General features: G+C 62.5%; 53 protein-coding genes (2 of these 53 cut by a window edge). 33 read left to right on the top strand and 20 right to left on the bottom strand.

Features of this window, described 5'->3' with window-relative positions; genetic code table 11:
* Positions 1-550, bottom strand: partial view of a CoA-acylating methylmalonate-semialdehyde dehydrogenase gene (locus VMP31_RS21950; RefSeq protein ID WP_325509827.1) — the beginning only. 962 nt of this gene lie to the left of the window's left edge; only the first 550 of its 1512 coding nucleotides appear in the window; it begins with the start codon at positions 548-550; its stop codon lies beyond the left edge, outside the window.
* Positions 551-1094: 544 nt separating this feature from the next.
* On the opposite strand from VMP31_RS21950, the gene VMP31_RS21945 reads away from it, so the two are divergent.
* The 24 genes from VMP31_RS21945 (at position 1095) to VMP31_RS21830 (ending at position 26297) form a co-directional block, all read left to right on the top strand.
* A complete protein-coding gene (locus VMP31_RS21945; protein WP_325509826.1) occupies positions 1095-2714 on the top strand; it encodes a DUF1302 domain-containing protein in 1620 nt (539 codons plus the stop codon).
* Positions 2715-2740: 26 nt separating this feature from the next.
* Positions 2741-4111 (top strand): DUF1329 domain-containing protein, encoded by a 1371-nt coding sequence (locus tag VMP31_RS21940; protein ID WP_325509825.1) that lies wholly within the window; start codon positions 2741-2743, stop codon positions 4109-4111.
* Between the two features lie 122 nt (positions 4112-4233).
* The gene (locus VMP31_RS21935; RefSeq protein ID WP_325509824.1) at positions 4234-5361 is read left to right on the top strand and encodes a WD40/YVTN/BNR-like repeat-containing protein; all 1128 of its coding nucleotides are present in this window, start codon (positions 4234-4236) and stop codon (positions 5359-5361) included.
* The gene (locus VMP31_RS21930) at positions 5345-7807 is read left to right on the top strand and encodes an efflux RND transporter permease subunit (RefSeq protein ID WP_325509823.1); all 2463 of its coding nucleotides are present in this window, start codon (positions 5345-5347) and stop codon (positions 7805-7807) included. The genes VMP31_RS21935 and VMP31_RS21930 overlap by 17 nt, the downstream gene beginning before the upstream one ends.
* Positions 7807-7929: a hypothetical protein gene (locus VMP31_RS21925; RefSeq protein WP_325509822.1), complete on the top strand. Its 123-nt coding sequence runs from the start codon at positions 7807-7809 to the stop codon at positions 7927-7929. The genes VMP31_RS21930 and VMP31_RS21925 overlap by 1 nt, the downstream gene beginning before the upstream one ends.
* A gap of 66 nt (positions 7930-7995) precedes the next feature.
* Entirely contained in the window at positions 7996-8721 is a 726-nt protein-coding gene (locus VMP31_RS21920; RefSeq protein WP_325509821.1) for a ThuA domain-containing protein, read from the top strand.
* Positions 8722-8771: 50 nt separating this feature from the next.
* Positions 8772-9530 carry an SDR family NAD(P)-dependent oxidoreductase gene (locus VMP31_RS21915; protein WP_325509820.1) on the top strand — a complete coding sequence of 253 codons (759 nt, stop codon included), beginning with the start codon at positions 8772-8774 and terminating at the stop codon, positions 9528-9530.
* Between the two features lie 25 nt (positions 9531-9555).
* On the top strand, positions 9556-10170 hold the full coding sequence (locus tag VMP31_RS21910) for a glutathione S-transferase family protein (RefSeq protein WP_325509819.1): 615 nt from the start codon (positions 9556-9558) through the stop codon (positions 10168-10170).
* A 156-nt stretch (positions 10171-10326) separates the two neighbouring features.
* A complete protein-coding gene (locus tag VMP31_RS21905) occupies positions 10327-11508 on the top strand; it encodes an aromatic ring-hydroxylating oxygenase subunit alpha (protein WP_325509818.1) in 1182 nt (393 codons plus the stop codon).
* Positions 11509-11517: 9 nt separating this feature from the next.
* Complete coding sequence (locus VMP31_RS21900; RefSeq protein ID WP_325509817.1) at positions 11518-11829, top strand: putative quinol monooxygenase; 312 nt, start codon at positions 11518-11520, stop codon at positions 11827-11829.
* 342 nt (positions 11830-12171) lie between these two features.
* Entirely contained in the window at positions 12172-13158 is a 987-nt protein-coding gene (locus VMP31_RS21895) for a thiamine pyrophosphate-dependent dehydrogenase E1 component subunit alpha (RefSeq protein WP_325509816.1), read from the top strand.
* Positions 13155-14150, top strand: coding sequence for an alpha-ketoacid dehydrogenase subunit beta (locus VMP31_RS21890; protein WP_325509815.1), 996 nt, complete (start codon positions 13155-13157; stop codon positions 14148-14150). The genes VMP31_RS21895 and VMP31_RS21890 overlap by 4 nt, the downstream gene beginning before the upstream one ends.
* Before the next feature lie 17 nt (positions 14151-14167).
* Positions 14168-14398 carry a lipoyl domain-containing protein gene (locus VMP31_RS21885; RefSeq protein WP_325509814.1) on the top strand — a complete coding sequence of 77 codons (231 nt, stop codon included), beginning with the start codon at positions 14168-14170 and terminating at the stop codon, positions 14396-14398.
* A complete protein-coding gene (locus tag VMP31_RS21880; protein ID WP_325509813.1) occupies positions 14398-15162 on the top strand; it encodes a 2-oxo acid dehydrogenase subunit E2 in 765 nt (254 codons plus the stop codon). The genes VMP31_RS21885 and VMP31_RS21880 overlap by 1 nt, the downstream gene beginning before the upstream one ends.
* A gap of 20 nt (positions 15163-15182) precedes the next feature.
* A complete protein-coding gene (locus tag VMP31_RS21875) occupies positions 15183-15977 on the top strand; it encodes an SDR family NAD(P)-dependent oxidoreductase (protein WP_325509812.1) in 795 nt (264 codons plus the stop codon).
* Between the two features lie 261 nt (positions 15978-16238).
* Complete coding sequence (locus VMP31_RS21870; RefSeq protein ID WP_325509811.1) at positions 16239-16856, top strand: helix-turn-helix domain-containing protein; 618 nt, start codon at positions 16239-16241, stop codon at positions 16854-16856.
* A 134-nt stretch (positions 16857-16990) separates the two neighbouring features.
* Positions 16991-17443 carry a Zn-ribbon domain-containing OB-fold protein gene (locus tag VMP31_RS21865; protein ID WP_325509810.1) on the top strand — a complete coding sequence of 151 codons (453 nt, stop codon included), beginning with the start codon at positions 16991-16993 and terminating at the stop codon, positions 17441-17443.
* Entirely contained in the window at positions 17443-18591 is a 1149-nt protein-coding gene (locus VMP31_RS21860; RefSeq protein ID WP_325509809.1) for a thiolase family protein, read from the top strand. Before VMP31_RS21865 ends, VMP31_RS21860 begins: the two co-directional genes overlap by 1 nt.
* Positions 18592-18633: 42 nt before the next feature.
* Positions 18634-20028: an aromatic ring-hydroxylating dioxygenase subunit alpha gene (locus VMP31_RS21855; RefSeq protein ID WP_325509808.1), complete on the top strand. Its 1395-nt coding sequence runs from the start codon at positions 18634-18636 to the stop codon at positions 20026-20028.
* 48 nt (positions 20029-20076) lie between these two features.
* Entirely contained in the window at positions 20077-21270 is a 1194-nt protein-coding gene (locus VMP31_RS21850) for an acyl-CoA dehydrogenase family protein (RefSeq protein WP_325509807.1), read from the top strand.
* Positions 21267-22358 carry an acyl-CoA dehydrogenase family protein gene (locus tag VMP31_RS21845; protein WP_325509806.1) on the top strand — a complete coding sequence of 364 codons (1092 nt, stop codon included), beginning with the start codon at positions 21267-21269 and terminating at the stop codon, positions 22356-22358. The genes VMP31_RS21850 and VMP31_RS21845 overlap by 4 nt, the downstream gene beginning before the upstream one ends.
* Positions 22359-22370: 12 nt before the next feature.
* A complete protein-coding gene (locus VMP31_RS21840; RefSeq protein WP_325509805.1) occupies positions 22371-24005 on the top strand; it encodes an AMP-binding protein in 1635 nt (544 codons plus the stop codon).
* A gap of 289 nt (positions 24006-24294) precedes the next feature.
* On the top strand, positions 24295-25257 hold the full coding sequence (locus VMP31_RS21835) for a PDR/VanB family oxidoreductase (RefSeq protein ID WP_325509804.1): 963 nt from the start codon (positions 24295-24297) through the stop codon (positions 25255-25257).
* A gap of 95 nt (positions 25258-25352) precedes the next feature.
* Positions 25353-26297 (top strand): DMT family transporter, encoded by a 945-nt coding sequence (locus tag VMP31_RS21830; RefSeq protein WP_325509803.1) that lies wholly within the window; start codon positions 25353-25355, stop codon positions 26295-26297.
* Here VMP31_RS21830 and VMP31_RS21825 read toward each other — a convergent pair.
* From VMP31_RS21825 to VMP31_RS21785, 9 genes are all read right to left on the bottom strand, one after another.
* The gene (locus VMP31_RS21825; RefSeq protein ID WP_325509802.1) at positions 26251-27027 is read right to left on the bottom strand and encodes an enoyl-CoA hydratase/isomerase family protein; all 777 of its coding nucleotides are present in this window, start codon (positions 27025-27027) and stop codon (positions 26251-26253) included. The genes VMP31_RS21830 and VMP31_RS21825 overlap by 47 nt on opposite strands.
* Before the next feature lie 31 nt (positions 27028-27058).
* Complete coding sequence (locus VMP31_RS21820; RefSeq protein WP_325509801.1) at positions 27059-27763, bottom strand: histidine phosphatase family protein; 705 nt, start codon at positions 27761-27763, stop codon at positions 27059-27061.
* A complete protein-coding gene (locus VMP31_RS21815) occupies positions 27760-28167 on the bottom strand; it encodes a DUF6285 domain-containing protein (RefSeq protein WP_325509800.1) in 408 nt (135 codons plus the stop codon). Before VMP31_RS21815 ends, VMP31_RS21820 begins: the two co-directional genes overlap by 4 nt.
* Complete coding sequence (locus tag VMP31_RS21810) at positions 28167-29180, bottom strand: phosphotransferase family protein (RefSeq protein ID WP_325509799.1); 1014 nt, start codon at positions 29178-29180, stop codon at positions 28167-28169. Before VMP31_RS21810 ends, VMP31_RS21815 begins: the two co-directional genes overlap by 1 nt.
* The gene (locus tag VMP31_RS21805; protein ID WP_325509798.1) at positions 29177-30343 is read right to left on the bottom strand and encodes an acyl-CoA dehydrogenase family protein; all 1167 of its coding nucleotides are present in this window, start codon (positions 30341-30343) and stop codon (positions 29177-29179) included. Before VMP31_RS21805 ends, VMP31_RS21810 begins: the two co-directional genes overlap by 4 nt.
* 31 nt (positions 30344-30374) lie before the next feature.
* Entirely contained in the window at positions 30375-31226 is an 852-nt protein-coding gene (locus VMP31_RS21800) for a 3-hydroxybutyryl-CoA dehydrogenase (protein ID WP_325509797.1), read from the bottom strand.
* 42 nt (positions 31227-31268) lie between these two features.
* Entirely contained in the window at positions 31269-32456 is a 1188-nt protein-coding gene (locus tag VMP31_RS21795) for an acetyl-CoA C-acyltransferase family protein (RefSeq protein ID WP_325509796.1), read from the bottom strand.
* A gap of 817 nt (positions 32457-33273) precedes the next feature.
* Positions 33274-33621: an MmcQ/YjbR family DNA-binding protein gene (locus VMP31_RS21790; RefSeq protein ID WP_325509795.1), complete on the bottom strand. Its 348-nt coding sequence runs from the start codon at positions 33619-33621 to the stop codon at positions 33274-33276.
* A gap of 7 nt (positions 33622-33628) precedes the next feature.
* Positions 33629-33907 (bottom strand): peptidylprolyl isomerase, encoded by a 279-nt coding sequence (locus VMP31_RS21785; protein WP_325509794.1) that lies wholly within the window; start codon positions 33905-33907, stop codon positions 33629-33631.
* 237 nt (positions 33908-34144) lie between these two features.
* Here VMP31_RS21785 and VMP31_RS21780 point away from each other — a divergent pair, with 237 nt between their 5' ends.
* Positions 34145-35359, top strand: coding sequence for a PilT/PilU family type 4a pilus ATPase (locus VMP31_RS21780; RefSeq protein WP_325509793.1), 1215 nt, complete (start codon positions 34145-34147; stop codon positions 35357-35359).
* Positions 35360-35446: 87 nt separating this feature from the next.
* Here the strand turns inward: VMP31_RS21780 and VMP31_RS21775 are convergent, their stop codons facing one another.
* The 8 genes from VMP31_RS21775 to VMP31_RS21740 all read right to left on the bottom strand — a co-directional run bounded on the left by VMP31_RS21775 (position 35447) and on the right by VMP31_RS21740 (position 45286).
* Positions 35447-35764, bottom strand: a complete 318-nt coding sequence (locus VMP31_RS21775) for a cupin domain-containing protein (RefSeq protein ID WP_325509792.1) — start codon at positions 35762-35764, stop codon at positions 35447-35449.
* A 100-nt stretch (positions 35765-35864) separates the two neighbouring features.
* Positions 35865-37820 (bottom strand): acetoacetate--CoA ligase, encoded by a 1956-nt coding sequence (locus VMP31_RS21770; RefSeq protein WP_325509791.1) that lies wholly within the window; start codon positions 37818-37820, stop codon positions 35865-35867.
* Positions 37821-38072: 252 nt separating this feature from the next.
* Positions 38073-38975, bottom strand: a complete 903-nt coding sequence (locus tag VMP31_RS21765) for a hydroxymethylglutaryl-CoA lyase (protein ID WP_325509790.1) — start codon at positions 38973-38975, stop codon at positions 38073-38075.
* Positions 38976-39084: 109 nt separating this feature from the next.
* Positions 39085-41070 (bottom strand): acetyl/propionyl/methylcrotonyl-CoA carboxylase subunit alpha, encoded by a 1986-nt coding sequence (locus tag VMP31_RS21760; RefSeq protein ID WP_325509789.1) that lies wholly within the window; start codon positions 41068-41070, stop codon positions 39085-39087.
* A complete protein-coding gene (locus tag VMP31_RS21755; protein ID WP_325509788.1) occupies positions 41067-41867 on the bottom strand; it encodes a gamma-carboxygeranoyl-CoA hydratase in 801 nt (266 codons plus the stop codon). Before VMP31_RS21755 ends, VMP31_RS21760 begins: the two co-directional genes overlap by 4 nt.
* Before the next feature lie 96 nt (positions 41868-41963).
* The gene (locus VMP31_RS21750) at positions 41964-43571 is read right to left on the bottom strand and encodes a carboxyl transferase domain-containing protein (RefSeq protein ID WP_325509787.1); all 1608 of its coding nucleotides are present in this window, start codon (positions 43569-43571) and stop codon (positions 41964-41966) included.
* A 120-nt stretch (positions 43572-43691) separates the two neighbouring features.
* Entirely contained in the window at positions 43692-44855 is a 1164-nt protein-coding gene (locus VMP31_RS21745) for an isovaleryl-CoA dehydrogenase (RefSeq protein ID WP_325509786.1), read from the bottom strand.
* Positions 44856-44884: 29 nt separating this feature from the next.
* A complete protein-coding gene (locus tag VMP31_RS21740) occupies positions 44885-45286 on the bottom strand; it encodes a MerR family DNA-binding transcriptional regulator (protein ID WP_325509785.1) in 402 nt (133 codons plus the stop codon).
* Between the two features lie 360 nt (positions 45287-45646).
* Here VMP31_RS21740 and VMP31_RS21735 point away from each other — a divergent pair, with 360 nt between their 5' ends.
* The 6 genes from VMP31_RS21735 to VMP31_RS21710 all read left to right on the top strand — a co-directional run bounded on the left by VMP31_RS21735 (position 45647) and on the right by VMP31_RS21710 (position 52895).
* Positions 45647-46837, top strand: a complete 1191-nt coding sequence (locus tag VMP31_RS21735) for an acetyl-CoA C-acyltransferase (protein WP_325509784.1) — start codon at positions 45647-45649, stop codon at positions 46835-46837.
* A 57-nt stretch (positions 46838-46894) separates the two neighbouring features.
* Positions 46895-48022 (top strand): acyl-CoA dehydrogenase family protein, encoded by a 1128-nt coding sequence (locus VMP31_RS21730; RefSeq protein ID WP_325509783.1) that lies wholly within the window; start codon positions 46895-46897, stop codon positions 48020-48022.
* Between the two features lie 237 nt (positions 48023-48259).
* Entirely contained in the window at positions 48260-49348 is a 1089-nt protein-coding gene (locus VMP31_RS21725) for a gluconokinase, GntK/IdnK-type (protein WP_414705485.1), read from the top strand.
* A gap of 47 nt (positions 49349-49395) precedes the next feature.
* On the top strand, positions 49396-50673 hold the full coding sequence (locus VMP31_RS21720; RefSeq protein WP_325509781.1) for a TRAP transporter large permease subunit: 1278 nt from the start codon (positions 49396-49398) through the stop codon (positions 50671-50673).
* 76 nt (positions 50674-50749) lie between these two features.
* A complete protein-coding gene (locus tag VMP31_RS21715; protein WP_325509780.1) occupies positions 50750-51763 on the top strand; it encodes a TRAP transporter substrate-binding protein in 1014 nt (337 codons plus the stop codon).
* 112 nt (positions 51764-51875) lie between these two features.
* Positions 51876-52895 carry a LacI family DNA-binding transcriptional regulator gene (locus VMP31_RS21710; protein WP_325509779.1) on the top strand — a complete coding sequence of 340 codons (1020 nt, stop codon included), beginning with the start codon at positions 51876-51878 and terminating at the stop codon, positions 52893-52895.
* 24 nt (positions 52896-52919) lie between these two features.
* Here VMP31_RS21710 and VMP31_RS21705 read toward each other — a convergent pair whose 3' ends face one another.
* A complete protein-coding gene (locus tag VMP31_RS21705) occupies positions 52920-53669 on the bottom strand; it encodes a substrate-binding periplasmic protein (protein ID WP_325509778.1) in 750 nt (249 codons plus the stop codon).
* 186 nt (positions 53670-53855) lie between these two features.
* Positions 53856-54788, bottom strand: a complete 933-nt coding sequence (locus tag VMP31_RS21700) for a LysR family transcriptional regulator (protein WP_325509777.1) — start codon at positions 54786-54788, stop codon at positions 53856-53858.
* A gap of 211 nt (positions 54789-54999) precedes the next feature.
* Here VMP31_RS21700 and VMP31_RS21695 point away from each other — a divergent pair, with 211 nt between their 5' ends.
* Together VMP31_RS21695 and VMP31_RS21690 are read left to right on the top strand one after the other, a co-directional pair.
* The gene (locus tag VMP31_RS21695) at positions 55000-56229 is read left to right on the top strand and encodes an acyl-CoA dehydrogenase (RefSeq protein WP_325509776.1); all 1230 of its coding nucleotides are present in this window, start codon (positions 55000-55002) and stop codon (positions 56227-56229) included.
* 192 nt (positions 56230-56421) lie between these two features.
* On the top strand, positions 56422-56531 hold the beginning of the coding sequence (locus tag VMP31_RS21690) for a DUF1631 family protein (protein ID WP_325509775.1). 3121 nt of this gene lie beyond the right edge of the window; only the first 110 of its 3231 coding nucleotides appear in the window; the start codon lies at positions 56422-56424; its stop codon lies off the right edge, out of view.

Genomic DNA, 56531 nt, shown 5'->3' with positions numbered 1-56531 from the left:
CTTGCTCGGAGGGCTTGAGCACGAAGGTATTACCGGTGGCGATGGCCATCGGGAACATCCATAGCGGGATCATCGCCGGGAAGTTGAACGGGGTGATGCCCGCGCAGACGCCCAGTGGTTGCAACAGGGTATAGGTGTCGACGCCGCCGGCGACGTTGTTGGCCAACTCGCCGAGCTGCAGGTTGCCGATGCTGGCCGCATGCTCGACCACCTCCAGCCCGCGGAACACATCACCTTCGGCGTCCGGCAGGGTCTTGCCCTGTTCGGCAGTGAGGATCGCCGCCAGTTCCTTCATGTTCTCGCGGATCAGCTGCTGATACTTGAGGAAGATCCGCGCGCGGGCACCGATCGGCGTCTTGCGCCAGGTCTTGAAGGCTTCCTTGGCGCTGGCCACTGCCGCGTTCATTTCATCCAAGGTGGCGAAGGGCACACGAGCCAGGACTTCCTGAGTCGCCGGGTTGACCACGTCGCGCCATTGGCTGGTTTTGGATTCGACCAGTTGGCCGTCGATCAGCAGCTTGACGGTGGGGATGCAGCTTTGAGTCGGCATAAGGCACTCCGCCTATTGATGTTGTTGTAAGGGCTCGGCCACTCGGCCATAGAGCGAGCATGCAAACAGACTATCAGTGCGTATTTGCTTTATTAAATGGGCTTATGTGCAGATTCGTTGTGCGTTTTTGCACAGAAGGCTTGGCGCTTCTTTACCTGCTGCCGTCCGGGTTGAGTGCATCGCGTGGTGATGGGCTTAATCAGCCAGCGGCGCCGAGGGGGAGGGGGCCAGCTGTTCAGGTCGCGCTCGTTGAGCGCCGTATGGGCCCTGAAAAATTCTTGTGGCGAGTAGCTTGTGCATCGGTTGATGCAGGTGTAGGTTAATAAAAAACCTTCTTGTTGGTTTTTAATAGGTCGTAGATAAGTGCTCCCGTTTGCCGCGGTTCGAGCGCATCGAAAAATCGATAAAACGGCCGGTCAGCACCGGACCAGGATTGAGACAAGCAAGGGTGTGAGACGAAACAGATAAAATAAAACGATCATGCTGGTTTTAATATGTCGGTACACTTGGTCGACTGCCGACTCAACTCAGTTCGGAGAATCCAATGAATAAGAATAAAAAAACCAAGGTGGAGAGGTTTGTCAGGGTGCACCTGGCGACGGCAATCAGTGCGGCGGCGCTGGCGCTTGCCAGTCAGCCAGCCAGTGCATTCAACATCGACACGGGCAACCCGGATCTGGCCGTGCGTTGGGACAACACGCTGAAGTACAACGCCGGCTGGCGGGTTGAGGGGCGCGACAAGAACCTGGTGAACTCCGCCGGCTTCAACTCGCCCACCCTGTCCCACGACAAGGGCGACCTGGTGACCAACCGTGTCGACATCTTCAGCGAGTTCGACTTTGTCTATAAAGACAACCACGGCTTCCGTGTGTCGGCGGCGGGTTGGAACGACTTCGAATACGACGACAAGGTCAAGTTCAACTCTGCCTTCGGCGGTACACCCTACCCGAACAACAGGTTCACCAGCGACGTGGAGCGTTACAACAAGCGCTCCGGCGAAATTCTCGATGCCTTTGTCTTCACCAGGCTCGATCTGGGCAGCGTGCCGCTCAACATTCGTGCGGGTCGCCACAATCTCTATTGGGGCGAGGCGCTGTTTACCATTGGCGATGGTATTTCCTACGGTCAGGGGCCGCTGGATCTGCGCAAAGCCGTTGCGACGCCGGGCATCGAGGTCAAGGAGCTGTTCCTGCCGCAGAACCAGCTGTCCGCTTCGGCGCAGCTGACCGACAAGATCAGCGTGGCGGCCAACTATTACATGGAGTGGGATCCGCACCGTTTTCCCGACGGTGGCACCTACCTGGGCGTCAGCGATGTCACCCTGTTGGGCGGCCAGGTCCTTGGCGGTCTGTCCTACGTCGGCGATGTGGACCGCGGGCCGAACAAGACCCCAGACGACAAGGGCAGCTTTGGCCTCAATGCGATGATCCAGTCCGATATCCTGGACGGCAACGTCGGTTTGTATTACCGCAAGTTCGATGACCGCATGCCCAACGTGGCGTTCGATCCGGTCAGCGGGGTGCTCTTCAACGACTATGCCGAGGACGTGAAACTCTACGGTCTGAGCTACAACCGCCTGGTTGGTTCGGTCTCGGTCGGTGCCGAACTGTCACGGCGTGAGGATACCGCCCTGGCCGGTAACGCGCGTGGCGACACCTGGCACGCCTTGGTCAACATGATTGCCTATTTCGGCCAAACTCCGCTGTTCGATGCGGCACCACTGCAGGCCGAATTGACCTACACGCGCCTGGACAAGGTCAGCCGTGCGACCAAGGCTCAGTTCGAAGCCCAGCATGAGGATCATGGCTGCACCCTGGGCAAGAAGGGTGGCTGTGTGAGCGATGAGGCCTGGGGCATGAACGTCGCCTTCACTCCGACCTGGTATCAGGTCTTTCCGGGCATCGACATGACCCTGCCGCTGAACTTCGGTATGGGCCTCAAGGGCAATTCGCCGGCACCCCTGGGCGCGGCCGAGAACGCCGGAAACTGGAGCGTTGGCGTGGGACTCGACATTCACTCGAAGTACAAGGTCAACCTGGCCTACAACGACTATTTCGGCGACTACGTCCAGGCACCAGGCACCGATCAGATCATCGGTTTCAATGGCAGCGGCACGCAGAATGACCGTGGCTGGCTGTCCCTGACGCTAAAGACCACCTTCTGATTACAACAATAAAAGAGGCGAACAAGATGCAGCGCACAATAAAACTGCTCTCTGCAGTCATCGGTATGACCGTCAGCGGCTCGCTGCTGGCCGCCGTATCCCCTGAAGAAGCCAAGCAACTGGGCACGACGCTGACCCCTTGGGGTGCCGAGATCGCCGGTAATGCGGCAGGTACCATCCCGGCTTACAGCGGCGGGATTGAGCCACCGGCCAACTATGACCCGAGCAAACCGGGCATTCGACCCGATCCCTTTGCCGACGAGCCAGTGGTGCTGACCATCACCTCCGCCAACATGGCCGAGCACGCGGACAAACTGACCGAGGGCACCAAGGCGCTGTTCGCCAAGTACCCGAATTTCCGTATAGATGTCTATCCGACGCATCGCACCGCGCGCTACCCGGACTTCTACCTGGAAAACAGCAAGAAAAACGCCACCGAGTGCAGCCTGACTGCAGAGGGCTTGTCCGTCAGCAACTGCTGGGCTGGCGCGCCTTTCCCGATACCGAAGAACGGTCAGGAAGTGATGTGGAACCGCATCTTCAAGTTCGAGCAGGCCGCATTTCGCGCCGACGATCTGATGACCACGGTGGTCGATGCCAATGGTGCCGTGATCAACACCGCGGGTTGGAAACAGTGGAACCAATATCCGCTGTGGATCGACAAGCAGAACTCGAAGTTGGTCGGTGATGAGCTCAACGAGATGTATCGGGCGGACTACAACGCGCCGGCGCGCAAGGCCGGGGAAAAGCTGGTGCTGCACGATGGCATCAACATGATCACCAACCCGCGGCGTGCCTGGAGTTATGTCGTGGGTCAGCGTCGGGTGAAGCTGGCACCGGACGTAGGTTACGACACGCCATCGCCGACCGGTGCAGGGGTCGGCACAGTGGACGATGCTTCAGTGTTCTATGGCGCGTTCGACCGCTATGACTTCACCCTGGTCGGCAAAAAGGAAATCTACATCCCCTACAACATGTTCAAGATCCAGGATCAGAGCACGTGCGGTAAGGACCAGGTGCATACGCCGAACTTCATCAACCCGGATTGCATGCGCTGGGAGCTGCACCGGGTCTGGGTGGTCAACGGCAAGCTGAAGCCCGGCAAGCGTCATATCTACCCGACTCGCACGCTGTACTGGGACGAGGATTACCTCGGTGTGGGTATGGCCGATTCCTATGACAGCACCGGCAAGGTCTACCGTGTGGTGCAGTCAGAATCCTTCCCATTCTACGAGTCGGCCGGTCATATCAGCGGCCAGTTCGCCGTGTATGACTTGGCCAGTGGCGCCTACACCCGTCAGGCCTACTCCACCGGTAAAACCGGCTGGTATACCGCCGATCCGGTACCGACCAATACCTTCTCAGCCTCAGCGCTGACTGGCGGCGGTATTCGCTAACGGGCCCCGAGCAGTGGCGCGGCGGAGTTTTTTGCCGCGCCACATGCTGATGGGTGAGGTATATGGGCTGCGGATGGAGAGTTTCGATGCGAGTCTTTGCTGTTTCTGATTGCAGGGTCTTCTTGCTGAGTATCTGGCTGATGACCTGTGGCTATGTTCAGGCGTTTGAAGAGCCGACGCGGGTTGCCGCGGCGATGAGCGAGAAATTGCTTATGAGCCCGCTGATTGCCGTTGCCATGGCTGGCGAGCGTAGGGTAGCGGTGGGGCAGCGTGGGCATATCGCCCTTTCCGAAGACGCTGGTCATAACTGGACGCAGGCACGGGTTCCTGTCAGCAGTGATCTGGTGGCAGTGAGTTTCCCCAGCGCGCAACACGGCTGGGCCGTGGGCCATGGCGGGGTGGTTTTGCATAGCGAGGACGGCGGCTTCAACTGGGCGTTGCAACTGGATGGGCAGCAGGCATCCAAGCTGATCCTCGATTACTACACGGACAAGGCACGTGGCGGTGCGCTGGAGAACGCGCAGTTGTATCTCGACCGCGAGCAGAGCTTGATTGGCTATGGCGGTACGCAGCCGCTGATGGCGGTGCATTTCATTAATGAACAGGTCGGCTTCGTGGTCGGGTTGTTCAACCGGATTCTTAAAACGCTCGACGGGGGCAAGACCTGGGAACCCTGGCAGCACCGGATCGACAATCCCAACGAGCTGCATTTCTATTCGCTCAGTGCCGACGCGCGGGCGCTCTACATAACCGGCGAGCAGGGCATGGTCTGGCGCATGGGCCACGATCAGGCGTCATTCGCCGCCATCCCTACCGACTATGCCGGCACGCTGTTCGGCGCGACCAGTAACGGTAAAAGCCTGATCGCTTTCGGCATGCGCGGCAGTGTGTTTCGCTCCACCGACGAGGGTGCGAATTGGGCGCGTATCCCGGTCGATACCCAGGCCGGTATCAGCGCTGGGGTGTTTTTACCGAGCGGGCATTTATTGCTGACCAACTTGGCCGGCGAGGTGCAGCTGAGCATGGATGAAGGCCGGAGCTTCAGCCGGGTGCAGCTCAAGCAGTCGATGCCGCTGTTTGGCCTGGTGGCCGGGGTGGATGGCAACCTGACCCTGGTGGGCGCCAGCGGTGTGCAGCGCGAGACGTTGGCGCTCGCGGCGATCAAGACCAAGGAATCGAGTGCCTTAGTCGATAGCACCTCCGATCAGATGTCCACCTTGCTTGGAGCTGGCTATGGCTACCGTCACTGAGGCCGCAAAAATGGCTGTGATCAAAGACCTCAAGGACTTCGATGGCCGCTCCGGCAGCTTGCTCGAGCAACTGATCTTCAATAGCCGCGTGCTGATAATCGCCAGTTGCGTGCTGCTGACCCTGTTTCTCGGGCTGCAACTGCGCGATCTGAAGATCGCCGCCAGTTACGAAAAAATGCTGCCGCATGGGCAGGAATACATCCGGAATTTTCTCGACAACCGCAGCGAATTACGTGGTCTCGGTGACTCGGTGCGCATCGTGGTGGAGGCCCGGGACGGCGATATTTTCAATGCCGAGTACCTGGCCGAGTTGGCCAAGATCAATGACGAGATATTCATCCTGCAAGGGGTCGATCGGCCCTGGATGAAGTCGATCTTCACCCCGGTGGTGCGCTGGACCGAGGTCACCGAGGAGGGCTTCACCGGTGGCCCGGTATTGCCCAACGATTACGACGGCTCGGCGCGTTCGATCGAAGACCTGCGCATCAATATCGGCCGTGCCGATGCGGTTGGCAGCCTGGTGGCGCATGACTATCGCTCGAGCATGATAGTGGTGCCGCTGATGGCCAGGGATGCCGAAGGCAAGGCGGTGAATTATCAGGCGCTGTCGCAATCGATCGAGACGATCCGCCAGCGCTATGGTGAGGGCGAGCAGGCCAAGGTCAATATCTATGTGATCGGCTTCGCCAAGATGATCGGTGACCTGATCGCCGGGCTGGAAAAGGTCGCGCTGTTCTTCCTCGCTGCCGTGCTTATCGCCGCCGTCATCATCTATGCCTATACCCGCTGCATTCGCAGTACCTTGCTGGTGCTGTGCTGTTCGATCATGGCGGTGGTCTGGCAATTGGGTCTGATCGCGCTGTTCGGTTACAACCTCGATCCATTCTCCATGCTGGTGCCGTTTTTGGTGTTCGCCATCGGCGTCAGCCATGGCGCGCAGAAAATGAACGGCATCATGCAGGACATCGGCCGTGGTACCCACCGCCTGGTCGCTGCTCGCTATACTTTCCGCCGCCTGTTTCTGGCCGGTGTGACCGCGCTGTTGGCGGACGTGGTGGGCTTTGCCGTATTGATGATCATCGATATCCCGGTGATCCGCGAACTGGCCCTGACCGCCAGTATTGGCGTCGGGGTGCTGATCTTCACCAACCTGATTCTGATCCCGGTGCTGCTGTCCTATGTCGGCGTTACGCCCAAGGCGGCGCAGCGCAGTCTGGCGGTGGAGCAGGCCGACTCCCGGCATGCTTCCGGTTTTGGCCATGTATGGTCGACCCTCGAGCGCTTTACCGAACGACGCTGGGCCGTAGGTGCCTTGCTGGTCGGCTTGGCGCTGGGCGTCTGGGGCTTTATGACCTCGCTGCAGCTGCAGGTCGGCGATCTGGATGCCGGTGCGCCGGAGCTGCGCCCGGATTCGCGCTATAACCTGGACAATGCCTTTATCACTTCGCACTACAGCATTTCCAGCGATGTGTTCGCGGTGATGGTGAAAACCGGTGACGATGGCTGCCGCACTTATGAAACGCTGACGGAAGTCGATCGCCTGAGTTGGCAGCTGGCGCAGGTGCCCGGCGTACAGCGCACCGCCTCGCTGGCCGACACGGTACGCGGCTATACCGCCGGGATGTTCGAGGGCAATCCGAAGTGGTCCACGATCAGCGACAACCAGGGCATCATCGATGCGCAAATCGGCAATGCGGTGTCCTGGAACTCCGAGTACCTGAACACCCGTTGCACCCTGACACCGGTGGTGGCGTACCTGGCCGACCACAAGGCTGAAACCCTCGATCGTGTGGTCAAGGTGGCCAGTGCGTTTGCCGCCGAACATGACACCGAGGACCGCAAGTTCTTGCTGGCGGCCGGTAACTCGGGCGTGGATGCGGCGACCAATATCGTGGTCAAGGGCGCCAACCGGCAGATGTTGTTCTACGTCTATGCGGCCGTGGCGTTGCTGTGTCTGATCACCTTCCGCAGTTGGCGTGCGGTGGTCGTGGCCCTGGTGCCGCTGATTCTTACCTCGATTCTCGCCGAAGCGTTGATGGTGCACCTGGGCATTGGCATCAAGGTCGCCACCTTGCCGGTGGTTGCCCTCGGGGTGGGCATCGGTATCGACTACGCGATCTATCTGCTGAGCATTCAGTTGGCCTTCCAGCGTCTCGGCATGCCGGTGGCCGAGGCTTACAAAAAGGCGCTGGCGACCACTGGCAAGGTGGTGGCGCTGGTCGGCGTGACCCTGGCCGCCGGCGTGATCAGCTGGGCCTGGTCGCCGATCAAGTTCCAGGCCGATATGGGCATCCTGCTGACCTTTATGTTCGCCTGGAACATGCTCGGCGCGCTGATTCTGGTACCGGCACTTTCCCACTTCCTGCTTCAGGGCGAATCCGCACGCGCTCAGTGCTCGCCCGGCGAGCAGCCCACCGCCCATGCAGTCGCAGAGGGAACCGTCTGATGAACGGACGCGAAGGCAAGGTCGCGCTGATTATCGGTGCCGGCCGCGACAACATGGGCCAGGACATCGCCCGTCGGTTTGCCGCGGTGGAAAAGGTGCTGGCTGCGACAGCCAGCGCCTGAGGAATAGTCATGGAACAGAGCAACGACATGGAAATTAAACAAACAGGCAGAATTGATTGTGTTTTTGTGGCTGCTGGCAAATACCACGATATCGATTTCGCTCGCCTGGAACTGCTCAAGCTGCTCGGCGAAAACCAGCGCATTCGCGTGCGCGTGTTTGAGGACTACAGGGATCTGGAGGCCATTTGCGCCGCTGACTTTCTGCTGACCTACACCTGTGAAGTCATTCCCAGCCTGGAGCAGCAGATCGCCCTGCGCCAATGGTTGGAGCAGGGCGGGCGTTGGTATGCGTTGCACGGCACCAACTCGATTCTGCGTTTTCTCGACAACGGCCTGGTGGATACCCCCGACTGGGCACCGCATTTGATGGCAACGCTCGGCTCGCAGTTTGCCTCGCACCCGCCGATCGCCCCGTTCCGCGTCGACGTGGCCAAGCCCGAACACCCGCTGGTACATGGCATCGAGCCGTTCGAGGTGACCGACGAGCGTTACCTGATGGATATAACGACCGAGGTCGAGGTGTTGCTGGATACCGAGTTCGAGGGCGAAACCCCCGGTTTCGTCCGTGACCAGTGGTCGGCCCAGCGCCATCCGGTGCTTTATCTGCGGCCCCTGGGCAAGGGCGCCGTGCTCTACCTGACCCTCGGTCATTGTCGCGGCCATTACGATTTGCGCCCGCTGATGGATTTCTGGCCACAGGTCGATCGCTGCGCCTGGGATCACCCAACTTTCTACGAACTGCTGCGTCGCGGCCTGAACTGGGCAGCGCGCCTCGATCAGACCGCGAATTAACTCTGGCCGGCGTGTGTCGGTCGATCAAATTACGCTGAGGAGCTAACCCAATGGATCTCGGACTTCGCGGGAAAAAAGTCATCATCAACGGCGGTAGTCGCGGCATCGGCCGGGCTGCACTGGAGCTTTACGCGCAAGAAGGCTGCGACATCGCCTTTTTCTCCCGCGATGCCCAGCGCGTCGCGGATACGGTGACGGCGCTGCAGGTGCATGGCGGTGCGGTCTACGGCGATGCCTTCGATATGAACGACGGCGCGGCCTACGAGGCTTGGCTGAATTCGGCGGTTGAGCGCCTGGGCGGCTGCGACATCTTTATCCACAACGCCAGTTCCTCGGGTGCCCAGGGCACCATGGATTGGGATATGAGCTTCCGCCTCGACATGATGGGCGCGGTGACCGGCTGCCAGACGCTTGAAGAGGCGCTGAGCGCCAGCGATGCAGGCTCGGTGATCCTGATGTCGAGCACCGCGGCGGTGGAAACCTTCATCTACCCGCAGGCGTTCAATGCCATCAAGGCGGCGATCATCACCTACGGCAAACAGCTGTCGCAGCTGTGGGCGGCGAAGAACATCCGGGTCAATATGATCTGCCCCGGCCCGGTCGAGTACCCGGGCGGCAATTGGACGGCGATCAAGGAAGCGATGCCCGAGCTGTACACCAAGACCCTGGCGGAAATGCCCCTGGGCCGCTTTGGCAAGGTCGAGGACGTGGCGCGCTCGATGGTCTTCCTGTCCAGCCCGATGGCGTCGTATATCACCGGCAGCAACCTGGTCATCGATGGCGGTTACACCAAGCGCGTGCAGTTCTGAGCCGCGGGCCGAGGGAGTAGGGTGGATGAAACTTTACAGTTCGATCGGGCCCAATCCGCGCTTGGTACGCATGTTCGCTGCGGAGAAGGGCATCCAGCTGCCGACGGTCGAGGTCGACATCATCGGTGGTGAAAATCGCCAAGCGGGCTTTCTCGCGCTCAACCCGACCGGCACCACGCCGGTTCTTGAGCTCGATGACGGCCAGGTGATCAGCGAGACCGCGGCGATCTGCGAATACCTTGAAGAGGCTTTCCCTGGTATCCCGCTGATCGGGGCGACAGCCTTGCAGCGAGCGCAAACGCGCATGTGGTGCCGCCGGGTCGAGCAGTCGGTGGTTCAGCCGATGACTGCGGGGTTCCGCGCCGCCGAGGGCTTCGAACTGTTCAAAAACCGCGTGCCTTGTTATCCGCAGGCAGCCGATCAGCTCAAGCGGGCCGCTGCCGAGGGGCTGTGCTGGCTCGACGAGCAGCTAGGCGAGCAAGCCTTCGTTTGTGGCGAGCGCCTGAGCGTGGCCGATTTGCTGCTGTTCTGCTTTCTGCAGTTCGGCGCCCAGGTCGGACAGGGGCTCGACAGCGAGCGGTGCGTCAATTTAGCTCGCTGGCAGGCCGCCATCGGCGCGCGTGCCAGCGCCCTGAGTTGACAGGCTTATGCATTGGCAGCTCAGCGATGCCTGGGCGAGGGCTGCATGTGTTGGTGCTAGCAGCGATTGGTTGTTAAAGCTTTTGAAAAACAGACGACTCTGTTTCTATAGCGTTTAGGTCGGGTTGCCGAAATATCTCCGACTGGAGGAGAAATCATGGAACAACAACAAGAAATCCATAACCGCATCGCCGCGCGTTTGCTCGATCACATCGAGACCCGCAGCACCGATCAGGTCGACGCCAATCTGCGCATTCCCTCGGCGAGCTATACCGACCCGCAGCAGTTCGAGCGTGAGATGGAGGCAATCTTCAAGCGCCTGCCGATCCTCGCCGCGCTGTCGGGAGAAATCGCCCAGCCGGGGAATTACAAAGCCTTCGACCTGATGGGCACGCCGCTGCTGCTCACTCGCCTGAAGGATGGCAGCGTCCGCGCGATGCTCAACGTCTGCGCGCACCGGGCGATGAAACTGGCCGAAGGCAGCGGCAAGTGCGACAAGTTCGCCTGTCCTTACCATGCCTGGGTCTATGGCAACGACGGCAGCCTGATCCGCATCGCCGCGCAGGACACCTATGGCGATGTCGACAAGGCCGCCATGGGCTTGACCCAACTGCCGGTCTACGAGCGCGGCGGGCTGATTTTCGTCGTGCTGACCCCAGGGCTGGAGATGGATTTCGCCGGTTTCCTCGGCGGTATGATCGAGGACATTGAGCAACTGGGGTTTTCCGACTGGCATTACTGCGGCAACCGTGAAATTTACGGTGCCAACTGGAAGGTGGCCTACGACGGTTATCTGGAGGGCTATCACTTCGCCTCGGCGCATCCGGAGACGATTCACCAGCGCACCTTTTCCAACATGATGGCCTTCCATTTCTACGGCCCGCATCAGCTGATCGGCTTCCCGCAGAAGGACATGCAAGCCAAGCTCAGCGCGGTAGACCCGCAACAGCTGCATCGGCATGAGAACAACGGCTACGACTTCGTTCGCACGCTGTTCCCCAATGTGTCGATTTTCGTCGCGCCGGAAATCACCCAGGTTGCCCAGCTAATCCCCGGGCCGACAGTGGGGGAGAACCGTACCGTGCTGCATTTCATCCACCGCCAGGCACCGCAGAACGAGGAGCAGCGCCAAGCCAACGAGACCATGATGGACTGGCTCAAGCAGGTGGTGGACACCGAGGACTACAGCCTCGGCCTGAAGATCCAGCAGGGGTTGACCAGCGGTGCGCATGAGCACGTCACCTTCGGCCGCAACGAGGTGGGCAACCAGGAGTTCCATCGCTGGATCGATCACTACCTGAACCCAGACCTGCCTCTCGGGCCATCACAACAAGAGTAAGGAAGCGCTATGAGCCTTATTGCAATCAGTGCGCGGCTGGAAATAGAAGACGGCCGCATCGACGAATACCTGGCGGCTGTCGCAGGCATAATCGAGCGCACGCGGGCCGAGGCCGGCTGCCGCGTCTATGCCTTTGCCCGCGATATCCAGATTCCCAATGTGCTGTGGATCAGTGAGGAGTGGGACTCCGACGCCGCCCTCAGCGAGCACCTGAAGTCGCCGCATATCCGCGCCTTCTTGAAGCAGGTCGCGGATATCGCTCTGCCCAATGTGGATGTGCGTAAGTACACGGTGTCTGCCGTCGGCACCGTCGAGCATTAGCAGACCGTTGAAAACTACCTGCTAGCACCTCGACTGATTGGCTTGTCATTCAGAGCTTGCCTGGTGGCTACGCGTTCACCAGGACAGGCCCCGCGCACCCTACGGGATCCCTCGCACTTAAGCGTCGAAGTCTCAAGACAACACTGCTGGTACATAGCCTTCGCACGGCTGTTGCCATGCTTGACGCGCCTTGAGCGCGGACGGTGTTGCTGAGCGAATGCTTATTTAATTAAATACAAACATACCTGTTGGTTTTTGTTAGAGTTTGTTCTAGATTGTCTCCATGGCTGGCCTGCGGGCCTGGTTTTTCACCACAACAAGTCACGAACATGTGAGGTCACCATGGCTGAGGCCAAATCTCCGGATTCCGCGGTGTTGCTGGATATCTACCGCAGGGCCAACCTGATCAAGACGGCCGACGACCGTTTTATCGAGTTGATCAAGGCCGGGCAGATTGCCTCGCCGTACTACTCGACCCGCGGCCAGGAGATCATCCCCGCGGCGATTTCGGTCAATCTGCGCGCCGACGACTACGTCATCACCACCTACCGTGGCATTCACGATCAGTTGGCCAAGGGCATCCCCTTGCGGCCCTTCGTCGCCGAGTTCATGGGACGTGCTACCGGCACCTGCAAGGGCAAGGGCGGGCCGATGCATATCACCCACCTGGCCTCCGGTCTGCCGGTGACCACCGGTGTGGTCGGCTCCGGTCTGCCGATCGCCAACGGCCTGGCCTGGGCGGCGCAACTGAAGCGCAGCGGCCAGGTCACGGTGTGCAACTTCGGCGACGGTGCGACCAATATCGGTGCCTTCCATGAAGCGTTGAACCTGGCGTCGGTGTGGAAGTTGCCGGTGGTGTTCGTCTGCCAGAACAACGGCTATGCCGAGCACACCAAGTACGAATACGGCACCGGCGCGCGGCACATCGTCGACCGCGCCATCGCCTACGGCATGCACGGCATCCAGTGCAACGGCAACGATGCTCTGGAGATGTGGGGTGCGGCCCGCGAGGCCATCGAGCGCGCTCGCGCCGGGTTAGGGCCAACCCTGCTGGAAGCCAAGACCTTCCGCTTTCGCGGTCACTTGCTGGGCGATGACAGCCATTACATCGACAAGGACGAAATGGCCGCCGCGATTGCCGCCGACCCGATGCCGGCCTATCGCGCCTGGCTGATCGAGCACGGCCATGCCAGCGATGCACAACTCAGCACCCTTGAAAAAGCCAATGCCGACGAGTTCGAAGAGGCCGTCGAGTTTGGTCTGGCCAGTCCCTATCCCGACGTGTCCGAGCTGAGCCGGGACGTCTATGCCGAGGAGAAGCGCGCATGACCGCGGTCAAAGCCAAGCGCATGAACATGTCCCAGGCCATTGCCATGGCCCTGCACCACGCAATGGAAGCCGATACCTCGGTGGTGGTACTCGGTGAGGATGTTGCCGACCCGCAGGGCGGCGGGGTGTTCAAGTGCACCGCCGGGCTGTCCAACAGCTTCGGTACCGAGCGGGTGCGCTCCACGCCGATCGCCGAGCAGGCGATCATGGGCGCTGCCGTCGGTGCGGCCCTGGGCGGCATGCGCCCGGTGGCCGAGATCATGCTGATGAACTTCATCACCGTGGCCATGGATCAGGTGGTCAACCATGCCGCCAAGCTGCGCTTTATGACCGGTGGCCAGACCCACGTACCGCTGACCATCCGTACCGCCACCGGCGCCGGCTTCGGCACCGGTGGCCAGCATGCGGATTACCTGGAAGCCTGGTTCGCCCATACCGCCGGCATGAAGGTGGTCGCGCCGTCCAATCCGGCCGATGCCTATGGCCTGCTGTTGTCCTGCATCTTCGACGATGACCCCTGCCTGTTTATCGAGAGTTTGCCGCTGTACTTCGCCCAGGGCGAAGCGCCGGTGCCAGGCGAGCGGGTGCCGCTGGGCAAGGCCAAAGTCGTGCGCGAAGGCAGCGATGTCAGCGTTATCAGCTACAGCCGCACCATGGTCGAAGTGCAGGCCGTGGCCAAGGAGCTGGAAAAGCAGGGTATTTCGGTGGAGGTGATCGACCTGCGCACCATCTCCCCGCTGGATATGCCGACTCTGCTCGATTCGGTACGCAAGACCGGCCGCGCGGTGATCGCTCACGAGGCCCAGGTCGACTTCGGCGTAGGCGCCGAGATCGCCACGCGCCTGCATGCAGAACTGTTCCACGAATTGAAGGTGCCGGTCGGCCGGGTCGGTGCGGCGCGCTCGCCGGTGCCGTTCTCCAAGGCGTTGGAAGATGCCTTTATTCCGACCAAAGAGCGGATTACCGCAGCCATTCTCGAAGCGCTTAAATAAACAGGACGGGTCCGATCATGACGACGCAAATCATTCTTCCGAAACTGGGTTTTTCCGTTAACGAAGCCGCACTGGTCGAGTGGATGGTTGCCGATGGTGCCGAGGTGAAGAAGGGCGACCCGCTGTACTGCATCGAGAGCGAAAAGTCGCTGCAGGAAATCGAGGCACCTGCCGACGGGGTGTTGCGCATCCTCCAGAACGCCGGGGAGACCTACGAGGTTGGCACCGTCATCGGGGAGTTACTCTGATGACGGCCCAGAGCACAACGCCAGTTCTGCCCTGGCCGGCCAATCTGCCAGCCATGCCGACGATCGACTTCAGCCAGTTTGGCGCGGTCGAGACGCTGGACCTGTCGCGCAACCAGCTCTATGCCGGGGCTTTCCTCGGACGTAATTGGGCGCAGATTCCGCATGTGACCCACCACGACGAGGCGTGTATCGACGAGCTGCACCGCCACCGTCGTCTGCTCGCCGAACAGCTGGGCCGCAAGCTGACGCCCTTGCCGTTCCTGATCAAGGCGCTGGTCAATGCGCTCCAGGCTTTTCCGCAGTTCAACGCGTCCCTGGCACCGAATGGCAAGCAGCTGGTGCTCAAGCAGTACTTTCATATCGGCGTTGCGGTGGAAACCCCGCAGGGGCTGCTGGTGCCGGTGATCCGCGATGCCGACCAGAAGTCCATCGCGGAGCTGGCCGACGAGCTGGCCGACAAGGCCAGGCGGGCCCGTGACAAGGGCTTGCCAATCGGCGAGATGAGCGGTGGCTGCATGACCATCAGCTCCCTGGGGTCGATTGGCGGCACGGCGTTCACGCCGATCATCAATGCGCCCGAGCTGGCGATCCTGGGCATTACCAGCGAGTTCGAACGCTTGGTGATGGTCGATGGTCAGGTGCAGGTCAGGCACTTTTTGCCCCTGTCCCTGAGTTATGACCACCGCGTGATCAACGGTGCCGATGCCGCGCGTTTCTGTCGTTATCTGGCGGCGCAACTCGCCGATCCCGCGCACCTGGTGTGAGTCGTAGTAGGAGTGAAAGTATGAATACAAACAACAATAATCCAGCCGTGCTGTCGCGCTTTTCCCTGCAGGGCCGAGTCGCGCTGGTGACCGGTGCGGGCTCGGGGCTTGGTGCGCATTTCGCCGCCGTGTTGGCGGAGGCGGGGGCCAAGGTGGTCTGCGTGGCGCGCCGGCTGGAGCGGGTCGAGGCGGTCGCCGCGGCTATTCGAGAGCGGGGCGGGCAGGCCATGGCCTGCGTGATGGATGTTACCGACCGCGAATCGATCAAGCTGGCCTACGATACGGCCGAGCGTGAATTCGGCATGATCGATGTGCTGATCAACAACGCCGGCCTGTCGAATCCCGCGCCTTTCGAGGAGATGACCCCCGAGCAGTGGAACTCGCTGCTGGACGCCAACCTGTCCGGGCCATTCTTCGTCGCTCAGGAAATGGCCAGGCGCCTGATCGCTGCGGGGCAGCCGGGCACCATCATCAATATCGCCTCGATTCTCGGTCACCTGGCCAGGTACTGCTTCCTCAATTACGGCACCACCAAGGCCGCATTGATTCACATGACCCAGTACATGGCGCTGGATCTGATGCCGCACTCGATCCGGGTCAATGCCATCGCCCCGGGCTTTTTTCCCAGCGAGATGACCAATCCCTTCTATGAGTCCGAGGCCGGTATGAAGGAAATCGCCGGTCTGCCGCCCAAGCGTCTGGGGCGTCATGAGGAGTTGGATGGCCCGTTGTTGCTGCTGGCGAGTGAGGCATCGTCCTATATGAGCGGCTCGGTGGTGACGGTGGACAGCGGTCATTCGATCCGCTTGTCCTGAACCGCCCACTGCAGCAGGCGTAAATATCTGCGTGGCGTGCTGGACTCTTCGATTAATTAAGAACTGTTTGTTTTTTTTGTGCGATGCCGGCAATCTACCTGAAATCTGTACACGGCCCGTGTTTTGGGCTTCTGAAAGGCGAAACCAATGGACGGACGGATGACCGGCGAAGAACAAGTGAACAGCCCGAGTCGACCTACGCGGCCGGCACGGCGGATGAAGTCCGAGAGCGGTGGTTGGCAGGCAGAGAAGAGTCATCTCATGCGCCTGCATATTCTCGATGCCACCATGGATTGCCTGGTGGATATCGGCTACACCCAGACCACCACCGAAAAGATTGCCAAGCAGGCGGGCGTATCGCGTGGCGCAATGACCCATCACTTCAAGTCACGGGCTGATGTATTCGCCGCGGCCGCGGCGCACATCACCGATATCCGGGTGCTGGAATACGATGCGGCGATCAAGGATGTGACGCTCTCTGCGGGTAGTTTTCCGACCCCGGCCAGCATGCTGCAGACCCTCAAGGTGCTGCAGGACTATTTCATGCAGCGGTCCTTTTTGGCATTCCATGAATTGATGCGCGGGGCGCGCACCGATCCTGAACTGTTTGGAGTGATGGCACCGCTGGAGCAATCCCTCGATGAGCGCATCTCGGCGAGCATGGTGACGCGCTTTCCGGTGTGGGCCGAGGTCGAACTGCGCGAGACCGGCGAGGTCCTGCGGGACCTGATCATGCACACCTTGCAGGGTGTGGCGCTGAATCCTTCACCCTATCTGCGCGGTGATCGCCTGGATCGCCTGCACGAATTGCTGGCCAAAACCGCCATGAGTGAATTCCGTGAGGCCTACAACATTCTCGGCAGCAAAGTGGAAACCTGAGAGGTTGCGACGCCCGATATAGAGACAACCACTGAATCGCAGGTACAGCTTGCGAGGCAGAGGAAAGGCGCTTGTAGCGCCTTTCTTTTAGGTGTATAAAAAACAAATGTGATGGTTTTAAATAGGCTTCGATAATGAACAATACCACCAGCCTGCTCCCACATCTGCCCGTGGCGCACCTGCTTACCCAGGGCGCCTCCGGGCTCAGCCTGCTCGGCAGTAAATGCCGCCAGTGTGGCGAGGTGTATTTCCCTGCGGCGCACAATTGCACCGCCTGTTGCGGCAGCGATCTGGCAGCCTGCGATATTGGCAGCCAGGGGCGGCTGTGGTCGTGGACGGTTCAGGCTTTTATGCCCAAGTCGCCCTATAACGGCGGCGAGGTCGAGGAGGCTTTCCAGCCTTATGGGGTCGGTTATGTGCAGATGCCCAGCGGGGTCAAGGTCGAGAGTCGTCTGACCACCGCCGATCCGGCTGAGTTGGCGATCGGCATGCCGATGGTCCTGCGCCTGGTGCGCTATGGCCAGCGTGCGGACGGGAAGCCGCTGCATACCTTCGCCTTTGCCCCGACGACCGAGGGGGCCCTGTAATGGAAGATATCGCCATCATTGGCATCGGTATGCATCCTTTCGGTCGCACCGATGGCCTGTCCGGGCAGGCCCAAGGTGCCTTCGCCGTGCGCGAGGCACTGCGCGACGCCGGGGTGAGCTGGGAGCAGGTCGGCGTGGCCTATGGCGGCAGCCAGGATGCCGGCAATGCCGATGCCCTGGCCAACCATCTGGGCCTCACCGGCATTCCCTTCGTCAATGTGGCCAACGGCTGCGCCACCGGCGGCAGCGCCCTGGCCAGCGTGGTCGCGGCGATTCGCGCCGGCATGGCCGAGATCGGTCTCGCCGTCGGCTTCGACAAGCACCCGCGCGGTGCCTTCAACCCGCAGCCGGCCGATTGGGGCCTGGAAGACTGGTACGGCGAGACCGGGTTGATGCTGACCACCCAGTTCTTCGCCCTGAAGACCCAGCGCTATCTGCATGAGCACGGCATTGCCGAGGAGTCGCTGGTACATGTGGCCCAGCGTGCCTTTCGCAATGGCGCGCTAACCCCGCACGCCTGGCGGCGCCGTGAGTTGAGCTTCGACGAGATCGCCGAGTCGATGCCGGTCAATCTGCCGCTGCGCAAGTACATGTTCTGTAACCCGGCCGAGGGTGGCGCAGCGCTGGTGCTGTGCCGCGCCAGCCAGGCGCACAAGTACAGCGACAAGCCAATCATCGTTCGTGCCGCCGTCATGCGTACCCGCCATCACGGCTCGTTCGAGGTGTTCAGCCCGGGCTTGGCCGCGCGCCAGGCGCCAGCGCCGACGGTGACCGCCTCCCTGGCGGCTTATGAGAGTGCTGGTGTCGGCCCCGACGATATCGATGTGATCCAGTTGCAGGACACCGATAGCGGTTCGGAGCTTATCCACCTGGCCGAGAACGGCTTCTGCGAACACGGCGAACAGGGCCTGTTGCTGCGTAGCGGTGCCACCGATATTGGCGGTCGTCTGCCGGTCAATACCGACGGCGGTTGCCTGGCCAACGGCGAACCGGTCGGCGCGTCCGGTCTGCGCCAGGTTATCGAGGTTTGCACCCAGCTGCGTCGGCAGGCCGGCGCCCGTCAGGTGCCCGGTGTGCCACGCCTTGGCTACACCCACGTTTACGGTGCACCGGGCGTTAGCGCGGTGACCATTCTCGAAGCGCCCTAGGCGCTTGGTACACGGGCTCAACAAGAATAAGAGGGCGCTAGCATGAACAATCCCACGTACGCGAAATTCACTCTGCTGCCACCGGAAGATGTAGGCGATCCCAATCTGTTCCAGCAATTGCTCGAGCAGGAAAGCGTGCCCGTGCCGGCGTTCCTCAAGCCGAATCCGCAACAGTTCAGCGACGACGACCTCTCAGTCGAGCGTTACAGCGCGCGCTGGTTCCACGAGCTGGAAGCGCAGAAGCTCTGGCCCAAGGCCTGGCAGATGGTCTGCCGCGAGGAGGAGATCCACAAGCCGGGCGACCATCTGGTCTACGACATCGTCGACACCTCGATCATCGTCATGCGCGGCCAGGATGGCGTTATTCGCGGCTTCTACAATTCCTGCCTGCACCGCGGCCGCGCCCTGCGCATGGGCGGCGGTGCGGTCAACCAGCTCAAGTGTCCCTACCACGGCTTTACCTGGGACCTGCAGGGCGAGTTCAAGAGCATGCCCACCAGCTGGGACTTCAAGCATCTCGAGCCCTGCCAGCTGAAGCTGCCGGAAGTGAAAGTGGACACCTGGGCCGGCTTCGTTTTCATCAACCAGGACCTGGATGCGCCAGTGCTGGCCGAGCATCTGGATGTACTGCCGGAGCACTTCAAGGACTACAACCTCGACCGTTCCGTGTCCATCGCCCACGTGCAGCGGCGCATGGCCTGCAACTGGAAAGTGGCCCAGGAAGCCTTTATGGAATCCATGCACACCCGTGCCACCCACCCGCAGATCATGACCTTCACCGGCGATGTGGACAGCCAGTACGACATGTACGGTGACCACATCAGCCGCAGCATCACGCCCATGGCGGTTACCAGCTCCAACCTCAGGGATGTCGACGAAGCGCTGATCCTGCATGACATCCTCGAGGAATCCGGGCGTATGGCCGACTCTGACAGCAGCAAGCATGTGTTGCCCGAGGGCATGAGTACCCGCGAGTACATCGGCGAGCTGAACCGGGGCATTTACGCCCAGGCTTCCGGCGTGGACTTGAGCCACGCCACCCATGCCGAGTTGCTCGACGCGATTCTCTACTCGGTGTTTCCCAACACCCAGGTGTGGGCCGGTTACTTCGGCAACATCGTCTATCGCGCCATCCCCGATGGCGACAACCACGAGGCCTGCCTGTTCGATGTATGGCTGTTGGGCCGCTATCCCGAGGGCACGCCTTGCCCGGAGGGGGCCAGACTCAATCGCCTGCCCGACGATCAGGACTTCTCCAAGGCTCCTGAGTTGGGCGCGCTGGGCCCGGTGTTCGATCAGGACATGGGCAACCTGGACGCCATGACCAAAGGCCTGAAGACCTCGAAAAAAGGTGCAGTCAGCCTGGCCAGCTACCAGGAAAGCCGCATCCGTCACCACCACCTGACTCTCGACAAGTACCTGGGTCTGGCCAAGTAAGCGCAATGGCCGTGGCCTGCCACGGCCGCTGCCGAACAGAGATCGACTATGAACATAAACATACGCGAGCGGATGCAACGCCTGCGCGAGGAAGTCCGCCACTTCTGCCAGCAGGAAATGCCCGCAGGCTTGCTGGATAAAGCCCACCGTCACCAGGTGCTGGACAAGGCCGATTACGTGCAGTGGATGCGCCTGTTGCAGGCCAAGGGCTGGGTCGCTGCACACTGGCCGCTTGCCCATGGCGGTCAGGAGTGGTCGGCGCTGGAGCGCTTTGTCCTGGAGGACGAACTGGCCCGTCAGGGCTGCCCGTGGATCATCCCGTTCGGCGTCAAGTATGTCGGCCCGGTGATCTACAGCTTCGGCAGCGAGGCGCAACAGCAGCGTTTCCTGCCGGGCATTCTCAGCACCGAGGCGTTTTGGGCGCAGGGCTACTCCGAACCCGGTGCCGGCTCCGACCTGGCCGGTTTGCGTACCCAGGCGGTACGCAACGGCGATCATTACCTGGTGACCGGGCAGAAGGTCTGGACCACCTACGCGCAGTGGGCCGACTGGCTGTTCTGCCTAGTGCGCACCAGCAACGACGGCAAGCCGCAGAGCGGTATTTCCTTCCTGCTGATCGACATGCGCAGCCCCGGCGTGACGGTCAAGCCGATCCACACCATGGACGGCTATGTCCACGTCAACGAGGTGTGGCTGGAGAACGTGCGCGTACCGTTGGAGAACCTGGTGGGCGAGGAGGGCAAGGGCTGGCAGTACGCCAAGTTCCTGCTGCAGAACGAGCGCACCGCCGGCGCTATCGTCGGCCAGGCCTGGCATGTGCTCGACCGCCTCAAGCGCCTCGCCCGCGAGGCCGATGCCAGTGGCCAGCGGCCTATCGACCAGCCGCTGTTGCGCCAGCGCATCGGTGGCTTCGAGCTGCGTTTTATGGCCTTGCAGGAAGTCGCCTACCAAGCGGTGCAGGCCATGGTCGAGGGCAGCGATAACGGTGGCGAGGCGTCGCTGATCAAGATCCGTGGCACCGAGCTGTACCAGGACGTGGCGCAGGCGCTGGTCGAGGCCCTCGGCCCGGCCGGCATCGCCTTCGACAGTGAGGCGTTGCACAGCGCCACGCTGCCGCCGTTAGGGCCGGACGACAGCGGCGGCATCCTCAAGGAACACTTCTACAACCGCGCCGCGACCATCTTCGGTGGCTCGTCGGAAATTCAGCGCAATATCGTGGCCAAGGTGGTGCTGGGCTTATGACGACCGATCTCGACACAATCGCCATGCTGCGCGACAGCCTGGAACGCTACAGCGCCGATCGCTACAGCTTTCTCCAGCGTGCGCCGCTGCTGCAACTGCCGGGCGGCTTCAGCGCGCAGACCTGGCAGGACTTCGCCGAGTTCGGCTGGCTGTCGCTGCGCTTGCCGGAACAACTCGACGGCCTGGCCGGCGACGCCGTGGCCGTGGGCGCGCTGATGGAAGTGGTCGGCAGCCGCCTGCTGCTCGAACCGCTGCTGGCCTGCGTGGTGGTGGCCAGCGGGCTGCTGCTCAAGCAGGGCAGCGCGGCGCAGCAGGCCGAACTTCTGCCAGCCCTCGCCGAGGGCCGCCTGAAACTGGTGCTGAGCCATGGTGCCAGCCATGAGCTGTGCCATTACGCGGCGGGCCGGCTCAGCGGCAGCCAGCAGGCGGTGCTGCACGGCGACATCGCAGAGCAGTTGCTGGTGCCGGCGCGCGATGCCGAGGGCCGGTTGCGTTTTTGCCTGGTCGAGGTGAATTCCGCTGGCGTCAGCCGCCAGGCCTTCCGTCTGGTCGACGGCCGCGGCGCGGCCAATCTCCAGTTCGCCGCGGCCCCGGCCCTGCTGTTGCAACCCGAAGCGGGCGCGCCGAGTGCCGAACAGGCTTTGGCCGAGGTGTGTGATGAGGCCAGCGTGGCGCTCTGCGCCGAGGCACTGGGTGTGGCAACCAGCCTGCTGCGCATCACCAACGACTACCTCAAGGTGCGCCAACAGTTCGGCAAGCCGTTGGCGGCCAATCAGGCGTTGCAGCACCGCATGGCCGAGCTCTACCTGCTGACCGAGGAGATCCGCGCGCTGACCCGCGCCGCTCAGCAGGCCATGTGCCTGCCGGCCGAGCAACGCGCACGCACCCTCAGCGGCGCGCGCGCCTACATCAGCCAGGCCGCCAGACATATCGGCAACGAGGCGATCCAGCTGCACGGCGGCGTGGGCATCACCGAGGAACTGGAGGTCAGCCACTATTTCCGCCGGTTGATGGTCAATGCGGCGTTGTTCGGCAACCGCGACGAGCAGTTTCTGCGCTTCGTCGAGCTGTCGTTGGCTGACGCCTGAAGGGGGCCGAGTATGCGTAAAGACATCAGTGGCTGGCAGGTACGTCTCGACGACGCCAGCGTGCAACGTTATGCCCACAGCAGCGAATGGATGGGGTGCACCATCGCCGAGTCGGCGCAGGCCATGGTCGACCGTGAGCCGGGGCGGATTACTCACGTGTTCGACGGCCAGGCCTGCCGGGTCGACGCGTTGTTGGGCGAAGCCCGCCTGCTCGCCGGTGCCCTGCAACGGCGTGGTTTACAGGCCGGCGACGTAATCGCCTGGCAGCTGCCGAACTGGCGCGAGACGGCGGTGATCGACCTGGCCGCCAGCCTGCTCGGCCTGGTTATTGCGCCGATCGTGCCGATTTACCGCGATGCCGAGGTGGCCTTTATGCTGGCCGATTGCGGTGCCAAGGCGATGTTCTTCCCGGGCAGCTACCGCGGCTTCGACTTCGCCGCCATGCTCCAGCGCCTGGCACCGGAGCTGCCGGCGCTGCGCCTGCAGATTGCGGTACGCGCCGAGGACAGAGCGGCCGGCACCTATGAGGCGATGCTTGGCGAAGACCAGCCGCTGGCGAATGCACCGCCGGTCGACGCCAACGCGGTCAAGCTGATCCTCTACACCTCAGGTACCACCGGCCGGCCGAAGGCCGTGCTGCACTCGCACAACACCGGGCCGACCCGCCTCAAACGTGCCTTCGAACACTGGTCGGACGGTTCGCCGCAGGTGCTGCTGATGGCCTCGCCGGTGACCCATGTGACCGGTTTGAGTGCCCTGGAGCTGCCGTTCTACCTGAATGCGCGCACGGTGTTTATGGAACGCTGGAATGCCGAGGAGGCCTTGCAGATCATCGAGCACGAGCAGGTCACCATCGGCCTCGGCGCCACCCCTTTCCTGCATGAGCTGATCGCCCAGGCCGAACAGCAGGGCAAACGTCTGCCCAGCCTCAAGCGCTTCGCCTGCGGCGGCGCGGAAGTGCCGCCGGCGCTGATCCGCAAGGCGGCCGAAGTGTTTGCCAACTGCCGGGCGTTTCGCGTGTTCGGCTCCAGCGAGGCACCGTTGGTGACCCTGGGTTTCGTCGGTGCCGGCCAGTTGCAGCAGGCGGCCACCAGCGACGGCGAGATCCTCGATTACCAGGTACGCCTGCTCGATGATGCCGGGTGCGAGGTGGCCGCCGGCGAGGAAGGCGAGATCTGCGTGCGCGGCCCTGCCATGTTCCTCGGCTATGCCGATCCCCAGCAGAGCGCCGAAGCCTTCGGTGCCGACGGCTTTTTCGCCACCGGCGATCTGGGGCGAATCACCGCCGACAACGCCATCGTTATTACCGGGCGCAAGAAGGACCTGATCAACCGCGGCGGCGAGAAGATCAGCGCCAAGGAAGTCGAGGACATCCTGCATCAGCACCCGCTGATCGACGAGGCGGCGGTGGTGGCGATGCCCCATGAACGCCTCGGCGAAACCCTGTGTGCCTATGTGATCCTGCGTGCGGGTCAGCAGTTGAGCCTGGACGGCCTGCTCGATCAGGTGGCCCGGGCCGGCGTGGCGCGGCAGAAGTTTCCCGAGTACCTGGTAGTGGTCGAGGACTTTCCGCGCACCGCCTCGGGCAAGATTCGCAAGGATCGGCTGCGTGCCGATATTCGTCAGCGCCTCGCGGCGCTTTCCTGATAAACCCTAGGGTCTGTTGCCGTTTCGATGCGGCCGCGACGGAGCCTGTTTTTGCGCGGAGCAAGGCACGAGGAGCGTGATTTGGTTGTTCCAAATGAGCGACGAGAAACGCAGCAGCGCGCAAAAACAGGCCCGTCCCTTCGGGTTGCGCGGCAAATGGCGCCAGGCGGTGTTGCAGGACTTGGCAAGGGAGCGACCATTACCGGCGTCCTGCGCCTTGCCTGGCACCATTTGGCGCAGCAACGCGGCTCGCCGCGAAACGGCAACAGACCCTAGAGGAGCAGCAGTGATGGAATCTACCTATCTTGATGTACGCATCGCCCGCAAGGCGGCCGAGGCGCTGGATATCGTCACCCTCGAGCTGGAGCCGCTGACCGGGCGCAGCCTGCCGGTGTTCAGCGCGGGCTCGCATATCGACGTGGAAATCCGCCCGGGGCTGGTGCGCCAGTACTCGCTGTGCAACGACCCGACCGAGCAGCACCGTTATGTGATCGGCGTGTTGCGCGACCCCAATTCACGCGGCGGTTCGCTTGCCGTGCACGAGCAGTTGCAAGAAGGCCAGAACATCCGCATCAGCCCGCCGCGCAACCATTTTCCGCTGGTGCCGGCCAAGCGTTCGCTGTTGCTGGCCGGAGGCATCGGCGTTACGCCGATTCTGTGCATGGCCGAACGGCTGGCCAGCAGTGGCGGCGACTTCAACCTGCATTACGCCTCGCGCTCGGCCGAGCGCATGGCCTTTCTCGCGCGCATTCGTGCGTCGGCCTTCGCCGAGCGGGCGCAGTTGCACTTCGACGATGGTCCGGCCGAACAGGCGTTGAACCTGCCGGCGTTGCTTGCCGCAGAAGATGCGGACACCCACCTGTATGTCTGCGGCCCGGGCGGCTTTATCGACTACGTCACCAACACCGCCAAGGCCCAGGGCTGGAGCAGCGAACGCATCCACTTCGAGTACTTCGCCGCCAAGCAGGTGGACAGCTCCGCCGACAACAGTTTCGAGGTGCAGGTGGCCAGCAGTGGCAAGGTCTATCTGATCGGCGAGGACGCGTCGATCATCTCGGTGCTGGCGGCCGATGGGGTGGAGATCCCGGTGTCCTGCCAGCAGGGCATCTGCGGCTCCTGCATCACCCGTGTGCTGGAAGGCAAAGCCGATCACCGCGACCAGGTGCTGAGCGACAAGGAGCGCGACGAGGAAAACTGGTTCACCCCTTGTTGCTCACGCGCGCTTACGCCGCGTCTGGTGCTGGATATCTGACCGGCTATGGACATCACTGCCGCCGAGGAAAAACGCTTGAACGGCACACGCCCGTTGGGCTGTTGTATCGAGGCGACCGGCCGGCAAGAGCGGGCATGACCCACAGCCGCTCGGTCCAACTGGCCTACGTCGTCGTCGTGCTGATCTGGGCGACCACGCCGCTGGCGATCCGCTGGGGCGCGGTGGACACCGGCTTCGCCTTTGCCGCGATGGCGCGCATGGCCCTGGGCATGCTCTTCGCCCTGTTGCTGCTCGCATTGTGGCGGCTGCCTGTGCCGTTGCACCGGCGCGCGCTGCTGTCCTACCTGTGCGCCGGTGGCGGGCTGTTCGTCAGCATGCTCTGCGTCTACTGGGCGGCACCGCGCATCGATTCGGGGCTGATCTCGGTGATTTTCGGCCTGTCGCCGCTGGTTACCAGCCTGCTGGCGGCGCTGTGGCTGCGCGAGCGCGGACTGGGGCTGCTCAGTGTGGTCGGCATGCTGCTGGGGGTGGCCGGGCTGGCGCTGATCTTTGCCGACCAGCGCCTGACGACTACGGGTGGCGGGCTGGCCGCCATCGTCGTGTTGTTGTTTGCCGTGCTGAGCCATGCGGCCAGCCTGGTCGGGCTGAAGTGGATCGGCGATGACAGCCCGCCTCTGGCCACCGCCACTGGTGCGCTGCTGGTGGCGGCACCGCTGTTTCTGCTCAGCTGGTGGTTGACCGGGGGCAGCCTGCCGCCGACGCTGTCGCTGCGCGGTGGCTTGTCGATCGTCTACCTGGGGCTGTTCGGCTCGGTGCTCGGTTTCGCCCTGTACTACTACATAGTGCGCTACCTGTCTTCGGCCCAGGTGGCACTGATTCTGGTGATCACGCCGGTGCTGGCCCTGCTGCTCGGCCGGCTGTTCAACGATGAGCAGTTACCGTCCCAGGTCTGGTTGGGCGCTGCGGTCATCTGCCTCGGCCTGGTGTTGCATCAGCGTGGCAGCAGGCCCGCGCTGCCGATGCAACGGCCTGTTAGCGACCCTGGAACTGCGCAGGGCGTTTCTCCAGAAAGGCGCTGACGGCTTCCTGGAAATCTTCGCCTTGGGCGCAGGCGGCGAAGGCGGCTTTTTCCGCCTCCAGTTGCTCGCCCTGAGTGTTGTCGAAGGCCTGGCGCAGCAGGCGCTTGAGGTGCCCTTGGGCCACTGGCGAGGATTGCGCCAGGCGTTCGGCCAGGGCCTGGGTCGCGCTTTCCAGTTCCTCGACGGCGACCACCTGGTTGACGATACCCACCCGACAAGCATGCTCGGCATCCAGCGGTTCGCCCAGCAGGGCGATTTGCAGGGCGCGGCGCAGGCCGACCAGGCGCGGCAGGTGCCAGCTGGCACCGAGGTCGCAGCTGGCACCCAGGCTCAGGTAGGCGAAGTTGAAGCGGCTGTTGGCCGCGGCTAGGACGAAGTCGCTGGCCAGCACGATGCTCATGCCGGCACCGGCGGCGGCACCCCGCACGCTGGCGATCACCGGGGCAGGGCAATTGGCGAGCAACAGCATGGCCTCGTTCAGCGGCTGAATCAGCTCGTCGGCAATCGACTGCGGTGCGGACTTGAACTGGGCGATATCGCCACCGGCCATAAAGGCCCGGCCCTCGCCGCTGAGCACGATAACCCGCACGCCCGGATCCGCCACAGTTGCCCGGCAGGCATCGAGAAAGGCCCGGGCCATGGCACTGTCGATGGCATTCAACGCCTCGGGGCGGTTGAAACGGATATGGGTGATGACACCCGGCTGCAGGCTGATCGGTTGGTTGCTCATGGGCGTATTCCAGTTGGGTAGCCAGTGGCGCTTATGACGAGCGATAGTCGCGCCAGACCTTTTCCATCACCGTTAGCTGCTGGCAGGGGCGGATCAGGTCGTAGGCGGTGAGGTTGAGGGTGCGGATAAAGGCTCGCTGGATAGTGGCCGCGTCGATGTCCGCCTCGATGATGTTGATGCAGGCCGGATCCTGTTCGAAGCCCTTCAGCCCGCCGAGGCCGCAGCCGATGATCTGTGCGAGCAGCAGCCGATTGACCGCATCGTGGGCGACGATCAGCAGGTTCTGCCAGTCATCCCGGGCGATCAGTTGCGCCCAGGCCTGGTTGACCCGCACGACGAAGTCGCTCCAGAGTTCGCCGCCGATAAAGCGGGCGCCGGGTTGCTCGGCACCGTCGTAGGCGTAGGCGATGCTGCGCTCGCGGTCCTGGCGCGGAATCTCGCGCAGACGGCCGCCGCGAATCTCCTGCAACCGTGGCTCGGCGTGCAGGGGCAGAGCGCGGCCGTGGAGAATCTGCCGGGCGGTTTCCTCGGTGCGCGGTAGGCCGGAACAGACGGCCAGATCGAAGCTGACCTCGGCGAGCAGGGCACCGGCTGCAGCGGCCTGTTGCCGTCCGCGCTCGGTGAGTGGAACCTGACGTGGGTCGAGCGGCTGACCCTGGGCATCGAAATAGCTGACCTCGGCATGTCGCATCAGGTAGATGCGCCGCCGCGGTCGCGGCGCTGCCCCGGAGGTCATTTATCGCCGTCCTGCAGATAGCGTGGATTGCTCTCCGCTACCCGTTGGCGGGCGACGTTCAGCAAGTGCTGCGCGATCTGGGCACGGCTTTCCCCGGTGTCGGCGCCGCCACTGCGGATCAGTTGGCCGAGCTGTCGATTGGCCCGTTGCAGTTGTTGGCGCAACGCTTCCGGTTCGCTGGGTTCGCTGGGTTCGCTGGCTGGCGCCAGCAGGCGTGTCAGGCTGGCCAATTCCTGTCGTTCCGGCGCTTCACCGTTGCTCAGCTGCCGGGCGGCGATGCCCAGTGCGCGGGCGATCATCAGGCCGGCCTGGCGTTTGTCGGCGGGCAGGGCGGGCAGCAGTTCATCGCGCAGCAGGGCCTCGGCGCTGGTCAGCAAGTCTTCGCCGCGGGGTTGGTCACGCATCAGGCGGCCTCCGTCATGCACAGGATTTGATATTCCAGCTCCGGCACGCTGTGGCCGGTCAGCGCCAGCAGCAATGAGCTCTCCTCACCGGAGATATGCCGCTGCGCCTGCTGGATGGCGATGATCGCCCAGTTGAGGTGGGCCATAACCTCCCAGTAGCGCACTTGCTCGGCATCGATGGCCCTGCCGCTGACGCTCTGGTAGCCACGGTAGAAGTCGCTGCGCGCGCCTATGCCGCCGGCTTCCAGGTGCGGTGCGCCGAAGCGCCAGCACCTGGCACAGAACCAGCCGATGTCTTCCAGCGGATCACTCCAGCCGGCGAACTCCCAGTCGAGAATGGCGGTGAGGCCGTGCTCATCGACCATATAGTTGCCGGTACGAAAATCACGGTGGGCGAGGACGATTTCGCCGCGTGGCGGCGCGTTTTGCTCCAGCCAGCGCAGCCCCCACTCCAGCGCTGGGTGTGAGCTGTGATGCTGATCGAGAAAGGCGCGGTAGCGCTCGATCGCCTGCAGCGCCGGTGCCTGGTCATAGCTGGGCAGAAAATCGAGATCGGTGCGCGGTGGGCGGATCGAGTGGATTCGCGCCAGTTCGGCACCGAGGCGAAAGGTCAGGGCGGCGCGATCGCCGCCCAGGCGGGTGTCCTTGACCACCGCATGACCGGCGGCAAGACCGTCGACCTTACGCATGACGAAAAACGGTCGGCCGATGACCTGCGTCTCGCTGCACAGCCACAGCGGTTCGGGCACAGTGACGCCGGCGGCGAATGCCGCCTTGAGCAGGGCGAACTCCTGGGCCCGACCATGGCTCACCGACACCCCCGAGGGCGAGTCGGCGCGGATCACCAGTTCCAGAACCCCGGCGAAGGGGCCGCCGCTGACGTTGGCGACGGCCAGCCAGTTTTCCTGGATGGCACCGCCGGAGAGCAGGCGAAACTCGCTGAACTCCACCGCTTCGGCCTCGGCCCGCTGGGCGATATAGATCTGGAGCGCGCTGCGCAGGGACTCGCTCATAGGCTGAATTTCTTGAAGATGCGTTTGGCCAGGCTCCAGCGGTGCACTTCCGAGGGGCCGTCGTAGATGCGGAAGGCGCGCATGTCGGCAAAGATCCGCGCGACTATGGTTTCACCGGTCACGCCCTGGCCGCCGAGAACCTGCACGCTGCGATCGGCGACGCGCCAGGTGGCCTCCGAGGCCAGCACCTTGGTCATGCTCGACTCGCTCAGGGCCAGGCTGCCCTGGTCGAGTACCCAGGCGGTGTGGAGGATGGCCAGGCGCGCGCTGTGCATGTCCATCTCGTTGTCAGCGAGCATAAAACCGACGCCTTCGTGGCGGCCCAGTTCCTTGCCGAAGGCCATGCGCCGGGTGGCATAGCGGGCAGCAATGTCATGGCAGCGACGCGCCTGACCGAGCCAGCGCATGCAGTGGGTCAGGCGGGCGGGTGAGAGGCGCACCTGGGCGTATTTGAAGCCTTCGCCCAGTTCGCCGAGAATGGCGCTGGCCGGCACCCGCAGGCCCTCGAATACCACCACGCAGTGGCCGCCGGGGAAGCAGGAGTCCAGCGAATCCATGCTGCGTTCGATACGAATACCGGGTGTGGCCATGTCGGCGAGAAACATGGTGGCGCGGCCGTCTTCCAGCTTGGCCATGATGATCGCCAGGGTCGCGCCCTCAGCGCCGGTGATAAACCACTTGCGGCCATTGATCACGAAGTCGTCGCCGTCGCGTACCGCCAGGGTCTGCAGCATCGAGGGGTCGGAGCCTGCGCCGGGATCCGGTTCGGTCATGCAGAAGCAGGAGCGGATCTGTCCGGCGGCCAGTGGGCGCAGCCAGCGTTCCTTCTGCGCCTGGGTGGCGACCGCCTCCAGCAGGTGCATGTTGCCTTCGTCGGGGGCGGCGATATTCAGGGCGACCGGGCCTAGGGTGGAATAGCCGGCCTCCTCGAAGAACACCGCCTTGCTGCGGTGATCGAGGCCGAGTCCGCCGTACTCCGCCGACACGTGGGCCGAAAGCAGGCCGGCGCTGGCGGCGGCAGCGATCAACTCGCGGCGCAGCGCTTCGCTGGGGCCGTGGGTGCCGCAGCGCGGATCCTTCTCGAAGGGGATGACCCGGGTGGCGATAAAGTCGCGCACCCGCATCTGCAGGTCGGTCAGTTCGGGGGAAATCGTAAAGTCCATGGGCAGCTCTCGCGTGGCAGTGCGTCGAATATCAGGCGTAGCGGTAAAAACCGCGGCCACTCTTGCGGCCCAGATAGCCGGCCTCGACCATTTCCCGCAGCAGCGGGGCAGGGCGGTATTTGCAGTCGTTGAAGCTGTGGTAGAACACCTCCATCACGGCCAACAAGGTGTCCAGGCCGATCAGGTCGGCCAGCGCCAGCGGGCCGATCGGGTGGTTGCAGCCCAAACGCATTCCTTCGTCGATATGCTCGGCACTGGCCAGGCCTTCCTGGAGGACGAAAACCGCCTCGTTGAGCATCGGCACGAGAATGCGATTGACGGCGAAGCCGGGGCTGTTTCTGGCGCTGATCGCGGTCTTGTGCAGGCGCGCGACCAGGGCTTCGGCGGCGGCCTGGGTGCTGTCGCTGGTCTGTAGGCCGCGGATCAGTTCGACCAAGGCCATGACCGGCACCGGGTTGAAGAAGTGCATGCCGATAAAACGATCCGCTCGCCCGCTGGCGGCGGCCAGCTTGGTGATGGAAATTGACGAGGTATTGCTGGCGATCAGGCAGTGCGGGCCGACGCTGGCATCAATGTCCTTGAGGATTTGCAGTTTCAGCGATTCGGCCTCGGTGGCTGCCTCGATCACCAGGTCGGCATCGGCCAGGGCGTGCTTGTCGGTGCTGCAGCGCAGGTGGCCGAGGGCGTCGCGCCTGCCCGCTTCGTCGAGGCTGCCCTTGCGCAGCAGTTTGTCCAGGCTGCTCTCGATGCTCTGCTGGCCCCGCAGCAGCGCCGCGTCGCTGACGTCCAGCATGATCACTTCGAGGCCGGCCATGGCGCAGGCCTGGGCGATGCCGTTGCCCATGGTGCCGGCGCCGACCACGCCTACGGTATTTATCTGCATTTGGTTACTCCCGGTGTTCTGCTGGCGGGCGCACCCGCGGGTTCAAATACGTTCGAAGATGGCGGCAATACCCTGGCCGCCACCGATGCACATGGTCACCAGGGCGTAACGACCCTGGCTGCGGTGCAGTTCGTAGATCGCTTTGGTGGTGATGATTGCGCCGGTGGCACCGACCGGGTGGCCGAGGGAAATGCCCGAGCCATTCGGGTTGACCTTCAACGGGTCCATGCCCAGCTCCTGGGTAACGGCGCAGGCCTGGGCGGCGAAGGCCTCGTTGGCCTCGATCACATCCATTTGCTGCAGGCTCAGGCCGCAGCGCTGCAGCACCAGGCGTACCGCGGGCACCGGGCCCATGCCCATATAGGCCGGGTCGACTCCCGCGTGGGCGTAACCAACCAAACGGGCCAGCGGTTCCAGGCCCAGGGTGTGGGCGCGCTGCTCCTCGGCCAGCACTACGGCCGCGGCACCGTCGTTGAGGCCGGAGGCGTTGCCCGGGGTGACGGTGCCGTTTTCCTTGAGAAACACGGCCTTCATCCCGGCCAGTTGCTCCAGGGTCAGCTCGGGGCGGATGTGCTCGTCGCAATCGAAGTTGATGACGCCGCGACGGGTCTTGATCTCGACCGGAACTATCTGTTCCTTGAAGTAGCCTTGGGCCGAGGCCTGGGCAGCGCGGCGCTGGCTCTCCAGGGCGAGGGCATCCTGCATCTCGCGGCTGATGCCGTAGCGGCTGGCGACGTTTTCCGCGGTGACGCCCATATGCATGCGCTGCCAAGGGTCGTGCAGGATGCCGTTCATGTAGTCGATCACTTGGTTATCACCCAGGCGCGCGCCCCAGCGCATGCTCGGCAGTAGGAACGGGCCGCGACTCATGTTCTCGGCACCGGCACCGATGGCGATATTGGTATCGCCCAGCAGAATCGCTTGGGCTGCGGAGATGATCGCCTGCAGGCCCGAACCGCACAGACGGTTGACATTGAACGCAGGGGTTTCTTGCGGGATCCCCGAATCCATGGCGGCCACTCGGCTCAGGTAGGCATCGCGCGGTTCGGTGGGGATCACATTGCCCATCACCACATGACCGACTTCGGCAGGGTCGACACCCGAGCGGGTCAGGGCTGCCGAGCAGGCTGTGGTAGCCAGGGTGGCGAGGGACGTGTCTTTCAGGGTGCCGCCGAAGGCTCCGATGGGGGTGCGCGCAGCACTGAGTACGAAAATTTGACGCTGAGCCATGACAAGTCCTTCAGCAGGGCCAGTGCGAGTGGTCCCAATTGCATAAGAGTGTTGGTTCCAAGGTGCCTATTGAAGCCGCGTAGATGAGGCTTCAGAAGTTCGTCAAATTAAAAAACATATTTGTTCGTTTGTAAATGCTTGCGTCTTTACGATTCGTTGCATAGAGTCAATTTCGTCAAGCGAGTGACGGCGGTGCGACGCACAGAAAGCTCCTGTACGTGTGAGTCCCGCAGATCTGCTTGGCAAGGTGAGTCGGCTGGATGGAGGCGCGCCGTTTGCTCCACTGGGATTCATCAGAACCAAAGCGGAAAAGGATTGGCTGAAGCGGAAACCCGAGTGCTGTATCGCAAGGGCTTGGGATGAAGAGTCTTTCTCTTGAGAAAAAACAATGAAAATAAAAATAATTGCAGCAGGTTTTTTCACGTTGGTCGCTGTCGCGTTAGTAGCAACGTCACTGATGGCGAAATCGGCGCATTACACCTATGCCAAAGCAATATCTCCTCCCGGTTGCCAATACGCCTCGTACGGCTGCTCGCTACCGTCAGGTTTCAGGGGCTGGCCACAGTTTCCCTGAGTTAGGGTTTGGTCTTGTTTGTCAGGCGTTTGTTCGTCGCTACGAACCTGGGGCTTTAACGCCCTTTGAGATGGTTTTACAGGCGCTTGACAGCTATTTAGTCCCAGTATGGGGTGCTCTTATCGGATTGCTGGATGGCCCGCTTGGCTGAGCGATTGAGGCCCGAATCTACCCTCGCGCGGGGAGCGCAAACCTGATACCCATTAGGGCGTTTTGCTGGCTAGTCGACTGGCAGGAGGCTATTTACAGCAAGAGGCCTACTTTCAGACGCTTGGGTAGTTTGCCGACCACCAATTGGTGGGAGCGGATCAGCAACTCTTTGAGTTCGGCGTCGCTCAGCGGGTAGGGCGCGGCCATGCTGATCCAGCGGGCGCGCGCCAGGTAAGGCGCGGGGCGGATGCCGGGGCGGTCGCAATAGCCGAGGAACAGGTCGGTATCGACCTTGAATGCCAGGCCGTCGTGACTGTCCAGGTGGAAGAGGGCGAACATCTTGCTCTCAGCCACCGAAAATACCCGCACGCCGCCCCATTTGATGTCCTCACGGGCACCGGGCAGGCTCAGGCAAAACTCGGCAACTTGCTGCGGCGTCATGGCGGGCTCACTCGCGATAGAAAACTTGCACCAGATGATAGCCAAACTGGCTTTTCACCGGGCCGTGAACTTCGCGCACCGGCTTTTTGAAGATCACCTGATCGATGGCGCGGACCATTTGCCCCGGGCGCACCTCGCCCAGATCGCCGCCTTTTTTGCCGGAGGGGCAGGTGGAGTATTTACGTGCCAGCACGTCGAAGGCCTCGCCGGCGGCGATACGTTTTTTCAAGGCCGCGGCTTCGGCCTCGGTCTTGACCAGAATATGGCGGCACATTGCCTTTGCCATTTGATGGGCTCCTCAAAGATGGGCTTCTGAAAATGGCCGGGAGCCATTTTCAGCGTCGTGCAGCGACAGCCCGTGGGGTGGTTGCCAGGAAGGGCAGACCATAAATTTACCGAGTTGCTATTGTGCCAGCATTTACTGCGCCATCAGAATGACGCCAGGTATTTGCCGTGCAATGGTGCGGCTCCGGGGTCGATCTTGACCTAACGTATTAACTTCACCTCGACGGATCTGCTCGCCATGGACCTCTCCGCAATGCTGAAAATACTGTCCAGCCAGGACGGTTCTGACCTTTATCTGTCCACCGGAGCACCGCCCTGCGCCAAGTTCAACGGCGTGCTCAAGGCCCTGAGTGCCGAGCCACTGAAGGCCGGCGAGGTGGCCGCGATCGCCGATGCGGTGATGGATAACGCGCAGCGCGATGAATTCGAGCGTGAGCTGGAGATGAATCTGGCCATCTCCATCGCCGGCGTGGGGCGTTTTCGCATCAATATCTTCAAGCAGCGCAACGAAGTGTCCATTGTCGCGCGCAATATCAAGATGGAAATACCCAAGTTCGAAGACCTGAAGCTGCCCGAGGTGCTGCTTAAAACCATTATGGAGAAGCGCGGCCTGGTGCTGTTCGTCGGCGGTACCGGTTCGGGTAAATCGACCTCCCTGGCGGCGCTGATCGACTACCGCAACCGCAACAGTGGCGGCCATATCATCACCATCGAAGACCCGGTGGAGTACGTGCACAAGCATAAGAAGTCGATCATCAACCAACGCGAAGTCGGTGTGGACACCCGCAGTTTTCACGCCGCGCTAAAGAACACCCTGCGTCAGGCCCCGGACGTGATTTTGATCGGCGAGATCCGCGACCGCGAAACCATGGAGCACGCCCTGGCTTTCGCCGATACCGGCCACCTGGCGATCTCCACCCTGCACGCCAACAACGCCAACCAGGCGCTGGACCGCATTATCAACTTCTTCCCCGAGGAGCGCCGCCCGCAGCTGCTTAATGATTTGGGCAACAACCTCAAGGCCTTTGTCTCCCAGCGCCTGGTCAAAACCCTGGACGGTAAGCGCCGTGCGGCGGTGGAGGTGCTGCTGGGCACACCAACCATTCGCGACCTGATCAAGCGCAGCGATTTTGGCGATATCAAGGAAATCATGGAGAAGTCGAAGAACATCGGCATGCAGACCTTCGATCAGGCGCTGATTGACCTCGTGCATGCCGGGGATATCGATGAGGAAGAGGCGGTGAAGAACGCCGATTCGGCCAACAATGTCCGTCTCAAGCTCAAGCTGTACCGGGAGAACCCGGCTAATGCCGAGGCACAGCCGGCCCCGGTGGCAGTACCCAGCCCGGCCCCAGCGGCCAAGCCCGCCAGCAGCGGCGACTGGGCGCTGGAGTTGAAGCTCGAAGAAATCGAAGCAGACCCAGCAGAGGACCCAGGCCGTTCGGGGGCCTGAACCGGTTTGCTCGAGCGCCGCGTTCAGCGCTGCGCCGGGGGGCGTAAGCGGAATAGATAGCCGTCCGGGATGGAGTCGGCGTCTGGTTTATTGGCCTTCGGCCTTGAACCAGAACTCGATTTCGTCGGTTTCTTCGGCAAACTCGGCCGCATGCAGCACGCCGGCCGGGACCTGATACCAGTCGCCGGTACGATAGGTGGTGGTGACGCCATTTATGCTCAGCTGCAGGGCACCGCGGGTGATCACCCCGTAGTTGTCAGTGTCATGTATATGGGGCGGGATCGACGTTCCGGCCGGGTAGGAGGCGAACAGCACGTCGCTGCCGGTGGCCGCCAGTTTGTAAGCGTCGAAACGGCCATCGTACAGGGGCAGGGATTTGATCTTGTCAGGGTAATGGCCGGCCATGGGAAGTTCCTTTTCAGTGGCGAGGGGCAGGCATTCTAGCTCGCCATGGGCGAGCCTGTGCAATAGCTGACGGCAATCCGGAAGGGCTGCCGCCCCGTGCTCAATCGCGCAACTGTGGCAAATCGCGGTACAACTCCAGCGCCTGTGGATTGGCCAGGGCGTCGGTGTTTTTCACCGGTTTGCCGTGCACCACGTTGCGTACAGCCAACTCGACGATCTTGCCGCTGATGGTGCGCGGGATATCCGCCACCGCAATGATCTTGGCCGGCACATGGCGCGGTGTGGTGTTGCTGCGAATCACCTGGCGAATCTGCGTCTGCAGCGCGTCGCTTAGTTCGACACCTTCTCGCAGCCGGACAAACAGCACCACACGCACATCGTCGTCCCACTCCTGGCCGATGGCGATGGATTCCAGCACTTCTTCGACCTTTTCCACCTGACGATAGATCTCGGCGGTGCCGATACGTACGCCGCCGGGGTTGAGTACCGCGTCACTGCGACCATGAATCACCAGGCCACCGTGTGCGGCTTCCTCGGCGTAATCGCCATGGGCCCAGATACCGGGAAAGGTCTCGAAGTAGGCGGCCTGGAACTTGCTGCCGTCGTCATCCTTCCAGAAGCCCACAGGCATGCTTGGGAAATGCTGCGCGCAGACCAGTTCGCCTTTCTCGCTTGTCACCGGTTTACCGGCGTCGTTCCACACCTGCACGTCCATCCCTAAGCCCTTGCATTGCAACTCACCGCGCCATACCGGCAGCACCGGGTTGCCGAGGGCAAAGCAGGAGACGATATCGGTGCCGCCGGAAATCGACGACAAACATAGGTCGGCTTTGATCTCGCGGTAGACATACTCGAAGCTCTCGTGGGACAACGGCGAGCCGGTCGACAGAATCGTCTTAAGCCGTTGCAGCTTGTGCGTGCTGCCAGGTTTGGCACCTGTTTTCTCCAGCGCTGCGAGGAACTTGGCGCTGGTGCCGAAAATGCTGATGTTTTCCGCGTCGATCAGGTCGATCAGGCGCTCGGCACCGGGGTGGAAGGGCGAGCCGTCGAACAGCACCAGCGTCGCGCCCAGAGCCAGGCCCGAGACCAGCCAGTTCCACATCATCCAGCCGCAGGTGGTGTAGTAGAACAGGGTGTCGTCGGCATGCAGATCGGTGTGCAGGCCGAGCTCCTTGACGTGCTGCAACAAGGTGCCGCCAGTGCCATGCACGATGCACTTGGGCACGCCGGTGGTGCCGCTGGAATAGAGGATATACAGCGGGTGATCGAACGGAACCTGAGTGAACTCGGGTTCGCCACCGGCCTGGTAGAAGTCCTGCCACAGCGCGACCTTGGCTGTTGAATGGAAGTCGGCAGCTTTGGCTTGCGGGTTGGAATAGGGCACCACAATCAGCTGTTCAAGCGAGGGCAGGCGCTCCAGAATTTCATTGAGCTTGGCGGTCAGATCCAGATTTTTGCCAGCGTAGCGGTAACCGGCGGCGGCGATCAGCACCTTGGGTTCGATCTGGCCGAAACGATCGATCACGCCCTGGGTGCCGAAGTCCGGCGAGCAGCTTGACCAGGTCGCGCCCAGGCTGCTGGCGGCGAGCATGCCGACCAGGGTTTGCCAGGTGTTGGGCATAAAGGCTGCAACCCGGTCGCCGCTGCCGACGCCGGCATCACGCAGGCTCTTTTGCAAACCGGCGACATGGGCGGCCAGTTCGGCATAGCTCAGTTGCTCGCGTGAACCGTCCTCGCCAATGGCGATCAGGGCAGGGTGGTTATCGCGGCGGCGCAGCAGGTGTTCGGCAAAGTTCAGCGTTGCGCCAGGAAACCAGTGAGCGCTGGGCATGGCGCTGCCTTCTTGCAGGACTGCCTCGGGCTGGGCGCTAAAGCGGATCTCGAAGAACTCGACAATGGCCTGCCAGAAAGTCTCGCGCTGCTTCACGCTCCAGGCGTGCAGGGCTGGATAGTCGGCCAGTTGCAGGCTGTGGCGCTGATTGACGAAGCGGCGCAAGCTGTCCATCCGGGTAGCGGCGATACGTTCCTTGGAGGGGGTCCACAAGGGCTGTTGCATGTCGATTCCTTATTCGGCAGGTGCCGTAATTCTTGTTGTGCCGGGCTATTGAGCCTGGCCGATGCACGCTAGCCTACTGGTCGCTGGAAGCCTTGACCTGCAGCGACCCTTATTGCTCGGCTGCCGACCTGGCGGCTGTTGTAGCGGTTTTGCACCGAAGGCAGGGGCGGCACGCTGCATCTGGGGCTCTGGCTTTACAGGCTGTAAACAAAGCCTGACGGTGGTGGATTTCGTAGCCGAATGCGATCCAGGCTACGCGCTAGCCAACCGCGCCCGTGCCACCCGCGAACCATTGGGCTTATCCAGTACCGCACAAATACGCTGACCGGCGGCGATCAGCCGGCCCATATCGATACCGGTTTCGATGCCCAGGCCTTCAAGCAGATACAGCACATCTTCGGTCGCGACATTGCCGGTGGCTCCTTTGGCGTAAGGGCAGCCGCCGAGGCCCGCGACCGAGCTGTCGAATACGTTGATGCCTTCCAAAAGGCTTGCGTAGATATTGGCCAAAGCCTGGCCGTAGGTGTCATGGAAGTGCCCGGCCAATTTGCCTCTGGGAACATCGCGGGCCACCACTTCGATCAATCGGCGCGTGTCGCCAGCGGTGCCGGCACCGATGGTGTCGCCCAAGGACACTTCATAGCAGCCCATGGCAAACAGCTCGCGGGCGACCATGGCGACCTGCTCGGGTGGCACAGAGCCGTCATACGGACAACCCAGCACGCAGGAGACATAACCGCGCACGCGGATGCCATGCTGCTTGGCAGCGTCCATTACCGGCACAAAGCGCTCAAGGCTCTCGCTGATCGAGCAGTTGATGTTTTTCTGCGAGAAGGCTTCCGAAGCCGCGGCAAACACCGCAACTTCCCTGACACCCGCTTCCAGCGCGCCTTCAAAGCCTTTTAGATTGGGTGCCAGCGCCGCGTAGACGATGCCTGGCAGTTGCTGGATCTGCGCGAAAACCTCGGCGCTGCCCGCCATCTGCGGCACCCACTTGGGCGAGACAAAGCTGCCCACCTCGATATAGCTGAGGCCTGCGGCAGACAGGTCATCGACCAGACGCACCTTGTCGGCCACGCTGATCGGCTGTTTCTCATTCTGCAAACCGTCGCGCGGGCCGACTTCGACCAGGCGGACCTGTTTGGGCAAATTCATTTGGCGTCTCCTTTGGGGCCAATGGTGCGCACGGCGCACCCTACGATTTGCGGCGATGCGCGCAATCTCATGGGTTTGTAGGGTGCGCTGTGCGCACCGAATACCATGCTTATGCTTCTTCCAGCTCCACCAGCACGGCACCTTCGCTGACCATCTCGCCCTCGCTGCAATACAGCGCCTTGACGGTGCCGGTATGGGGGGCGCGGATGCTGTGTTCCATCTTCATCGCTTCCAGCACCACCAGGGCGGTACCGGCTTCGACCTGCTGGCCAGCCTCAACCAGCACCCGCACGATACTGCCGTTCATGGGGGCCGTCATGCCGCCTTGATGCTGATGGCTGGCTTCGACTTCGGCAATCGGGTCGAAGCGGGTGACCGCGTGCAGCTCACCGGCATAGTGCAGATACAGAGTGTCACCCTGGCGAATGGCACGCAGGCGACGCTCTACCTCTGTAGGAGCGAGCTTGCTCGCGATCGCGGCATCGCGAGCAAGCTCGCTCCTACAGGTCAACCAATCGCCGTTCAGGCGTGCGCTATTGTTGGGGCGTACTTTGCGCTCGCTGCCATTGCAGCTCAGGTGCAGATCGGTTTCCGCCGGCAGCCCCAGTCGCAGGCCGTTATTGCACGACCAGGGCGAATGGAAATCATCGTGGCGTTGGCGCGGCGTTTCGCTCTGCACAAAGGCCTCAGCGGCCAGTTGCCAGAATTCGGCCGGCAACTCGCTTACCGGCGGCAGCAGTTGTGCTTCATGACGCGGAATAAAGCCGGTATCCAGCTCCGCGTTGGCAAACGCCGGGTGGGCCAGCACGCGGGTGAGAAAGGCGAGGTTGGTTCTAACCCCGCCCACGCAGGTTTCCTTAAGCATGGCCAGCAGGCGCAGGCGCGCCTCTTCGCGGTTTTCGCCCCAGGCGATCAGCTTGCCGAGCATGGGGTCATAGAAAGGCGAGACTTCATCGCCCTCGCTGACGCCGCTGTCTACCCGGCGGCCGGGTCCGGTGGCGGCTTCGCGGTATAGCGCCAGGGTGCCGGTGGAGGGGAGGAAGTCGTTGTCCGGATCTTCCGCATACAGCCGCACTTCGATAGCGTGGCCAATCAGGGGCACCTGTTCCTGGCTGATCGGCAGCGCTTCGCCACGTGCCACGCGGATCTGCCAGGCGACCAGATCCAGGCCGGTAATCAGCTCGGTCACCGGGTGTTCGACCTGCAGGCGGGTGTTCATCTCCATAAAGAAGAAGTCGCCGCGCTCATCGAGCAAAAACTCCACGGTACCGGCGCCGACATAACCGATGGCCTGAGCCGCCTTGACCGCCGCTTCGCCCATGGCGCGGCGCAGTTCGGCTGACAGGCCTGGGGCAGGGGCTTCTTCGACAACCTTCTGGTGACGGCGCTGAATCGAGCAGTCGCGCTCATTCAGGTACAGGCAATTGCCGTGCTGGTCGGCAAATACCTGGATCTCCACATGGCGCGGTTTAAGTACGTATTTTTCCACCAGCATGCGCGAGTCGCCGAACGACGATTGCGCTTCGCGTTGGGCGCTGGCCAGGGCTTCGGTCATCTCGCTTTCGCGCTCGACCACTTTCATGCCCTTGCCACCGCCGCCGGCCGCCGCCTTGAGCAGCACTGGGTAGCCGATTGCGTTCGAGGCAGCGCGGAAGGTTTCCACATCCTGCGCTTCGCCGTGATAGCCCGGCACCAGCGGCACGCTGGCGGCTTCCATCAGCGCCTTGGCCGCGGACTTGCTGCCCATGGCGTCGATTGCGCTGGCGGGTGGGCCGAGAAAAATCAGGCCGGCGGCTTCGATAGCGCGGGCAAAGCCGGCGTTTTCCGAAAGAAAGCCATAACCAGGGTGGATGGCCTGGGTACCGCTGGCCTTGGCCGCAGCGATCAGCGCGTCGATACGCAGGTAGCTGTCCGCTGGCTTGGCACCGCCCAGATTCACCGCCAGATCGGCTTCACGCACATGGCGCGCGTTTGCGTCGATGGCGCTGTGTACCGCTACGGTCTTGATACCCATGGCCTTGGCCGTGCGCATCACCCGGCAGGCAATTTCGCCACGGTTGGCCACCAGCAGGGTGTCGATAGGCTTAAGGCTCATGCTTGTGGCTCCTGCCAGGCGGGCTTGCGTTTATCCAGAAAGGCGCGCAGACCTTCCTGACCTTCGGGGCTGACGCGGATACGGGCGATGGCGTTTTCCGTGTAACGGCGCAGCGCCGGTGTCAGTACGCCGCTGCCGACTTCACGCAGCAGGTCTTTACTGGCGAGCATGGCCTGCGGGCTATTGAGCAGCAGCGTGTCGACCCACTCGGCCACGGCCTGCTCCAGGGCGTCTGCGGCATAGCATTCAGCAAACAGCCCCAGCTCCTGGGCGCGCTGGCCGCTAAAACGCTCGGCAGTCAGGGCATAGCGCCGCGCGGCGCGTTCGCCGATTGCTTGTACGACAAAGGGGCTAATTACCGCCGGAGCTAGGCCGATGCGCACTTCGGACAGGCACAGCTGGGCCTCAACGGTGCCGATGGCCATATCGCAGCAACTGATCAAACCCAGCGCCCCGCCAAAGGCCGCGCCTTGCACCACGGCCAGGGTCGGGATCTTCAGCTGATATAGGTTGTGCATCAGCTCAGCCAACTCGCGCGAATCAGCCAGGTTGGCGTTGTAGTCCAGCGTCGCCGCGTGCTGCATCCAGGCCAGGTCGGCACCGGCGGAGAAGTGTTTGCCACGGCCGCGTATCAGCAGGAAACGTAGGGTTTTGTCGGCCATCACCGCGTCGAGGGCGAGAATCAGCTCGCGGATCATCTCGGCGTTAAAGGCGTTGTTCTTGTCCGCGCGATTGAGCCAGAGGGTGGCAAAGCCGCGTGGGTCTGTTTGCAGTTCGATGGTGTTGAAGTTGGTCATGGTCACTCACTGGGGCGCGTACGTTGCACCTGTAGGATGGGCGCTAACCCATCAAACGATATCGATGGGTTGCACCCATCCTACGGTTCGTCCTGATTACATTCTGAACACGCCAAAGGTGGTCGGCTCGATCGGCGCGTTAAGGCTGGCGGACAGCGCCAGACCCAATATTTCGCGGGTTTGCGCCGGGTCGATAACGCCGTCGTCCCACAGTCGGGCGCTGGAGTAGTAGGGGTGGCCTTGGCGCTCGTACTGTTCGAGGATCGGCTGCTTGAGCTTGGCTTCATCCTCGGCCGAAAAGCTCTGACCGGCGCGGGCGGCTTGTTCGTGTTTGACCTGCACCAGTACGCCAGCGGCCTGTTCGGCACCCATCACGCCGATGCGCGCGTTCGGCCACATCCACAGAAAACGTGGATCGTAGGCGCGGCCGCACATGCCGTAGTTACCGGCACCGAAGCTGCCGCCGATGATCACGGTGAATTTCGGCACCTTGGCGCATGCCACGGCGTTGACCAGCTTGGCCCCATGCTTGGCGATACCGCCGGCTTCGTACTTCTGCCCGACCATAAAGCCGGTGATGTTCTGCAGGAACAGCAGTGGAATGCCGCGCTGGCAGGCCAGCTCGATAAAGTGCGCGCCTTTTTGCGCCGATTCGGCAAACAAGATGCCGTTATTGGCGAGGATCGCCACCGGATAGCCGTGAATATGCGCAAAACCGCAGACCAGGGTTGCGCCAAACAGCGCCTTGAATTCATCGAATACGCTGCCATCGACGGTGCGGGCGATGACTTCACGTACATCGAACGGCTGCTTGGCATCTGCCGGAATCACCCCGTACAGCTCTTCGCTGCTGTACAGCGGGTTGATCGGCGCGCGGTTGTTCAGCACGCCGAGCTTGCGCCAGTTGAGATTGCTGATGCTGCGGCGGGCCAGAGCCAGAGCATGCTCATCGTTATCGGCGTAATGGTCGGCCACGCCGCTGGTCTTGCAGTGCACATCGGCACCGCCAAGGTCTTCGGCGCTGACCACCTCACCGGTGGCGGCTTTTACCAGCGGCGGGCCGGCGAGGAAGATGGTCGCCTGGTTGCGCACCATGATCGCTTCATCCGCCATGGCAGGCACATAAGCGCCACCAGCGGTGCAGGAACCCATGACCACGGCGATCTGCGGGATGCCCATGGCCGACATATTGGCCTGGTTAAAGAAGATTCGGCCGAAGTGCTCGCGATCCGGAAACACCTCATCCTGACGTGGCAGGTTGGCCCCGCCGGAGTCGACCAGGTAGATGCACGGCAGGCGGTTCTGCTGGGCGATGGCCTGGGCGCGCAGGTGCTTCTTCACGGTCAGCGGGTAGTAGCTGCCGCCTTTGACCGTGGCGTCGTTGGCCACGATCATGCATTCCACACCCTCGACCCGGCCGATACCGGCCACCACGCCTGCCGCCGGCACGTCTTCGCCATACACCTCATGGGCGGCCAGTTGGCCGATTTCGAGAAACGGCGAGCCGATATCCAGCAGGCGGTTGATCCGTTCACGCGGCAGCAGCTTGCCACGCGAGGTATGGCGTTCCTGAGCCTTTGCTCCGCCGCCTTCGTGAACGCGGGCGAGCAGGGCACGCAGGTCGTTTACCTGGGCAAGCATCGCCGCGCTATTGGCGGCAAAATCCGGCGAACGGGTGTTGATTTGAGTATGCAGAATGGCCATCAATGACTCCGATACCGTAAACCGTAGGGTGGATGACGCTTTTTTCATCCACCAGCTTTGGTGGAAAACGCTTCGCGGTTTTTCACGGGGTGGCCATCCACCCTACGTGAGGCAAACGCCTTACTTTGTTTCGTTAAACAGCTCACGGCCGATCAGCATGCGGCGGATTTCGCTGGTGCCGGCACCTATCTCGTAGAGCTTGGCGTCACGCAGCAGGCGGCCGGTGGGGTATTCGTTGATATAGCCGTTACCGCCGAGAATCTGGATCGCGTCGAGGGCCATCTGGGTGGCGCGCTCTGCGCTGTAGAGAATCACCCCGGCAGCGTCCTTGCGTGTGGTCTCGCCGCGGTCGCAGGCCTGGGCGACGGCGTACAGGTAGGCGCGGCTGGCGTTGAGCTGGGTGTACATGTCAGCGACCTTGCCCTGGATCAACTGGAACTCGCCGATGCTCTGGCCGAACTGCTTGCGGTCGTGGATATAGGGCACGATCACGTCCATGGCCGCCTGCATGATGCCCACCGGGCCGCCGGAGAGCACCACCCGCTCGTAATCCAGGCCGCTCATCAGCACGCGCACGCCGCCGTTGAGCTGACCCAGTACGTTCTCTTCCGGCACTTCGACGTTATCGAAGAACAGCTCGCAGGTGTTGGAGCCGCGCATGCCGAGCTTGTCGAACTTGCTGCCGCGGCTGAAACCCTTCCAGTCGCGCTCGACGATAAAGGCGCTGATACCGTGCGCACCCTTGTCCAGGTCGGTCTTGGCGTAGATCACGTAGGTGTTGGCATCGGGGCCATTGGTGATCCAGGTCTTGCTGCCGTTGAGCACGTAGCGGTCGCCTTGCTTGTCGGCGCGCAGCTTCATCGACACCACGTCGGAGCCGGCGTTGGGCTCGCTCATGGCCAGGGCACCGATATGCTCGCCGGAGACCAGCTTGGGCAGGTACTTGGCCTTCTGCTCGGCGGTGCCGTTGCGCTTGATCTGGTTGACGCAGAGATTGGAGTGCGCGCCGTAGGACAGGGCGACCGAGGCCGAGCCGCGGCTGATCTCTTCCATGGCAATCACATGGGCGAGATAGCCCAGGCCAGAGCCGCCGTACTCTTCCTCGACGGTGATACCGAGCAGGCCCATATCCCCGAACTTGCGCCACATATCCGCCGGAAACTGGTTTTCGCTGTCGATGGCGGCGGCGCGCGGGGCCAGTTCACTGGCGACGAAAGCCTGGGTCTGCTCGCGCAGCATGTCGATGGTTTCGCCGAGGGCGAAGTTGAGGGACGGATAACTCATGGTTCCACCTGTGATTTTTAGAGTTAAGTTCAGGAGATAACAGATTGTTTTTTATCGGTTTCAGCCAGGGCGGCTAGGCAGCGCTCTTCAGCGGTATCCAGCTCAAGCTGCATCTGTTCGATGTCCAGTAGCTGCTGCTGCAGCTGGGCGCGACGCTCGGCGATCTTGGCCATAAAGGTGTGCAGCTGCTTGTGGTTGCCATGCACTGGGTCGTACAGCTCGATCAGCTCCTTGCACTCGGCCAGGGAGAAACCGATGCGCTTGCCGCGCAGAATCAGCTTGAGGGTGACTTTGTCCTTAGCGCTGTAGATGCGCTCCTGGCCGCGGCGTTCGGGGCTGAGCATCTGCTGTTCTTCATAGAAACGAATGGCGCGGGTGGTGATATCCAGCTCGCGGGCCAGTTCGGAAATGGAGTAGGTGCTTGGGGGCATGGGTGGGCGCTCTCGTTTACCTTTACGTTAACGTAAGGCTGCGCCGCGATTTAGTCAACAAGGCTGCTTGGCTTTCCACGTTCGGTAGCTCGGATCAAGCCTTGGGGAAGCTCAAGCGGCTTCTAGTTATCTCTATATAATTTCTTTTTAAACAATCAGTTGCTGCAGGTAGTTAATTCATCAATGAGGATTGGCGATGCAGGTAAGCCCACGAAGCTTGCTCGCCCGCTGAGCCGGCAGGCGATAGTGCTTCCGGCTAATCAAGATATGTAGGGTCAGGTTATGCCTGCTAGACAACCGCTAAATGTTTAATTAAGTTTACGTTAACGTAAAGGTAAACAATTCGAGAAGAGGTACGGCATGATCAGGCAAATCGATCCGGTGGTAATCGTCAGTGCCGCACGCACGCCGATGGGCGCTTTTCTTGGCGACTTCAAGGCGCTCATGGCGGCCGAGCTGGGGGCTGCGGCGATCCGTGCGACCCTTGAGCGCGCCGGTCTGGCTGCCGATGCCGTGGACGAAGTGCTGATGGGCTGCGTGCTGCAGGCCGGCCAGGGCCAGGCTCCGGCACGCCAGGCCGCATTGGGCGCGGGGTTGGCTCAGGCTACGGTGTGTTCGACGATCAACAAGATGTGCGGTTCGGGCATGAAGGCGACGATGCTCGCCCATGACCTGCTGCTGGCCGGCAGTGCCGAGGTGGTGATCGCTGGCGGCATGGAAAGCATGTCCAACGCGCCTTACCTGCTGGAGTGGGCGCGCAGCGGTTATCGCATGGGCCATGGCCGGGTGCTCGACCATATGTTTCTCGATGGCCTGGAGGACGCCTACGACAAGGGCCGCCTAATGGGCAGCTTCGCCGAGGAGTGCGCCCAGGCCTATGGCTTTAGCCGCGAGCAGCAGGATGCCTTCGCTATCAGCTCCCTGAACCGCGCCCAAAGCGCCATGGCCGAGGGTCGTTTTACCGCGGAAATAACCGCGGTGCAGGCCATGGTTGGCCGCGAGCTGCGCAGTATCGACAGCGATGAACAGCCGCCCAAGGCCCGTATCGAGAAAATTCCGACCCTTAAACCGGCTTTCCGCGAGGGCGGAACGGTGACCGCGGCCAATGCCAGCTCGATTTCCGACGGTGCCGCGGCGTTGCTGCTGATGCGTCTGTCCGAGGCCGAGCGGCGTGGCCTGACGCCGCTGGCGGCGATCCGTGGCCACGCCAGCTTCGCCCATGCGCCCAACCTGTTCGCCACCGCGCCGGTGGGCGCGCTGCAGGGCCTAATGCAGCGCACGGGCTGGACCCTGGGCGAGGTCGATCTGTTCGAGGTCAACGAGGCCTTCGCCGTGGTGCCGATGGCGGCCATGCGCGATCTGGATATTCCCCACGACAAGCTCAATGTGCACGGCGGAGCCTGCGCCCTGGGCCACCCCATCGGCGCGTCCGGCGCGCGGGTGCTGGTGACTCTGCTCAGCGCCCTGCAACAGTACGACCTCAAGCGCGGCGTAGCATCCTTATGCATTGGTGGCGGTGAGGCCACCGCCGTGGCCATCGAGCGCCTATAGCGCCGCGCGGGTTGTTGCACGGGCAGGCCCCCATCAGATTGTTGCGAGAGAGCAAAGATGATCCCTTCAGAGCTAGATGTGCAGATCCGCGATATGGCCCGCCAGTTCGCCCAGGAGCGGCTCAAGCCATGCGCCGCCGAGTGGGACCGCGAGCACCGTTTCCCCAGCGATGCCATCGCCGAGATGGGAGCGCTGGGCTTTATGGGCATGCTGGTGCCCGAGCAATGGGGTGGTGCGCAGACCGGCCACCTGGCCTACGCCATGGCCCTGGAGGAAATCGCCGCTGGCGACGGGGCCTGTTCGACCATCATGAGCGTGCACAACTCGGTGGGCTGCATGCCGATCCTCAAGTACGGCAGCGAGGCGCAGAAGCAGCAGTTCCTCAAGCCCCTGGCCGAGGGCCGGATGCTTGGGGCCTTCGCCCTCACCGAACCGCAGGCCGGCTCCGATGCCAGCGATCTGCGCACCCGGGCCCGACGCGATGGTGAGCACTATGTATTGAACGGCAGCAAGCAGTTCATTACCTCTGCCAGCCACGCCGGGATGGTGATCGTCTTCGCCGTCACCGATCCTGCGGCCGGCAAAAAGGGCATCAGCGCCTTTATCGTGCCGACCGATGCGCCCGGCTATTCGGTGGTGCGCATCGAGGACAAACTCGGTCAGCACGCCTCGGATACCTGCCAGATCCAGCTCGACGAGTTACGTATCCCGGCTAGCCTGCGCCTGGGCGAGGAGGGTGAGGGTTATCGCATCGCCCTGGGTAATCTGGAGGGCGGCCGTATCGGCATTGCCGCCCAGGCGGTGGGCATGGCCCGCGCTGCGTTCGAGGCGGCGCGCGACTACGCCCATGAGCGGGTGACCTTCGGCAAGCCGATTATCGAGCACCAGGCTGTGGCCTTCCGCCTGGCTGATATGTCCACCCAGATCGCCGTGGCGCGGCAGATGGTTCACCACGCTGCCAGTTTGCGCGAGGCCTGCATGCCCTGCCTGAGCGAGGCCTCAATGGCCAAGCTGTTCGCCTCGGAGATGGCCGAACGGGTCTGTTCGGCAGCGCTGCAGACCTTGGGCGGCTACGGCTACCTCAAGGACTTCCCTCTGGAGCGCATCTATCGCGATGTGCGTGTGTGCCAGATCTACGAAGGCACCAGCGATGTGCAGCGTATGGTGATCGCGCGCAATCTTTAAGCTGCCCTGGGTGCGCCGTGTATATCCGAATGTGATGGCCGGCGCGCGCGGCAGTTCCCGCACAACACCCTTCGTCGGTTCTTGTATTCAAGAGAAATTTCCTGCTTGTCGGACACTTTTGTTAGCGCTACCATCCGGAAAAACAAAAACGGCACCCCGCGAAGGTGCTTCGGAGATTTCATGAGCACAAGCCTTTCTGCCAATGGCCCTGCACCGGCTGACCGCACCCTGGTGGTGATGGGGGTCAGTGGTTCGGGCAAAAGCGATATCAGCCTGGCCATCGCCACCGAGCTCGGTTGGCGGCATATCGAGGCCGACCTGTTTCACCCCCGCGAAAACGTCGAACGCATGCGCGCCGGCATTCCCCTGAGCGACGCCGACCGGGTTCACTGGCTGGATGCACTGATTGTCGAAATGCAGGCCGCGCAGGCCGCGCAGGCCGCCGGGCAGGGCTTTGTGCTGGCCTGCTCGGCGCTCAAGCGCAGCTACCGCGACCAGTTGCGCCAGGCGGTGCCGGGTTTGCAGTTCGCCCATCTGGAGATCGATCACGCCACCGCCTTGCTGCGGGTGGGTGCCCGGCCGGGCCACTTTATGCCGACCTCGCTGGTCGACAGCCAGTTCGCCACCCTCGAAGACCCCCGCGAAGAACCCCATGTGTGCACCGTCAGCGCCGCACAAAGCCGCGAAGCGGTGGTGGCCGAGGTCTGTGCCTGGCTGCGCCGCGATCTGTCGGGTGCGGCTATCGGCGCGCAGTCGGCGCTTTCTGTGGCTGAATTTGATAGCGCTAACCATGCGCCAGAACTGAGCGGCGAGCCTATCTACGGCGGCTGGCTGGCGCGGCTGTTCGACCGCCTGACCGATGGCCTGATGGCCGCGCTGATGGCCTTTATGGTCGCTGCGGTCTTCGGCAACGTGGTGCTGCGCTATGCCTTCGGCACCGGCTGGGCGGGGGCCGAAGAGCTGTCGCGCCTGGCGTTCGTCTGGCTGGTGTTCGTCGGCGTGGCCTCGAGCATGCGCCGTGGCGAGCTAATGCGCTTCAACATGATCCGCGACCGTTTCCCCCAGGTGGCCCGCCGTCTGGTCGATTCCGCCAGCTGGTTGCTGGTCGCCGGGGCCAGCGTGCTGGCGGCCCTGGGAGCCTGGCAGCAGGTGCAATACGGCTGGGGTAACCACAGCACGGTGGTCGGCTACCCCGTGGTGCTGGGCATGTTCCCGGTGCTGGCCTGCATGGGGGTTCTGGCTTTGCTGGCCTTGCTGCAGCTGGTCAACGTCTGGCGACGGCCCGAGCCGCTGCCCGTTGCCAACGCCAATATCACGGCCGATTAAGCCCTCTATTTAATAAAAATCGGGCACTGCCCACCGAGGACCCGCTGATGACCGTCGCTGTCTTCCTTGCTTCACTGCTGGGCTTTATGTCTTTCGGCATGCCTATCGCCTTCGCCCTGATTCTCACCGGCGCGGTGCTGATGTGGTACCTGGAATTCTGGGATGTGCAATTGCTGGCGCAGAACCTGCTCGCCGGTGCCGACAGCTTTCCGCTGCTGGCCGTGCCGTTCTTTATCCTGGCCGGCGAGCTGATGAACGCCGGGGGTATTTCCCGGCGCATTATCGCCATGGCCCAGGCCTATTTCGGCCACCTGCGCGGCGGCCTCGGCTATGTCGCGATTGCTGCGGCGGTGCTGCTGGCCAGCATGTCCGGTTCGGCCCTGGCCGATACCGCGGCGCTGGCCACGCTGTTGCTGCCGATGATGCGTCAGCGCGGTTACCCGCTGCATTCCTCGGCCGGCCTGGTGGCGGCCGGCGGGATTATCGCGCCGATCATTCCGCCGTCGATGCCCTTCGTGATCTATGGTGTGGTGACCAATACCTCGATCAGCCAGCTGTTTATGGCCGGGCTGGTTCCTGGCCTGATCATGGGCGTGGGCCTGATCTTCGCCTGGACCCTGATCGCCCGCGGCTTTACCGAGCCTACGCCGCCCAAAGCGAGTAAGGCCGAGCGCCGCGCGGTGCTGGTCGATGGCGCGGCGGCCCTGATGCTGCCGGTGATTATCGTCGGCGGCCTGCGCTTCGGCATCTTCACCCCGACCGAAGCGGCGGTGGTGGCGGCCGTCTATGCCCTGGCGGTCTCCACGTTGCTGTACCGCGAGTTGAGCTGGGCGGCCCTGAACGAAACCCTGACCCGCGCCAGTCGCACTACCGCCTCGGTGATGTTCCTCTGCGCGGCGGCCACGGTGTCGGCCTATATGGTGACCCTGGCCCAACTGCCCGATGAGATCGGCATGATGCTCGGGCCGCTGCTCGACCACCCCTATCTGCTGATGATTGCGATCATGCTGCTGATGATCGCGGTGGGTATGGTCCTCGACCTGACCCCGACCATCCTGATCCTCGCCCCGGTACTGGCCCCGATCGCGATCAAGGCCGGTATCGACCCGGTGTATTTCGGCGTGATGTTCGTCCTGATCGGCTCCATCGGCCTGATTACTCCGCCGGTGGGCACGGTGCTCAATGTGGTCGGCGGCATCGGCCACCTGCGCATGGAAATCCTGGTGCGTGGGGTGATGCCGTTCTTCCTGATCTACCTGGGCATCGTCGCGCTGCTGATTGCCTTCCCGGCGATTATCACGGTGCCGCTGGCCTGGCTGCGCTGACCCGTCTTTTCACCGCCCGGTGCTGCGTGCCGGGCGTCCTTGTCGTACTGCTGACAACAATAAAAGGTACTCACTGATGAAGCGTCCACTGCTTACCCTCCTGGCTACGGCCATGCTGTTCAGCCCGATTGCCGCGGTAACGGCCCAGGCCGACGATGTCCGCTCGCGGATGATTCGTTTTGGCTATGGCCTCAACGAAAGCAGCAACCAGGGCCGCGCCGCCAAGCTGTTTGCCGAAGAGGTGGCCAAGGCCTCCGAGGGCAAATTGAAGATGCGCACCTTCGCCGCCGCCAGCCTGGGTTCGGATGACCAGATGCAGAGCGCCCTGATGGGCGGTGCCCAGGAAATGATGGTCGGCTCCACTGCCACCCTGGTCGGGATTACCAAGGAGATGGCGGTGTGGGACACGCCATTCCTGTTCAGCAACGAGCAACAGGCCGACGCCGTGCTGGACGGCCCGGTCGGTCGCCAAGTGATGGACAAGCTGGAAGAGAAGGGCCTGGTTGGCCTGGTCTACTGGGAAAACGGCTTTCGCAATATGACCAACAATGCCCGGCCGATCAGCAAGCTGGAGGATTTCTCCGGGATCAAGCTGCGGGTGATGCCCAACCCGGTGTTTCTCGAGACCTTCAAGCTGATGGGGGCCAACGCCGTGCCGCTGCCGTTCTCCGAGCTGTTTACCGCGCTGGAAACCAAGGCGGTGGATGGCCAGGAAAACCCCTTCAACACCATCCTTTCCTCGAAATTCTACGAGGTGCAGAAGTACCTGACCGTGACCAACCATGTCTACAGCCCGTGGATCGTCACGGCCTCCAAGCGCTGGTGGGACGGGTTGTCGGCGACCGAGCAGGGCATCATCCTTGAAGCAGCGAAGAAGGCCCGCGACTTCGAACGCCAGGACACCCGCGCCGAGGCGGCCAAGGCCCTGGCCCAGCTTGAGGAGAATGGCATGCAGGTCAACCAGATCAGCGCCGAGGAAATGCAGCGCATGCGTGAGCGGGCCCAGCCGGCGATCCAGCAGGTGGTCGATACCGTCGGCCAGCCGCTGTTCGACCAGGTGCAGGCCGAACTGGCCAAGGCTGCGAACTGAGCCCGCAGCGCGTGCCGGGCATCCTGCCTGGTGCGCGTGGCCTAGGCGGCCCCGCATACCCTACAACAGCCGGCCGCTGCTAGAATCGCCTGCCTTTTCCAGGGAACTGCCCATGACCCAACGTCGTCGTCGCTCCGCCGAACGCGTCACCCTGTCCGATGTGGCCAAGGCTGCCGGCTGTTCGCTGATGTCCGCCTCGCGTGCGCTGTCGCAGCCGGAGCGGGTTTCCGATGCCCTGCGCGCGCAGGTTATGCAAGCAGCCAAGGCCCTGGGCTACGTGGCAAATCCGGCGGCGCGGGCCCTGGCCAGCTCGAAATCGAATCTGGTCGCGGTAGTAATCCCGTCGCTGTCCAACTCGGTGTTCGTTGACACTGTCGAGGCGATCCAGCGGGTGTTGATGCCCGCCGGGTTCGAGATGATGATCGGGGTCAGCCACTACCGTCCCGAGGAAGACGAACGCCTGCTGCGCTCCTATCTGGCGCACCAGCCCGCGGGCCTGCTGCTCACCGGTTTCGAGCGCAGCGATGCGGCGCGGGAGATTCTTGGCGGTTGCCGCGGCCCCATCGTCACCATGATGGAGCTGAGCGATGTTGAGGACGAGTACTGCGTCGGCTTTTCGCAACTGGAGGCCGGCTCGGCCATGGCCGAGGCGTTGATCGCCCGTGGCTACCGGCATATCGCTTTTGCCGCCGCCCAGCTCGACCCGCGCACCCTGCAACGGGCCGAGGGCTATCGGCAATGCATGCAGGCCCACGGCCGTTACGACCCGAACCTGGAACTGCTGACGCCGGAACTGTCTTCCATCGGCCTGGGCGCGAACCTGCTGGATCGGCTGCTGGCCCAGCAACCGCAGATCGATGCGGTGTTCTTCAACAACGATGACCTGGCCCTGGGAGCGCTGTTCCGTGCCCGTCAGCTCGATCTGGCGGTGCCGCAACGCCTGGCCATCGCCGGCTTCAACGACCTGCCGGCCGCCGCCTGGGTGCACCCGGCGTTGACCACGGTACGGACCATCCGCGGGCGAATCGGCCAGTTGGCGGGTGAGATGCTGTTAACTCTGATGCGTGGCGAGCAACCGGCCCAGCACTGTATCGATGTGGGTTTCGAAGTGGTGCTGCGCGACAGCGCCTAAGCACCTTATTCTGGGTTCGGAGCCTTACGGCAGCTGGTAACGGGCCAGCAGGCGCTGGATGTCGCCATTGGCGTAACCGCGGCGGATATGCTGGTTAAACTCGGTGAGAAAGCCGCTCATCTGCAAACTCTTGTGAAAACCCAGGTAGTTGGCGTCGCGCTTGAGCGGCTGCGCCAGCACCTGAAATTCCGCAGCGCGCCTCGATAGTTCCGGATCCAGGGCGATGGCCCGGCTCAACCCGGCGGTGCCAGGGTTGATCAGCGCCACGTCGATGCGGTGCGCCAGGAGTTTCTTCAGTCGTGAGACCGGGCCATTGTCTTCATCGACCTGAAATACCCCCTGCCTGCGCGCCTGATCGAACTCATCGCCGAAGCTGCCGCCGGCACCCAGGCCGATACGCCGACCCTTGAGATCCTCGATGCGGTTGAAATTCAGGTTATCGTCGTGGCGCACCACGATCACCACCTCGTCGTAGAACAGCGCTTCGGAGTAATCGAAAATTTCTTGGCGTTCCGTGGTCCAGCTCAGGCCGATAATTCCGGCCTGGCCGCTCTCGGCCACCTTATAGGCGCGTGCCCAGGGGTAGAGGTGCAGGTTGAGCTGGTGTTCAGGCATGGCCGCATCGACGTAGCGCAAAATATCCACCAGCATGCCCTGGGGTTCATCCTCTTCGGCGTAGATCTTGGGTATCGAATAATTGTTGCCGACAATCAGAATCTCGTCGGCAGAGGTAACGTTGCAAAGCAACACACAAGCCAGAAGCAGACAGCGCATGCAGCATTCCTTAAACCGGGGCGGCCTCAATGGCTGAACCATAGGCCAGGCCGAAGCACTTGCCTAGCTGGCCGTGGGTGGGGAATGTCGGGAATGATGAGAAGAGTGAGAAATACAGTATTTCCTCGTCATTTTTCCGCGAAATATGCCGTTTTTTCGGCTATGTACCGAGCCCAGCTGGGCGGATCAGGAAGCAGGCTTGTCGAGCTTCTTTTCCTGGGCCGTCACATGCTGGCAGATTTCGATGATCTGCTCGCGCATCCAGCGGTTGGCGGGGTCCTGGTCGGTGCTTTCGTGCCAGTACAGGTGGGTTTCCAGCGGGGCCATATCCTTGAGCGGCAGCTCTACATGGTGCAGGTCGTTGCGCCGGGCGAAGCGCTCGGGCACGGTCATGACCATATCGGTGTTCTGCAGTACGGTGGTGGCCATCAGGTAATGCTGGGAGCGTAGGGCGATCTTGCGCTGGATGCCCATGCGCCCCAGGGCCAGGTCGACATGACCCAGGCCGCTGCGACGGCTGGAGATATGGATATGGGTCATGCCCATATATTCGTCCAGGCTGATCTTGTCCTTGGCCAGCGGGTGGGCCTTGCGCATGGCGCACACGTAGCGATCTTCCATCAGCTTGACGTGGCGCACCTGGGGGTCGGTGTTGAGCGGTGCGTCCACGGCGAAGTCCAGACGCCCGGCGGCCAGTTCCTTGGTGGTTTCCCGGCGGCGCGCCAGCATGCTCTCGATACTGACGTTGGGGGCCATACGCCGTAGGCGCTGAAACAGCGAAGGCAGCACCACCGCCTCGGTCAGGTCGGTCATGCTGATGCGGTAGGTCTTGTTGGCCTGGGCCGGGTTGAAGATGCGGCTTTCCTGCACCGAAATGCGCAGTTGCTGCAGGGCGCTGCGCACCGGGCCGATAATATTCTGCGCCATGGGCGTGGGCACCATGCCCTGGGCGGTGCGTACGAACAGCGGGTCGTTGAAGGTCTCGCGCAGCCGCGCCAGGGCGTTGGACACCGCCGGCTGGGTGATGCCGACGATCTGCCCGGCGCGGGTCAGGTTGGCCTCGGTGTAGATGGCATCGAAGACCACGAAGAGGTTCAGGTCGACCTTGTTCAGATTCATTACGCGCTCACTCCGAGGATTGTCGGTATTAGGAGCTGTTGCCATTTCGTTCGCTTGCGACAAAACGGCAACAGACCTTCATGGATCATATATCGGTGATGAATGTTTATACACGGTGAGAATAGGTTAGATAAATCCTATGCCCTGATCTAGCATCATTTTCACCTCACCGAATCAGTCATTCACACTCAGCGTCAGAAGGTAGCCGCCCATGGATTTCGCCTACTCCCCCAAGGTTCAGCAACTGCGTGAACGCGTCACCGCGTTTATGGAGACCCATGTCTATCCAGCCGAGGCCGTGTTCGAGCAGCAGGTCAATGAAGGCGACCGCTGGCAGCCCACCGCGATCATGGAGGAGCTGAAGGCCAAGGCTAAAGCCGAAGGTCTGTGGAACCTGTTTCTGCCGGAGTCCGAACTGGGTGCCGGCCTGACCAACACCGAATATGCGCCGCTGGCCGAAATCATGGGCAGCTCGCTGATCGGTGCCGAGCCGTTCAACTGCGCTGCGCCGGACACCGGCAATATGGAAGTGCTGGTGCGCTACGCCAACGAAGCGCAGAAGGAGCAGTGGCTCAAGCCGTTGCTGGACGGCACCATCCGTTCCGCGTTCGCCATGACCGAACCCGGCGTGGCTTCCTCCGATGCCACCAATATGCAGGCCAGCGCCGTGCGCCAGGGTGATGAGTGGGTGATCAACGGCCGCAAGTGGTGGACCTCCGGTGCCTGCGACCCGCGCTGCAAGATCATGATCTTTATGGGCCTGACCAACCCGGACGGCCCGCGCCACCAGCAGCACTCGATGATCCTGGTGCCGATGGATGCCCCCGGGGTGAAAGTGCTGCGCCCATTGCCGGTATTCGGCTACGACGACGCGCCGCACGGCCATGCCGAAGTGCTGTTCGAAAACGTCCGCGTGCCTTATGAGAACGTGTTGCTGGGCGAGGGCCGTGGCTTCGAGATCGCTCAGGGGCGCCTTGGCCCAGGCCGCATTCACCACTGCATGCGCTCCATCGGCATGGCCGAGCGTGCGCTGAAACTGATGTGCCAGCGTTCGATCGAGCGCACCGCGTTCGGCAAGCCGCTGGCACGTCTGGGCGGCAATATCGACCATATCGCCGACTCGCGTATGGAGATCAATATGGCCCGTCTGCTGACACTGAACGCGGCTTATATGATGGACACCGTGGGCAACAAGATCGCTGCCAGTGAAATTGCCCAGATCAAGGTGGTGGCACCCAACGTGGCGCTGAAAGTGATCGACCGTGCGATCCAGATCCACGGCGGCGCAGGGGTCTCCAACGACTTCCCGCTGGCCTACTGGTACGCCATGCAGCGCACCCTGCGCCTGGCCGACGGCCCGGACGAAGTGCACCGCGCGGCCATTGGCAAGTTCGAGATCGGCAAGTACATGTCCCGCGACATGATGAAAGCCAGCCGCTGATTGGCTCCACCCTCGACTGCCCAGCCAAACTGAAAAGAACGCCAAGGCCCGCAGATGCGGGCCTTGGCGTTTGTGTCTGGGTAAATGCCAGCCGTCGGCGAAGCTCTGACGGCGCTGCTGCTGAGCTGTGCAAGTGTCTATGGCGGTCTATAGTGCTTGGGTGGAAATAGGCCATTACAGGATGTAGGGGGGATGTCGATGCAACAGCGTAGTTCCGTTATCGCTGCCTTGTGTCAGGCTGTCAGTACACACTTACCTCCCTGTCTGGAAGGCCTGGTCGATGCCTCGAATCGAGCCCTGAA

The organism is Pseudomonas sp., from assembly GCF_035512415.1.
In the GTDB taxonomy this organism is placed as follows: Bacteria; Pseudomonadota; Gammaproteobacteria; order Pseudomonadales; family Pseudomonadaceae; genus Aquipseudomonas.
The sequence above is the reverse complement of the archived record's forward strand: the minus strand, read 5'-3'. Positions and strand labels throughout refer to the sequence as shown.

What these genes read in the sequence shown, in the direction of transcription:
- VMP31_RS21945 (WP_325509826.1), top strand. Translation starts at nt 1,095, where the DNA reads ATGAATAAGAATAAAAAAACCAAGGTGGAGAGGTTTGTCAGGGTGCAC.
- VMP31_RS21940 (WP_325509825.1), top strand. Translation starts at nt 2,741, where the DNA reads ATGCAGCGCACAATAAAACTGCTCTCTGCAGTCATCGGTATGACCGTC.
- VMP31_RS21930 (WP_325509823.1), top strand. Translation starts at nt 5,345, where the DNA reads ATGGCTACCGTCACTGAGGCCGCAAAAATGGCTGTGATCAAAGACCTC.
- VMP31_RS21925 (WP_325509822.1), top strand. Translation starts at nt 7,807, where the DNA reads ATGAACGGACGCGAAGGCAAGGTCGCGCTGATTATCGGTGCCGGCCGC.
- VMP31_RS21915 (WP_325509820.1), top strand. Translation starts at nt 8,772, where the DNA reads ATGGATCTCGGACTTCGCGGGAAAAAAGTCATCATCAACGGCGGTAGT.
- VMP31_RS21910 (WP_325509819.1), top strand. Translation starts at nt 9,556, where the DNA reads ATGAAACTTTACAGTTCGATCGGGCCCAATCCGCGCTTGGTACGCATG.
- VMP31_RS21905 (WP_325509818.1), top strand. Translation starts at nt 10,327, where the DNA reads ATGGAACAACAACAAGAAATCCATAACCGCATCGCCGCGCGTTTGCTC.
- VMP31_RS21900 (WP_325509817.1), top strand. Translation starts at nt 11,518, where the DNA reads ATGAGCCTTATTGCAATCAGTGCGCGGCTGGAAATAGAAGACGGCCGC.
- VMP31_RS21895 (WP_325509816.1), top strand. Translation starts at nt 12,172, where the DNA reads ATGGCTGAGGCCAAATCTCCGGATTCCGCGGTGTTGCTGGATATCTAC.
- VMP31_RS21890 (WP_325509815.1), top strand. Translation starts at nt 13,155, where the DNA reads ATGACCGCGGTCAAAGCCAAGCGCATGAACATGTCCCAGGCCATTGCC.
- VMP31_RS21885 (WP_325509814.1), top strand. Translation starts at nt 14,168, where the DNA reads ATGACGACGCAAATCATTCTTCCGAAACTGGGTTTTTCCGTTAACGAA.
- VMP31_RS21880 (WP_325509813.1), top strand. Translation starts at nt 14,398, where the DNA reads ATGACGGCCCAGAGCACAACGCCAGTTCTGCCCTGGCCGGCCAATCTG.
- VMP31_RS21875 (WP_325509812.1), top strand. Translation starts at nt 15,183, where the DNA reads ATGAATACAAACAACAATAATCCAGCCGTGCTGTCGCGCTTTTCCCTG.
- VMP31_RS21870 (WP_325509811.1), top strand. Translation starts at nt 16,239, where the DNA reads ATGCGCCTGCATATTCTCGATGCCACCATGGATTGCCTGGTGGATATC.
- VMP31_RS21865 (WP_325509810.1), top strand. Translation starts at nt 16,991, where the DNA reads ATGAACAATACCACCAGCCTGCTCCCACATCTGCCCGTGGCGCACCTG.
- VMP31_RS21860 (WP_325509809.1), top strand. Translation starts at nt 17,443, where the DNA reads ATGGAAGATATCGCCATCATTGGCATCGGTATGCATCCTTTCGGTCGC.
- VMP31_RS21855 (WP_325509808.1), top strand. Translation starts at nt 18,634, where the DNA reads ATGAACAATCCCACGTACGCGAAATTCACTCTGCTGCCACCGGAAGAT.
- VMP31_RS21850 (WP_325509807.1), top strand. Translation starts at nt 20,077, where the DNA reads ATGAACATAAACATACGCGAGCGGATGCAACGCCTGCGCGAGGAAGTC.
- VMP31_RS21845 (WP_325509806.1), top strand. Translation starts at nt 21,267, where the DNA reads ATGACGACCGATCTCGACACAATCGCCATGCTGCGCGACAGCCTGGAA.
- VMP31_RS21840 (WP_325509805.1), top strand. Translation starts at nt 22,371, where the DNA reads ATGCGTAAAGACATCAGTGGCTGGCAGGTACGTCTCGACGACGCCAGC.
- VMP31_RS21835 (WP_325509804.1), top strand. Translation starts at nt 24,295, where the DNA reads ATGGAATCTACCTATCTTGATGTACGCATCGCCCGCAAGGCGGCCGAG.
- VMP31_RS21830 (WP_325509803.1), top strand. Translation starts at nt 25,353, where the DNA reads ATGACCCACAGCCGCTCGGTCCAACTGGCCTACGTCGTCGTCGTGCTG.
- VMP31_RS21825 (WP_325509802.1), bottom strand. Translation starts at nt 27,027, where the DNA reads ATGAGCAACCAACCGATCAGCCTGCAGCCGGGTGTCATCACCCATATC.
- VMP31_RS21820 (WP_325509801.1), bottom strand. Translation starts at nt 27,763, where the DNA reads ATGACCTCCGGGGCAGCGCCGCGACCGCGGCGGCGCATCTACCTGATG.
- VMP31_RS21815 (WP_325509800.1), bottom strand. Translation starts at nt 28,167, where the DNA reads ATGCGTGACCAACCCCGCGGCGAAGACTTGCTGACCAGCGCCGAGGCC.
- VMP31_RS21810 (WP_325509799.1), bottom strand. Translation starts at nt 29,180, where the DNA reads ATGAGCGAGTCCCTGCGCAGCGCGCTCCAGATCTATATCGCCCAGCGG.
- VMP31_RS21805 (WP_325509798.1), bottom strand. Translation starts at nt 30,343, where the DNA reads ATGGACTTTACGATTTCCCCCGAACTGACCGACCTGCAGATGCGGGTG.
- VMP31_RS21800 (WP_325509797.1), bottom strand. Translation starts at nt 31,226, where the DNA reads ATGCAGATAAATACCGTAGGCGTGGTCGGCGCCGGCACCATGGGCAAC.
- VMP31_RS21795 (WP_325509796.1), bottom strand. Translation starts at nt 32,456, where the DNA reads ATGGCTCAGCGTCAAATTTTCGTACTCAGTGCTGCGCGCACCCCCATC.
- VMP31_RS21790 (WP_325509795.1), bottom strand. Translation starts at nt 33,621, where the DNA reads ATGACGCCGCAGCAAGTTGCCGAGTTTTGCCTGAGCCTGCCCGGTGCC.
- VMP31_RS21785 (WP_325509794.1), bottom strand. Translation starts at nt 33,907, where the DNA reads ATGGCAAAGGCAATGTGCCGCCATATTCTGGTCAAGACCGAGGCCGAA.
- VMP31_RS21780 (WP_325509793.1), top strand. Translation starts at nt 34,145, where the DNA reads ATGGACCTCTCCGCAATGCTGAAAATACTGTCCAGCCAGGACGGTTCT.
- VMP31_RS21775 (WP_325509792.1), bottom strand. Translation starts at nt 35,764, where the DNA reads ATGGCCGGCCATTACCCTGACAAGATCAAATCCCTGCCCCTGTACGAT.
- VMP31_RS21770 (WP_325509791.1), bottom strand. Translation starts at nt 37,820, where the DNA reads ATGCAACAGCCCTTGTGGACCCCCTCCAAGGAACGTATCGCCGCTACC.
- VMP31_RS21765 (WP_325509790.1), bottom strand. Translation starts at nt 38,975, where the DNA reads ATGAATTTGCCCAAACAGGTCCGCCTGGTCGAAGTCGGCCCGCGCGAC.
- VMP31_RS21760 (WP_325509789.1), bottom strand. Translation starts at nt 41,070, where the DNA reads ATGAGCCTTAAGCCTATCGACACCCTGCTGGTGGCCAACCGTGGCGAA.
- VMP31_RS21755 (WP_325509788.1), bottom strand. Translation starts at nt 41,867, where the DNA reads ATGACCAACTTCAACACCATCGAACTGCAAACAGACCCACGCGGCTTT.
- VMP31_RS21750 (WP_325509787.1), bottom strand. Translation starts at nt 43,571, where the DNA reads ATGGCCATTCTGCATACTCAAATCAACACCCGTTCGCCGGATTTTGCC.
- VMP31_RS21745 (WP_325509786.1), bottom strand. Translation starts at nt 44,855, where the DNA reads ATGAGTTATCCGTCCCTCAACTTCGCCCTCGGCGAAACCATCGACATG.
- VMP31_RS21740 (WP_325509785.1), bottom strand. Translation starts at nt 45,286, where the DNA reads ATGCCCCCAAGCACCTACTCCATTTCCGAACTGGCCCGCGAGCTGGAT.
- VMP31_RS21735 (WP_325509784.1), top strand. Translation starts at nt 45,647, where the DNA reads ATGATCAGGCAAATCGATCCGGTGGTAATCGTCAGTGCCGCACGCACG.
- VMP31_RS21730 (WP_325509783.1), top strand. Translation starts at nt 46,895, where the DNA reads ATGATCCCTTCAGAGCTAGATGTGCAGATCCGCGATATGGCCCGCCAG.
- VMP31_RS21725 (WP_414705485.1), top strand. Translation starts at nt 48,260, where the DNA reads ATGGGGGTCAGTGGTTCGGGCAAAAGCGATATCAGCCTGGCCATCGCC.
- VMP31_RS21720 (WP_325509781.1), top strand. Translation starts at nt 49,396, where the DNA reads ATGACCGTCGCTGTCTTCCTTGCTTCACTGCTGGGCTTTATGTCTTTC.
- VMP31_RS21715 (WP_325509780.1), top strand. Translation starts at nt 50,750, where the DNA reads ATGAAGCGTCCACTGCTTACCCTCCTGGCTACGGCCATGCTGTTCAGC.
- VMP31_RS21710 (WP_325509779.1), top strand. Translation starts at nt 51,876, where the DNA reads ATGACCCAACGTCGTCGTCGCTCCGCCGAACGCGTCACCCTGTCCGAT.
- VMP31_RS21705 (WP_325509778.1), bottom strand. Translation starts at nt 53,669, where the DNA reads ATGCGCTGTCTGCTTCTGGCTTGTGTGTTGCTTTGCAACGTTACCTCT.
- VMP31_RS21700 (WP_325509777.1), bottom strand. Translation starts at nt 54,788, where the DNA reads ATGAATCTGAACAAGGTCGACCTGAACCTCTTCGTGGTCTTCGATGCC.
- VMP31_RS21695 (WP_325509776.1), top strand. Translation starts at nt 55,000, where the DNA reads ATGGATTTCGCCTACTCCCCCAAGGTTCAGCAACTGCGTGAACGCGTC.